A 56,738-nucleotide genomic window follows, 5' to 3' on the forward strand; every position below is an offset into this window, starting at 1 on the left:
GGGCGGTCCCCGCCGATCTGTCCCGGCACGAAGAGTGCGAACGCCTGGCTCAGGTCGTCATGGCCGACGGGGGGAGTCTGGACATCCTCGTCAACAATGCGGGCGCCATGTGGGACGAGCCGTTGGAGACGTTCCCGGACGAAGCCTGGGAGACGGTGCTCGATCTCAACCTGAAGTCGCCGTTCTGGCTGATCCAGGCGTTGTTGCCGGCACTTCGTACCGCTGGGACCGCCGACGATCCCGCGCGGATCGTCAACATCGGCAGCATCGCCGCGATACACATCCCGGCCCGGCCCAACTACTCGTACTCCAGTAGCAAGGCTGCGCTGCATCAACTCACCAGAGTGCTCGCCAAGGAGCTGGGCCCACAGCACATCACGGTCAACGCGGTGGCGCCGGGAGCGTTCCCGTCGGCGATGATGGCTGCAACCCTAGACCAGATCGGCGAGGCGATCGCGGCGTCGGCGCCGCTGGGCCGGATCGGCCGCGACGACGACATGGCGGGTGTCGCCGTGTTCCTCGCCAGCCGGGCCGGCGCTTACCTGACGGGCACCATCATCCCCGTCGACGGAGGGATCGCCACGACCGCGTGATACCCCTCGGTGTGCGGTGCAGGCCTACCGTGGGTGAATGGCCGCCACGCTTGATCTGCGCACCGAGATCCGCGAGTTCCTGAGGTCGCGTCGCGCGCGCATCTCCCCTGAGATGGTCGGACTGCCCGCCTACGGCGGTCATCGCCGGGTCGAGGGTCTGCGTCGTGAGGAGGTTGCGCTACTGGCTGGCGTATCGGTCGAGTACTACGTGCGCATCGAACGCGGCAGCTTGGCCGGCACCTCGGATGGCGTGCTCGAGGCTCTGGCCGCAGCTCTTCGACTCGACGACGCGGAGCGCGACCACCTGTTCCATCTCGCACGCCAGTCCGGGGCACCCGACGGTCGACGGCACCGCACACCTCCTGCGACGGTGCGCCCCGCGCTACGGGAGGTGCTCGACGCCATGTCGGTTGCACCGGCGTGGATCCGCAATGGACGCCTCGACGTGCTCGCCATGAATCATCTTGGGCGCGCACTGTATTCACCGGCGCTGGCCGACACGCGCCGGCCCGCCAACATGGCGCGGTTCGTGTACCTGAATCCCAGCGAGGCCGAGGCGTTCTTCGTCGACTACCACCAGGTGGCCGCAAACGCAGCCGCGATGTTGCGCATGGAAGTCGGCCGTAGTCTCCACGACGAGGAACTCACCGCGTTGGTGGGCGAATTGTCAACGTGCAGTGAGCTATTCCGGCAGCATTGGGCATCTCGGGACGTACGGCTGAAGGGTTACGGGAGCAAGCGCGTGAACCATCCGGTGGTGGGCCTGCTCGAGTTGAACTTCGAGTCCATGGATCTGCCCACCGAACCTGGCCTTCAGATGAACGTCTACACCGCAGCTGCGGGAGGGCCGGCCGCTGACAAGCTGGCCACGTTGGCGTCGTGGGCTGGCAAGGAGATGTCGGTGACCGAGCTTCACGCCACCGGTGGATCACCCACCCTTGATCCGACCACTTCTGGGATAGATACGGGATGGCCGGGCTAGACGGAGGTGCCCGCCTTGACGGTCGACGGGGCCACCCGTGTGGCCAGTTTTCCGCCTCGGGTTCCCCACGAAGGGGGGAGAGCCAACGCACTGCACGCGGCCAGCTCGGTCATCGCTGCAACCGCTGGAGTATCACTCCTGCCGCGGCAGGCCGACCGAAGTAGTAGCCCTGACCGATGTCGCAACCGTGCTCACGTAACCAACTGGCGGTGTCGGCATCCTGGATGCCCTCGGCGACTACGGTGAGATCCAGTTCGTGGGCGAGGCCGATCACCGACCGCACCACTGACGCGGCCCGCGCATCAGTCGTGACGGATTCTATGAAGGAACGATCCAACTTGACCTCGTCGATCGGCAAATCGCGCAGATAGGACAGTGCGGAATAGCCGCTGCCGAAGTCGTCGATGGACACGCGGATGCCGTGTTCGCGCAGACGGTGCAACACGTCGGCCGCGCGACCGCCCTCGCTGAAGACCAAATCCTCGGTAATCTCGATGGTCAAGACGTTGGGCGTGAGACCGCGTTTGCGAAGTGCACCGATCAACGCATCTGGCAGGTGTTCGTCGCGCAGCACCGGTGCAAAGACGTTCACCGCGACCGGTGCATGCACCCCCTGTGACACCCAATACGCGGCATCATCGAGTACCAGGTTCAGCACCAATTCCGTGACGGGCCGCATCAGGCCGTGCTGGCGTACGAGCGACATGAACGCAGCAGGCCGCAGCGTGCCCAACTGCGGATGCGGCCAGCGCAGCAGCGACTCCACCCCCACGACCTGATTGGTCTGCAAGTCCACTTTGGGCTGATACACCACCTCGAGACCATGATTGCGCGTGGCGTCACGCAATTCGCCCAACAGGCGAACCTGCGCAGCCCCATCACCGGCAGAGCGACCACCACCCACCCTTCTGGTCGTCTCCACCAGTTCGGGCGCAACCAAGGCCATGTCGAGGCTAAAGGTGTGCACCCCCTTGGTCTGTGCGCGCTTCGCGGCGTACATCGCGATGTCGGCTCGCTTCACCAGCGCATCGGCCGTCAGGTCCGGCTCGACCGGTGAAGCGAACGCGATTCCGACGCTGGGATGAAGCAACATGCTCTCGCCATCGACCAGGAAGGGCTCGCGGAACGCCTCGACGACACGTTCGGCAATCAGCTGGGAATCGTCTACCCGGCCCTCGAGCAACAAGATGAATTCGTCACCGCCGTAACGTGCGGCGGTGTCATTCGGTCGGATGCACGCACTGATGCGCTGCCCGACGTGGACCAAGATGGTGTCAGCGGCCTGATGACCCATACCGTCATTGACCAACTTGAAGTCGTCTAGGTCGACAGACACGACTGCTACCGAATGGTCGTCGCTTCGGGGGAGCGTGATGGCGTGCGCCAGACGGTCGCTGAACAAGGTTCGGTTCGCCAGGCCCGTCAACGGATCTCGCAACGACCGATCGGCGACGGCGATCAGCAGCCGCCGGTTCTCCCATGCCGCCAACATCTGCCGTAGGCACACAGTGACCATCACGAGCGGCACGAGTACCCGCTCCAGGCCCGACAGGATCAGGGCTGGACCGACGATGCCCGACAGGAGCAATGGCATGTACGGCAGCCAGAGCGACGAGTTCGAGGGGATCTTCATCGCTGGCCGCGAGGGTGGTGATGTCCGCCGGCTTGCGAGCGCAGCCGCGGCGAGAGCGATCAGTGCCCCAGCCCAGAGAAGGTGCGTGTAGCCAGCGGTTGGCTCGTGCACGCCAGTGAAGACAGAAGACGCGGATGCGTTGTGCGCGAACGCCGTCAAACCGATCGCACCGGACATCCACCAGAGCGCACCCCGGTCGCGCGCATCGGCGTTGACCAGGGCCGGCACGGCGATCGTCAGGGCCATCAGATGAAGTACGGGAAAGAGCACCATCACGACGATTCCGATGCTCGGCCGTGGGCTGCTGTCGTAGACCTCGTGCAGCGCGGTGGTCCAGAGAATCAACGTCAGACTTAGCGCCACGGTGGCCCCGTCGAGCAGCAGCCGCAGCCTCGACTGCAGCCGCTTCGCGTTCAGGAAGAAGACAATGCCCACAACGGTCAAGAAGCTGGAGGCTAGGTAACAGAACGCCGACGGGTTCGGGAACGGCGCGTGCGGCAGGCTGAGGTCGTAGAACGTGCGGACAGCGTCGCCGATAGCCCAGAATGCACATGCGAGCACCATCGTTCCCCAGGCCCTGCGGGCGCGTCCCTGCGCGAACCGAGCAGCCAACGCCATGCACATCGTGGCGTACACCGACAAGGACAACAGGGTGACGTTGCCGATCGTCGGATCGAATCCTTCGCCGCCCCAATCGAAAACGAGCAGAAAGAGCAGAACCAAGGCGACACCCGCAGCGGCAGGCAACGTATCCGCCGGCCGCGCACTCAGGAGACTGCAGCGGGTCGTGCCGGCGACGCCTTGCTTGCCCGACATCTTCCCCACTCTGCAATCGGCTGTTCGCGGCGTGCTCTAAACACGGGGGTGTTCACCGCAGCAAGTGGGACAGGAACATCTGGCGCAACCTGACCTAAGTGCCACTCGCCGATGTGGCAAGGGACCAGGCCGGGCTCGGACTCAAGACGATACGCGCTTCCCACGCGGAGGGGCTCCATACTGCTAGGTCGGAACCCATGTCCTTCGAAGTCAGCGGACCCGCTTCCCGTGACGATCCACCGGTCTGGTCCCAAGCTTGCGGCGTTCGGACTCTGTGCGAGCTATGAAAGATGTTGGCACTTCAACAGGTTCGGCGCGCTGACTACGCCCATCGGGTCACGCCATAGAAGATCGGCTGACCGCGTAGCAAGTCCCTGTCGGCGTCGTGGACCGCCGAGAGACGTCGGCAACCAAGGTTCACGATCCCACCGGCCGATCGATGACGCGTCGATCGCCAGAAGGGGGTTCGGTGATCAAGATCCGTCGAAGAAGCCGCCCGAACGGTCCGCAGAACCACCGATGCCGTGATTTGACCCACACCGACGGAAGGCGCGAGAGTGAGTCGATGAGGACGATCGCACACCGCCACAGCGCAGTCGTCGGCCTGGCCGCCGTCGCCTTGATCACCGTCGGCTGCAGCAACGACACGAGCGTCGATGCGTCGGAGTCGCCGCAGGTCGGGCTCATCGCCACCTCCGAGACTCAAGCCCCGCCCGCCGAGGTGACGCTCACTGGGGAGCGTGACGTCGAGGTGACGCTGACCGGTCCCATTGCGGCCAAGTACGCGTCGGCAACCGAATATCAGCGGCAGGCTCTTGGCAAGCCGCTGACGGGTGACCGCAATGCGGGAGCACGGGAGAGCGGCGTCGTGTTCCAGCAGTTCCAGGGCGGCGTGATCACCGCCAAGAACGACGATCCGGGCACGCCTGGATACATCACCTGGGGCAAGATCCGCGAAGCCTGGAATGTCCAGCGCGACCCAGCGGGCGTGCCAGCGGTCACCGGCGAGAACGGCTCAGTGGGTCCACTGGGTGCGCCCACCAGCGACGAGAACACCGTCGGCGATCTCCTCGTGACGACCTTCGAACACGGCAAGATCACCTACGACGCGAAGACGGATCAGGTCGAGGTGACGGTCAACGGCAAGGTCGTACCCTCCGGGCTCTGACTCACGCCAGGATCGCTCGCGCGTCGGCCACTCGTAGGCCGGCGACGCGGTACACGCGACAATCCGTGTCGAGGACTGTGGCAGCAGACCGCGGAACACCTTCCTGCTGGAGCTCTTCGTCGCCCACCAACTGTGCCCGCGGGCTGGGGCGCAGATTGCAAACCGAGGGCGTGATCGCTCCGAGGCGGTGGCCAGTCTGGAGACGATGGTGCTCGGCGACTGATGTGGATCAGGTCGCGCTGACTCCGGGAATGCGGCCCTCGCGGAACGCCTCGACGAAGTGGCGGTGATCGTCGCGCACGACCGAGGCGTACTCCAGCCCGAACTCCACCATGTCGGCGACGAATTCAGCGTCGCGGTCGCCGATCACTCGGACGATTGCCTCCTCGGTCTGAAAGGGAACCAGCGACTGATCGCTGTCGGTGTCGCTCACGCAGTGCACCTTGGCGACCGCTCGGCCCAGCTGCTCGATGACTTCGACGAGTTCGTCCGGCTCGGTCAACTCGCTCCAGTCGAGATCGGCCTCGTACGGTGAGATCTCGCTGACCACGAAGCCGACGCCGTTGATGACGGTGTGGCCGAGCAGGGGATCGGCGTGGGCCTGCAGAGCTCGCTGAGACACCGCGGTGCGGTGCCCGTGGTGCTGGAAGTACCTGTGAACTTCGGCGTCGTCGACCACGCGGCTGGGTGCGGCCACGTTGCCCTGCTTCATCGACAGCACCACGTCGTTGTCGAGCGCCTGGTTGAAGCCCTCGATCAGCACCGTGTAGGCGGGTAGTCCCGCGCTGCCGATGCCGAAGCCGGTCTTGGCTACGACGTCCTTGACGTCGTAGGCGATTCCGCGGAAGCGCTGCGTGTCAGGGATCGTCTCGAGGTAACGACCGAACGCGGCCTCCACGGTCAGCCGCTCCGCGTCGTCGACGCGTCTGACACCGGACAGTTCGCGGAACCGACGGTCGTTCTGGCCGACGACGGTGATGCGGTCCAGCATTCCGGCACGGGTCGACAGCCGGGCCGACTCCAACGCCGAGAGCACTGCGCCGCGCGCGGTCAACAGGTTCAGCGAGAATGAGGAATCGTCCTCGACATCGACGAACCACCGCACCTGCTCGACGTAGGTACGGACGAAGGCGTCGATCAGCGTGGTGATGGCGCCGTCGGAAAGCGCCTTCTGCCAACACATCAGGGCGATGCTCGCCGCGAAGCGCTTCAGGTCCCAGGTGAAGTGCCCAACGAAGGCCTCGTCGAAGTCGTTGACGTCGAAGATCAACACGCCCTCGCCGTCCATGTACGTGCCGAAGTTCTCCGCGTGAAGGTCGCCCTGGATCCAGACCCGGCTGGTGCGCTCGTCTGCCCACCGGTCCTCGCCGGCAGCGACGTCGGCGTAGAAGATGCACGCGCTGCCCCGGTAGAACGCGAACGGGTCGGCTGCCATCTTGCGGAACTTGGTCCGAAACGAATCGGGATCGGCCGCCATCAGGTCCGAGAAGGCGTCGACGAGATTGGCCACGATGAATGACTCGCGGTCATCGCCGGTCGAGTCGGTCAACGTGAGCACCCGCTACTAATCGGCATGCCCCACCATACGGCGGCTCGGGCAATCCGCCTTCAGCGCTCGTCGGACGGGACGCCAGGGCTGCCCTGCGAACCGAGCGCACAATGGAGGCCTCGAGGCTGCATCGAGCAGTCGTCGTTTGGAGGGGAACCGCAGTGACGACCATCGCACGCAACATGTCCGAGCTCGGCTTCGCGCCCGTCATCGCCGTGTTGGCCCAGGGCAGCAACGACGTCACGACGGTCAGCAAGCACTTCTCCGCCCAGCGCTCCTCGCAGTTCGGCAGCGCCTCGCTGAGCGAAGGACGTATCTCAGGGGCGTCCCGTCCCCGTGCTGAAAGTGCCCGCGGCTACCGCAATTTGGGCGTCGTCTACGGGACCGTCGACCGGCAGGGTCTGGCAGCGCTGCGAGCCGACCCGCACGTCAGGAAGGTCACGGCCGCCCCCGAGTTCAGCCTGATCCGACCCGTTGCAAGGGCCGCGGCGGTCCAGCCGAAGACGAACACGTGGGGCCTGGAGGCGATGGAGGTGCCGGTCCTTTGGGCAGAAGGGTTGACCGGCAAGGACGTTCGTGTCGCCCATCTCGACACCGGGGTCGACGCCACCCACCCCGCGCTGCGTGCTGCGGTGGTCGAGTTCGCCGAGTTCGACCGCGCCGGCCGGGAGCGCCCCGGCGTCGAGCCCTACGATTCCGATGCCGAGGACTCCCACGGCACCCATACCGCTGCGACGATTGCCGGCCGGCCGGTCCGCGGCAGCCACATCGGGGTAGCTCCGGGGGCGTCACTGTATTCGGCAATGGTGATCGAGGGCGGGGACATCGTGGCTCGCATTCTCGGCGGCATGGACTGGGCAGTTGGTGAACGGGCACGGGTGCTGTCGATGTCTCTCGGGATCCGGGGCATCGACGCCAGTTTCCTCGACATCGTCGACGTCCTCCGGTCCAACGGCGTGCTGCCGGTGGTGGCCGTCGGCAACGAGGGGCCTGGCACCAGCCGGTCACCGGGCAACTACCCCAGTGCGTTGTCGGTCGGCGCGCACGACGAGCAGTTCGCCGTGGCCGAGTTCTCGTCGAGTCAACGTTTCGTGCGACGGTCCCAGCCGTTGGTTCCCGACGTCGTCGGACCCGGGGTCGACGTCGTGTCGGCGGCTTCCCAAGGGAAGTACCGGTCGCTGTCGGGAACGTCGATGGCCACCCCCCATGTTGCCGGTCTGGCCGCCTTGCTCATCGAAGCACGGCCTGACGTTACGGTCGACCGGCTCGAGCAGGCCATCTTCGCCTCGGCCCTGGCCGGCCAGATGGACGTCGAGCGGGTCAACCGCGGCGCGGTCAACGCCGTTCGCGCGTTGGCGGCCTTGCGGGACGAGTGAGGCGCTTCGCGGTGCGACGCGCCCAGTCCACCGGGAGTAAATTTGTGACCATCGAGCGAGGAGTGGCCGTGGTCGAGCAGCCAACTGATCCCGAGTTGCTACGTCAACTGGATGACGCGCGGACCTCTGGCGGCACCGTCGAGGCGGTGCTGCGACTGGAACGCCAACCCGGTGAGCGTCCGGTTCCGAGTGTGGTCCGCGACCAGGCCGACAGAGCCATCCGCCGCGCCACCGAAGCGTGCGGGGAGGCGCCCGCCGACGTACACGTCATGGCGAACATGGCCACCGCCTACGTTGCGGGCACCGAGAGGTTCCTGCGCGAATTGATGGCTCAGCCAGAGGTGGCTTCTGCCGTAGCCAACGAGCGCCCCACCGAGGCCTGACAAGCCACGGTCGTCATAGAAGCCGGTGAGACACTCGACGGTTTCACGTTTGGCCTAGAAGCCCTTGTGTATGCCCGTCGTCCGAAATCGACTGCGGTACATGCTCGGTGATACCCCGAGCGCACGGCGAAAGGTGCGCCGCATGGTGTCCGCCGAGCCGAAGCCGGCGCGGCGTGCCACGGCCTCCTGGCCCAGGTCGCCGGTCGCGAGCAGCACCTTCGCAGCTTCCAGTCGTGCCTGCTCGACGAAGCGCGCCGGGGTCACTCCGACCTGAACCCGGAACATACGGACGAGATGGCGCTCGCTGACCGTGGCCCGATCGGCCATCGTTGCGATCGAGTGGTCGCCGCTCGGATCGGCGACCACCGCGTGGAGGATCTCGCGCAGCCCACCCGACACGGCGAGCTCCGACTCCGTCCACACGCTGAATTGCGCTTGACCGCCCGGACGCTGCAGGAATACCACCATCCAGCGGGCCACCCGCCGGGCCACGTCGGGACCGTAGTCGCTCTCCACCATGGCGAGCCCCAGGTCGATGCCCGCGGTGATGCCCGCACCGGTGATGAACGGGCCGTCCTGCACGAACAGCGAATCCGGCACGACCTCGACCTCGGGGTAGATCCGCGACAGCTCCTGGCAGTGCGCCCAGTGCGTGGTCGCACGGCGGCCGTCGAGCAGTCCGAGCGCAGCCAGCACGAACGCACCGGTGCACACCGAGGCGACCCGGCGCGCCCGCGGCGCTAGTTCGCCGACCATTTGAAGTGCCGCCGCGACGGCGTCCGGCGTCTGCTCTTCCGGGATGTCGTGCTCGCCGGGGGTGAAGTAGAAGTCGGGTGGTACCCCGCCCGGCACGATCAACGTGTCGAACCGATCGGGCACCTCCGCCAGTGCCATGTCGACGTTTAGTGAGACGAACGACGTCGTGTCGACGGCCCTGCCGGTCGGGGACACCAGGATGACCTTGTACTTCGCGCCGAAATCGATTGCGCGCGCGAAGATCTCGAGCGGTGCCGCGACGTCCTGCAAGGTGACCTTGTCGTACAACGCGAATACGACGGTCTTGGGCGCCTTCGGCTTGATGTCGGACACGTGCGGCTGTCCTTCCGTGACCCCTGGGGTGAGGCCAACGTAGCCTCGGGGTTCGACGACGGCAACGCGAGCGGGCCGACGTCCGGAATCGCCCGATTCGTGTCCGGACCTGGCGGGCAGAGCAATCCAGACGTAACGCTGGCGAAACCTACTGACTCCAAGCTCATTTCATGGATTCACGGACAGCCTTGACGCTGAGCATCGGTGTACTCGGCGGCCTCGCCGTCGCTCTCACCGCCGACGTCGTCACGGTACCGATCTGGGTGGTATTCCTGGCGTGGGCGTCGTTCTTCTTCGTCGGTGGCGGTGTCGCCGGCTGGGTCAGGTCGGTGTCGTCGAACATCGTCGGCGTGGTGATCGCGGCGGCCAGCCTGTTCGCCGCCCACCTCATGGGTGGCAGCCTGTTGGTCACCGCCGTCGCCGTGGGGATCGGCAGCGCCGTCATGGTGCAGGCGTCGTGGGTGCCGCTGCTGGCGACCACGCCGGCCGTCGTCGTCGGATTCGCCTCCACGGTGTCGACGGTCGCCGGACGCGGCCACGACGTCACCGTCACCACCATCTCCCATCCCGGCCTGGTGGCGGCCGTGGCCTGCGTGCTCGGAGCGTCCTTTGGGTTGCTCTCCGAGTACCTCGCGACCGTCATGACCAGATCAACCGGTGCCCCCGCCACGAGCTCCGCCTCCCCGCCGATCGAAGGAAGCCCCGCATGAAACTGCAGCACTATCTCGGTGGCCTCGAGGGCCTGCCGGAACCGCTCGAAATGGAAAAGCGTGTCTTCGTGGAGGATTGGGAGAAGCGCATCTTCGGCATCCACGTCGCGATGATGGGGCTGTCGAAGCACCTCGGAACGGCGCTGCCGGAGTACCCCATCGACGGCGTGCCGACGGCCTTCGAGGACGAATGGACGTGGGCCGACCTGCGCACCGGCGCCGAGGCGATGAACCCGTTCGACTACTTCAAGTTTCGCTACTACGAGAAGTGGTTGGGTGGCATCACCCAGTTCTTCATCGACAAGGGGTACGTGACCGAAGAGGAACTCACCGCCAAAGTCGGGGGACTCACCCCCGCGACGGGTACTCCCGAAGCGGCCATCGACGACCAGGTGATCGCCTACCTCCGGCTCGGCGACAGCCCTCGCCGTGACGTCGCGCATCCGAACTTCCCGGTCGGCTCGGTCGTTCGGATCGCCAACCCGGCCGCCGACGCGCACAGTCGGCTGCCTGGATACCTCCGCGGGCGAACCGGAACCGTGGAGCGCGTCTTCGAGGGCGACTACGCCTACTTCACCCACACCGGTGACGGCATCGGCGAACCAATGCCGATCTACATCGTCGAATTCCAACCGACGGACATCTGGGGACCACGCGCCGAAGCGGGCCCGGAAGAGCTCTACGCCGAGCTGTTCGAAGCCTATTTGACACCCATCGAGGAGGAATCATGACCGACCAGTTCGCGTACCCGCCCGACCGTGAAGAGGCCAGCGCCAAGAAGGTCGCGGCCTTGGAGGCCCTACTCATCGAGAAGGGCGTCATCACCCCGCAGACCGTGGACAAGGTGCTGGCCTACTTCGAGACCGAGATGACACCGCTCAACGGCAAGAAGATCGTCGTAAAGGCCTGGACTGATCCGGCATTCGCCGAGAAGGTGGTCGTCGACACCCCTGGAGCGATCGCGGAAATGAACCTGCCCGACGGCATGGCAGGCGCCGAGGGCGAGCACCTGCAGGCGGTGGCCAACACCTCCGACGTGCACAACCTGGTGATCTGCACCCTGTGCTCCTGCTTCCCGTGGCCGGTACTCGGGCTGCCGCCCTACTGGTACAAGGATCCGACCTTCCGGTCACGGGCCGCCCGTGAACCCCGCAAGGTGCTCGCCGAAGTGGGCGTCGAGCTACCCGCCGACACCGAGATCAAGGTGTGGGACTCCAGCGGGCACTCGCGGTGGTTCGTCATCCCCGAGCGTCCTTCTGGCACAGAGGGTTTCACTGATGAGATGCTGATGGACTTGGTGACCACGGAGGCCATGATCGGCGTCGCATTGGCAGGGCCGGCGTCATGATGTTGCACGAGACCTGCACCACCGACCAGGCGGCACCGCAGTTCGACCACGAATGGCAGCGCCGCGCGTTCGGGCTGGCGCTCGCGCTCTCGGAGTTCCGCCACTACGACTGGAGCGAGTTTCAGGAGGGCCTGATCGCGAGGATCGGGGAGTGGGAGGGCGCACCCGAATCCGAACGGGGGCAATGGGAGTACTACGACCACTGGGTCGCAACGCTCGGCACGCTGGTCGACCGTCACGAACTGTTGACCGCCCCGGTGCTCACCGACGCCAATGACCACGCCGTTGCCCACGATCACGACCACTAGGACTCACCTATGAACGACACGAGCCCCGCCCTGCCCGCTTCCCGCGTCGATCCGCGTGCGATCGCCGCCGCTGCCGCCACGCCCGCGTGGCTCGCCGCGATGACGATGCTTGCGCTGGTCGCGTACTACTTCGTCGGCATCGACCAGGGCGCGGTGTCGGTGTTCGGATCCGACACCCACATTCACGAATTCCTGCACGACGCCCGTCACCTCCTGGGGTTCCCGTGCCACTGAGCGGCGATGCCCGCCTGGCGATCGGCTATCTCGTTCCCGGTGCCGTCGCCGGCGTCGTGGCCTTCGGCTTCAGCCGGGTGATGATCGAGCCGCTGATTGGTGCCGCGGTGGACTACGAGGGCGCGCGTGAGCACGCCGAGGCTCACCTCGCCAGCGGTGGCGACCACGCCCATGGTCACGAACTGTTCACCCGCACCATCCAGGAGAACGTCGGTGCCGCGGTGGGCGTCGTGGCGTTTGGCATCGCGATGGGCGTTCTGTTCGCGGTCGCCCACACCGTGATTCGCGGCGTCCTGGAGCGCCGGGGCTTCCGGCCCGACTCCACTGCGATGGCGTTGCTGGTCGCGGCGGGAATGTTCGCCGCCATCGCGCTGGCGCCCGGGCTGAAGTATCCGGCGAACCCGCCGACGGTCGGGCTGGAGGACACCATCGGCGCGCGAAGTACGGCGTTCCTGACGATGACGGTCGTCTCGGTCATGGCTGCGGCGGTGGCCCTTGCGGCCGGACTGGTCTGGGCCCGACGGTGGGGGAGCTGGCGGGCGACCGCGGCGGCTGTCACCGGTTACGCCGTGGTGATCTTCTTCGCGATGGCGCTGCTGCCCAGTTTTCACGAGGTGCCTGGCCCGGTTACCGGCCCGAATGGGTTTCTGCTCGACGGCTTTCCGGCCGAAGTGCTCGGCGAGTTCCGCGTGTACTCGCTGGCCAACCAGGCGTTGATGTGGCTGGTGATCGGAGCGACTTCGGCGGCCATCGGTGCCCGCGGCCAGGCCGTCCGGCGCCACCGGAACGGATCGGTTAGCGCCGGCGTCTGACCGCCGCAGGCCGACGCAGCGGTCCCCGACGTGGGTGGAGTCAATCGGGGATGGCTTCGCGCGCAAGGCGCCGTTGCGCCAAGGCGAAGCCCACGAAGCACACCATCCCGACGGCGTGCACGGTCCGCAGGCGTGATCCCAAGTCGAGCGTCTCGGGGGTCGGTTCGGGGAAGCTGCTCGAGCAGGGCGTCGCTCAGCAGCGGAACCCTCGCGACATGGGGTGATCGGCCATCCCGACTCGACTGCGACTGGTGTGACTTCGGTCGCGATCAGCGGGCGCGATTGGCACACGTGTGGATGACGGTGCCAGCATGGAAACATGGTCGTAACAAACGGTCAGCTTCCGCCGGGGGCGTGGACGTGGCGCTGATCGAGTCCGTCCCTGCCCTCCGGGTTCGCTGGCTGGTGCACGCGTTGAGTCGTAACCGCCTCGCTCGCGCCAGCGACCGCCTGGAGGCATGTGCGCTCCTACTGGTCCTCTTAGTAGCGATTTTTGCGATCCCGGTTGCCCAGCGGGTGGGCGACGAGGCCTACGCAGATCGCATGCAGCAGATCAGCAGGCAACAGCAGTCCCGGCACTCCGTCGCAGCGGTTGCCACTGAGGACAGCGGGAATCCCGCGCCTCGTCGTTTTGGTTCACCCGTCACAGTTCGCGTCGAGTGGCGTGAGGGAGTGCACCGTCGCTCGGAAGTCATCACGAGTCCGTCGTTCGTCAAAGCCAAGACGCCGGTGACTGTTTGGCTCGACGACGCGGGTGCGGTGGTGTCTGCCCCAGACCGAGAGGTAGACGCGCAGGCGGTCGCGACGGGCCGCGCGTGGGCTTCATGGGTTGGCATCGTAGGACTCTGCGCGCTGATGGCCTTCGCAATCCGTCGCTGCCTTGACCTCTACCGTGCAGCATCCTGGCAGCGCGAGCTGCGCTTGATGGCCTACAACGACGACGGTCGGGCCAGTTACGACGGTTGATCACGGCCGTGCCGAGGCGCGCCCGGTTGCACGGCAACGCTTCTCAGCCTCTCCCGCTGGGGTTGGTCTTCGTGATTCGTAGTAGATCGTCGGCTGCCGACGGAGTCGTCGATGCGTTTTCCCATTCCAGGTGACGTCTCGCGGAGAGAAAACCGGTTGCCGGCCGGTCGTTCGAGGACCCACCATGGCGTGGCCACCGAAACGGTTCGGCGGTTCGACACAGAGCAGGAGGCGTCGTCGTGAGGTTGGCTGAGGCCCTGTCACTGCGGGCGAATGTGCATCGTCGCATCGAACAACTGCGGACCCGGATCGCGAGCAACGCCCGGTACCAGGAGGGTGAGGAGCCGTCCGAGGACGCCGGCGCGCTACTGGTCGAGGCCGACGAGGCGCTACGCGAGTTCGAGCAGCTGATCCGGCGGATCAACCGCACCAACGCGGCCACCGCCATGGAGGTCGACGGCACGTTGACCGACGCATTGGCGCGCCGCGACGTGCTGCGGCTGCGTCACCACGTTCTGACGACGGCGGCCGACGCGGCGGCGGGCACCAACCAGCACGCCTACGCGCGGCAGCTGCGCTCGGAACTGAAGATGTTCTCGGCCCTGCCCGTTGGCGATCTGCGGACTCAAGCCGACCAGGTGGCGCGCGAACTGCGTGAGCTCGACGTTCGAATTCAGCGCACCAACTGGGAGGTCGACCTTCTGGACTGAGGTGGAGCAGGTAGTCGTAGCGGAGGCGTGTACGAGCCCGCGACCGGCGGGTCAATTCCGGTCACTTGCTGGTGCACGGAGGGCAGTGCAGGGGTTCGATTCCCTCAATCACAATTCAGCCCAGCAAGGTGCACAGGTGACTGGGCATAGCACACGACACACCACCATGTGCAGATCCGCGACGACGAGGGCGGGCACGGGGCATTCACCTCTATTGGTTGCACTGCAACATAATTCACAGATCGCAACTTGACGCAGTCACACCGGCGAGGTCGGTTGGTTCCGATCTTGGCACCATGCCACCGTCGGTCGCCGAGGTGTTTGCGTTCTCGATGCAGTTCATCTAGCTGTCGATGCTGGCGAGCACCTCGTCGCGGACGACGTCGTAGGGTCGGTGGAAGTCGCCCGGCGCAGCGGGTGGCTCGGTGTGCACGACGAAGCCCCGGACGTCCATGCTCATGAAGCCCCCGAGGATCGCGAAGAACGGGCCTAGGACGAAGTCGGTTTGCGGGTCCTCGCCCGTCGGCGTCGAGCGCGCGGATATCACCGTCACCGGCTTGGACCGCAGGGGGTCGATGCCCTCGGCGGACGGCGAATTGGCGCCGATGACGTGGACGTAGTCGAGCCACGCCTTGAGCGTCGACGGCATCGAGAAGTTGTACATCGGCGAGCCGATCAGCACCACCGCGGCGCCCGCCAGCTCGTCGAGCAACTCGTCCTGCAACCGTTGGGCCTCCGGCGCTGGCGCGGCGGAATCTTCCGGTCTACGGGACGCGATGAAGTGCAGTGCGTTGGTCGGCAGGTGTGGCAGCGGGTCGGTGTGCAGATCGCGCCGACGAATCTCGCGGTCAGCGCCCCCCGAAACCCACCGCTCGGCGGCCTCGGCAGTCAGTCGCCGCGATGCCGACGAGTTGAGGTTGGCAGACGAGTCCAGCTGCAGGAGGTAGGCCATGAATCGAGAAGTCTAGTCAAGCCGCGAGCGTCAATCGACGAGTCTCGATCCTGCGGACGGACGACCGCGGATGCGCTTGACCCCAGAGTCGCTCGCTCGGCCACGATCACCTAGACATCACATGACGCGCAATGGATACGAGAGTTGCTGCGTGCCAACATGGGAACCGTTGCATACCGCCTGCACCAGCCCCTCCGCAGGAACCTCATATTTCGGGGTACTTCGCGTGGAGGTCACCGCTGAAGAGCCTCCGGTAGAAGGCGCTCATCTTCGCGGCCGCGGGTGCGTGCCGGCTCAAGATCGCGGCGATCGTCGGTGGCACGTCATCCGGTATGCGTCCAGCGGCGCACTGGACTACGTACTCACGGGCGCCTATGCCTCCGACACTGGGCGAAGCCGGAATCTTGCAGACGTCGGTCACCAGCCAGTCGACCAGTCGCATCGCGGAGTAACCGGCATCATGCGTGAGGTGTCGTCCAACGAAGTCGCGTTCGGCGGCCGACAGCTCGAATTGCGGGGATGTGGCCAGCCCGAAGTCGCTGAGATAGATGCGCTCCATGTCGGTGCGCATGTTGCCGAAATGCCCGTCCATGTGCAGCAACTCGCGATCGCGTAGAAACGTCACGATCTCCGAAAGCTGCCGTTCGACCGTGACGGCCCTATCCGCCGGATTGTCTCGCAACAAGTTCGCCATCGGGTGTGGGATGTACTCGCAGAACAGCACGAGACTGCACGTTGCGGCGGCTAGCGCTTCGAGACGGGTCCGCACGGCCGGACTGCCGCACTGCGCGGCGACGACGGTGTCGACGTCGGCGTGTTCGGCTGCGATCGGCGACCGGCCAGGTAGCACCCGCCAGTGGTGGAGGATTGGGAACGATTGGGTCTCGCCGGCCAGAACGGCGTCGGTGACGATGACGTTCGCGGCCAGCTCGCGCCACGCGTTGAAACCCGGTCCGCCCATACCGTACTGGCAGAACATCGGCAGGTCGAACAGGTTCGCCGTGGACCCTGTGCCGACGATCTCGCGGTCGGATAGCGGGCTCCGCTTGGTGAACACCGGCACGCCGTCGATGTCGAGAATCCCCGATTCACCACCCACCCCCACGCTGATGACTTGACCGGTGCTCACTAGCTCAGCGAGCTCGAAGTCGCTGCGCGCGGCCAGAAGTGCCGAGACTTTCTCGTAGCGGGCAGTTCTGGTGGCCGTCACCCCACGATTGTGTCACCGCCCAGACCCCCCGGGCTGGCGCCCTTGGCGCTGTCAACCGACGCCCAGTCGACGCCGGCCGCGTCTTCGGTCGGGTGTAACGGGCGTCACATTAAGACTGGGGAGCCATCGAAACATTCCGATGGTATGTTTCTTGCAGGCCGCAGCCGAGGCTGGCCTACCAAGTTCGCTCCAGATCGACGAGGAGCGGAGTCGTGCCGGATGTCCATTGGGGGCATGGCGGTATCCCCGTCGCGACGACAGCCTCGACTGCGCCCATTGGTGTGGCCCGCAGCCGCGCGTAACTCTGGTTGCGCATGCCGATCAGCTTCTCGGCGAACTGGACGACGTACTGGCGCTCGTGCCGCGCTAACGCGGCTCAGCCGGATTGCCGCACAACGAGTTCCGGAGTGAGCCGCTCGGAATCCGGCGTACCGCCACCGAGCAGTTCGATCAGCAACTCGATGCCGCGGCGGCCCATCTCGTGCATCGGGGAGCGGACCGTCGTCAGCGGCGTCGGCATCTCGGCGACCAGCGGGGTGTCGTTGTAGCCGATAAGCGCTATGTCGTCGGGCACCCGGAGCCCATGGTCGCGCAGCACGCCGAGCGCGCCGATCGCCGCGAAGTCGTTGGTGGCGAAGATGGCGTCCGGGTAGGGCCGACGCGACAGTATCTTCTCGGCTGCCTGCCGTCCGCCCGCCGCGTCGAAGGGGCCCCACTCGATGCGCTCCGGCGCGACGCGCAACCCCGCCTCGGTGAAGGCGTCGACCGCCCCGGTGGTTCTTTCGATGGCGGTCGAGGCGAACGGCAACCCGGCGAGCACCGCCAGGTCCCGACGGCCGGCCTCGACCAGATGCCGGCCGACGAGAGCGCCGCCGAGCAGGTCGTCGCACGTGGCGGACACGTAGTCCCCGCTGCGGCGTGAGACGAGGACGAAGGGCGTTCCACGCTCGGCGAGTGCGCTGAGCAAGGGGTCGTGATGGTGCGCGTCGCCGAAGATGATCCCCTCGACGCGCCGCTGCAGCATCATCTCCGTGCGCTGGGCCTTGTTCGCCGGATCGTCGAGCGAGTTGGTGACGAACGTCGAGTAGCCGTGCTCCGTGGCGGCCTCCTCCACGCCTTCGTAGACGGTGGCGAGGACGAAGTCCTGCAGCCGGGGGACCAGTACCCCCACCAGTCCGGAGCGGGCGGTGCGCAGGCTGGCCGCATGCGGATGTGGCCGGTATTCGCGGGACTTGGCGTAGGCCCTGATCCGTGCGACGGTCTCGGCGGAGGCCCAGCGGGTGGCGTCGTCGCCCTCGGCCTTTAGCACGCGCGACACCGTCGACACGCTCACGCCGATCTCCTCGGCGATGACCCTCAGCGTCACCGGGGCGGGGAACTGCGCCGACGTTCGGCTCGTCTCGCCCATCACCCTCCTCGACCCGCGGCATGCGCCGCCTGGCGCCTGCGTAGCACCTTAGCTGGGCGGGAGGGGACGCGACGCCGTAGCGCGGAATTTACACAATCGTTTGGCCCAATCGATTGTGTCAAGCGTTTGGGTGCGCTTGACTGGGGAAAGGCCTTAGTGATCCAGATCTCTCGAACGCGATCGGAGCCCACCTGTCATGCCCCACGTCGTCGTCCTCACCAGCGGTGGGACCATCTCCTCACGCCGTAGTGGTGACTCGGTGGTGGCCGTGGACGACGCGTCGACTCTGCTATCCGGCATCGAGACCGGTGAGGGCGTCACCGTCGAGGCGCACGACGTGGTCCGCACCGGGTCGTACCGCATGACGCCGACCGACATGAGAGCCATCGCAGAGGCCGTCGCCTACCATCTCGGCCGCGATGACGTGGACGGCATCGTGGTGACTCACGGCACCGACACGCTCGAGGAGACCGCGATACTGCTGGACCTCACCCATGGCGACGACCGCCCCGTGGTCCTCACTGGAGCGCAGCGTGCGGCTGACGTCGCCGACACCGATGGACCGCGCAACTTGCGGGACGCCGTCGACGTGGCCGCCAGTCCCAAAGCACGCAGTACGGGTGTGGTCGTCGCGTTCAACGGATCGGTCTTCGCCGCCCGCGGGGTGCGCAAGTCGCACACCGTGGACCTGGCAGCGTTCTCGAATCCGGCGGGCGCCGTCGCGACGGTGCGCGACGGCGCCGTGCACGTGCACAACGTGCCCGTGCGGCCCGCACCGCAAGCCCCCGTGACGTCGGCCTTCGACACCGTGCGAGTAGACGTCGTCGCCGTCTATCCCGGCGCTGACGATGCGCTGCTACGGGCCTCGGTGACGGCTGGGGCGCGCGGCATCGTGTTGGTCGGAACCGGTCTTGGCAATGCTCCTGCGGGCATCGCCGAAGCGGTGGCCGACATAGTCGCCGGCGAGGTGATGATCGCGCTGTCCACCCGCGTGGCCGACGGCCCGGTGCTTCCGGTCTACGGCCACGGCGGGGGCTTCGACCTGGCGGCCGCCGGTGCCGTCGCAGCGTCGCTGCCGCCTTCGCAGACCCGCATCACCCTGGCGTTGATGCTCTCGGCAGGCGCCGCGCCTGCCGATATCGCCACCGCGCTGGGTTGATGTGCCAGATGACCCATGTAACCGCAACCACCGGAAGGGAATTGGCATCATGGCCAAGGAAATATTCGTCGCATTCGGCGTCGACGTCGACGCAGTCGGGGGCTGGCTGGGCTCCTACGGGGGAGAGGACTCACCAGGAGACATCTCGCGAGGCATCTTCGCCGGCGAGGTGGGCGTGCCACGCATCAACCAGCTCTTCGACCGCTATCAGCTTCCCTCCACCTGGTTCTGGCCCGGGCACTCCATCGAGACCTTCCCCGAGCAGTTCGATCAGATCGTCGGCGCCGGACACGAGATCGGGGTGCATGGCTACAGCCACGAAAACCCGATCGCCATGAGTCGCCAGCAGGAATCCGACATCCTGGACCACTGCATCTCGCTGATCGAAGACCGCTCGGGCACGCGGCCCACCGGATACGTCGCGCCATGGTGGGAGTTCAGTCGGGTGACCAACGAACTACTCATCGAACGCGGCATCGCCTACGACCACTCGTTGATGCACAGGGACTTCGAGCCCTATTACGTGCGCGTCGGCGACTCCTGGACTCCGATCGACTACGAACAACCGGCGTCCACGTGGATGAAGCCGCTGGTTCGTGGGCAGGAGACCGACCTGGTCGAGATCCCGGCCAGCTGGTACCTCGACGACCTGCCGCCGATGATGTTCATCAAGACCAGCCCGAACAGTCACGGCTTCGTCAACCCGCGACACATCGAAGAGATGTGGCGCGACCAGTTCGACTGGGTCTACCGCGAAAGTGATTACGCCGTCTTCACTTTCACCATCCACCCCGACGTCTCCGGGCGACCTCAGGTGCTGCTGATGCTCGAGCGTCTGATCGAGCACATCAACTCGCACGCCGGAGTCACCTGGAGCACGTTCGACGGCATCGCCAAGGACTTCGTGACACGGCGGCCGCGCGTCAGCACCAGCTAGCCGCAACCGGACCGGGGTAGCGATTGCGACCCGACACCCCGGCCCAGCCCACCTCCGAGCATTCAGGCCAACTACAGCACCAAAGCACCGGAAGGACTTCCAGCATATGAGCACCCCACCCGAAGACAACGACACACCACCCCTGCGGCGCATACCGGTCCGGGAAACGCGCAGGGCAACCGGCATCGCGTTCTTCGCCTGGACGATCGCCGTGTACGACTTCATCCTCTTCGGCACGCTGCTGCCACGCATCTCGGAGTCCTTCGGCTGGACTACGAGTCACGCGCTCTTCGTCTCCACGCTCGTCAGCGTGGGAACCGCGATCGTCGTGCTGGGCGTCGGCCCGATGGTGGACCGGTTGGGCAGGCGCAAGGGCATGATCATCTCCGTTGCGGGCACCGCAGCCTCGTCGGCCGCGACGGCGGCATCCGTCGGCGCCGCGTCCCTGATCGGTGTCCGCTCGATCAGTGGTCTGGGACTGGCCGAACAGTCGGTCAACGCCACCTATCTCAACGAACTGTACGAACTCACCGAAGACGAGAAGATCCGGCGCAACCGCGGCTTCATCTACTCGATGGTGCAGACCGGCTGGCCCATCGGGGCGCTGCTGGCGGCGGGCTTCGTCGCGGTCGTCACCGCCGTCTTCGGGGAAGGCTCCTGGCGTCTGGCCTTCCTGCTGGCCACCGTGCCCGCGATCATCGTGGCGCTGCTGTGCCTGAAACTCAAGGAGAGCCCACAGTTCCTGCTACAGCAGCGGATTCGCCGGCTGCGCAAGGACGGCGACGATACCGGTGCCGCACGAGTGGCCGGTGCCTACGACCTCGACCACGACGTCGCCGCGCCCCTCAAACGCATCTTCCACGGCGTCCACCTGCGCAACACCATCGTGCTGTCGGTGGCCTGGCTGTTCAACTGGTTCGCCATCCAGACCTTCTCCGTCCTCGGTACGACGGTGCTCGAGTCGGGCAAGGGGATCGACGCCTCCAACACCCTGCTGATGGTCGTGGTGTCCAACGTGGTCGGCGCGCTCGGTTACCTCGCACACGGCTGGGCCGGCGACCGCTTCGGTCGTCGCAACACCATCGCGGTCGGCTGGTCGCTTTCCGCCGTCTTCTTTGCCGCGATGCTGCTGGGTCCCAACACCACGCTCTACGTCATCGTCACCTACATGATGGGGCTGTTCTTCCTGTTGGGCCCGTACGCCGCCATCATGTTCCTGCAGGCCGAGTGCTTCACCACCGACTGCCGTGCCACCGGTAGCTCGTTCATCGGAGCCATGAGCCAGCCCGGCGCCATCATCGGCGGGTTCATTCTCGCGAGCCTCGCCGCTGCGGCGGTGCCGTACTCGACGGCTGCCTTGTACGTCGGTGCCGTCGGCGCGCTGATCTCAGCGGTCGTCGTGCTGTTCGTGCGGAAGGTCTCGTCGGCAGAGGAACTCGAGGAAGCCGCCGCAACCCCCGGCGCTGTCGGATGACCGCCGCGAAGCGACCCGACGCACCGGTTGCGATCATCACCGGTGCGGCCTCGGGCATCGGAGCCGCGACCGCGGTGTCCATGGCCAGCGTCGGTTATCGCGTAGGCATCGGCACTTACTCGGGCGATCCGCACGATCCCCACACCACCTTGCAGGCAGTCCACGACGCCGGAGGTGAGGCCGCCATCGTCGAAGTCGACGTCCGCAGCACCGAGTCCGTCGACGGCTTCGTCGCCGAGATACTCGGGATGTGGGGACGGCTGGACACCGCCGTCGCCAACGCCGGCATCCTGCGGGCAGCGCCGTTCGCCACGATGACCGACCAGCAGTGGGACGACGTGTTGCAGGTGGACCTGCACGGCGTCATGCGTACCGCGCGCGCCGCGGCACCACACTTGGGCGCTGGCGGTTCCATCATCGCCATCTCGTCCATCGCAGGCGGCGTCTACGGGTGGGGCGAACACGCGCACTACGCCACTGCGAAGGCCGGCGTGATCGGCCTGGTCCGGAGCCTGGGTGTCGAACTTGGGCCGCGGGGCGTGCGCGCCAACGCCATCATCCCCGGACTGATCGAGACGCCTCAGTCGCTGGACGCGGTCAACTCGCTCGGCCCCGAGGGGTTGCGCGCGGCCGGTGCCAACATTCCCACCGGACGGGTCGGCAGACCCGAGGAGATCGCCTCGGTGGCAACGTTTCTGGCCAGCGATGCAGCCTCCTACGTCAACGGACAGGCCATCGTCGTCGACGGCGGACTGACCGTCCTCATGCGCGACTGACAGGAAGGACGCCAATGACGATCCCCCAAAGCTCCCTGCTGCAGGGCCGCACCGCGCTGATCACCGGAGCGGCCAGTGGCATTGGACGTGCGGTCGCCGCGCATTACCTCGCGGCGGGTGCACGCGTCGTCGTCGCCGACCGCAGTCCACGCGCCGCCGATGTCGCCAGTGAACTAGGGGCCGACGGCGGACTCGTTCTCGACGCCACCGACGAGGACGCCGTCGACGCCACGGTCGCGGCGGCCACCGAGATGCTGGGCCGCATAGACATTCTGGTCACCTCGCACGGCATCCTCACCCAGTCGCCGGTGGTGGACATGTCGTCGGCCCTGTGGCAGGAGACGCTGAGTGTCGACCTCACCAGTGTGTTTCTGCTCAATCGCGCTGTCCTGCAGGGGATGCTCGACCAAGGGGGCGGACGCATCGTGAACGTGGCCTCACAGCTGGGCATCAAGGGCGGCGAGTCGTTGGCGCACTACGCCGCCGCCAAGGCGGGTGTCATCGCGATGACGAAGTCCCTCGCCCTGGAAGTCTCGTCGCGGGGTGTGCTCGTCAACGCCATCGCCCCCGGACCCATCGAGACACCGATGCTCGACGGGATCGACGACGAGTGGAAGCGGGCCAAACGCGCCGAGCTGCCACTCGGCCGGTTCGGCACCGCGGACGAAGTGGCCCCCACCGCCGTGCTGCTGGCCTCCGACCCGGGCGGAAACCTTTTCGTCGGCCAGGTACTAGGCCCCAACTCCGGTGACGTGATGCCCTGATGTGTGGCGCGTGCGGTGCAGGCCCGCCAGACGACATGGCGGCGTTCGTGTCCGGACCTCGCCGTCGGGCCGCCATCGCCGCGGCCGCCACCAGACATGCTCGGGGGGTTCGCGTCCGGGTCGTCGACCGTGCGTGGACCGTCGCCCGGCCCACCGGCAAGGTCACCGTGTGCCGCACGTTCGATCAGCTGCTCGACGAGCTGACCGGCCGCTGTGTCGACCGCCGGGTGCTGCGTTCGGTGCTGCTCGACGCGGCGGGGTCCGTCCCGACTCCCAGCTGACGGCCGGCCACGACGACCCACGCCCGGTGGCATGGGCGGCTCGTCACTCGGTAGTCCGAGCGCGGTCCGGAATGATTTCCTCCTGCATCTCCCATACGGCAAGGGCGACCGCGCACGTCGTCTTTCCGTCGACCGTGCTCAAGGAGACCCCCAAGAGCTCGCCGATTCGATTCAACCGGTAGGCAAGGGAATTGCGATGAATGAACAAAGCGGCGGCGGTCTTGGTGGGGCTGCCGTCCGCATCGAGGAACGCTCGCAGAGTAACGATCAGATCGGAGTTCGTCTCGTCGTCATAGTCGCGAAGGGGCCGTAGAAACTCGAGAGCCTGCTCCACACCGCCCTTCGTGAGCGCCGTCGCGAGAACGGACGGTAGATCGAATCGCCGCGCAATGGTGGGCTCGTTCACGCGAACGAGTTGGCGCGGTGAGGCCAGGATGGCGGTGCGCAGACTTCCGATGCCGACCATGGGGGCCGTGACGATCGCCGGTCTGCGCGGGGCTATGTCGTGCAAGCGATGGATGACCGTGGTCTGGGCATCGTCGACGTCGAAGTTCTGGCCGATGAGCAGGGAGAAGTGCTCGGCTTCCAGTAGCCCGAGAGTTGGAAGGATGTCTGCGAATTGAAGTCGCATCCGCCACGCATCGTTCGGATCGGCCCCGGCGCGGAACGTGGTGAGCAGCGTCGGCTTCTGGGGATCGAAGCCCGCGGCGCGCATCAATTTCTTCGTGTACCGGGGCGACTCGGTGTCGGGCATGCGCAGGTGCTCGATCAACGAACGCATCCGGTCGTTCTCGACGTTGTACTGCTCGGCGGCAGAGTGCAGATGGAGGCTGACGATGGATCCCACCGGGCCGAGCAGTGGATCTATGACGGATTCGCTTCGTGGCGAACGGACGGCGATCGAAAAGCGCTCGCTGCCACGCACCGGGTTGAGGCGGCGTAGGTGTTCGGACATGCCGTCGGACGTCTTCCGGGTGCGCGCCGCAGGCAACTTCCAATTCATGCCCGGCGGCTGGCTGGCGACCATCCGCCCTTGCGAATCGACGAGTCCAACCTCGCCGCCCACGGCCGTTCGGATCTGCTCGAGGAGTTCCAGCAGAGTGGTCCCGCGTGCTTCGAGTTCGGCGCAGGTGTCGGCCAATTCGAGCGAACTGCGAAGGACGGCATACTGCTCGGCCTGAATGCTGTCGTTCACGAGGCGGTGCACCTGGAGAAGGTTGACCGGCGGCGCCACCTCCAGTACGGGGACGTCGAAACGGTTTCCAGCGTCAATCAGGCCGCCGGGGACCTCGGGGTGGGCGATGCCGGAATTGAACAGGATGCCCGCAACGGGCACCTCGGCAAGGCGCTCCACGTAGGCGTCCCACGTCCGGGCATCCTGGAAGTTCATGGCGATACCGGTCAGTGTCACCAGTTCGTTTCCCTCGAGAAATGCGGTCGGCTCGATCAGCTCCGTTGGCGCGACCGTCGAGATGGGCCGACGCATCCGCGTGGGTTGCGTCGCAGTCTTCAGTCGGAGGGCGAGGTATTGATTCGACATCAGTTCGGCCAGTTGCACGGCTTACCGCCTTCTTGGTGCACTTACGGGTCCTCGGCGACAGGTTTCGTCGACGTTACGGTCGAGATGCCGTTGCGCGCTGCAATGCACAATCTCGTGCAGATGCCCAAATAGATTCCCATGTTTTCGTGCTGATGCACGCTATCTGGGGTGGTGATGTCTGCATAGCGTTTCCTCCATGCCATCCGCCATCACCGTCAACTCCGACCTCGGAGAGTCATTCGGGCTGCACAGCTTTGGCCACGACGACGAGCTCCTCACCCTCATCGACGCCGCGAACATCGCCTGCGGTTTTCATGCCGGCGACCCCCACGTCATGTCGACCACCGTCGTCAACGCTGCCCGCGCCGGCGTGGCGCTGGGAGCACACCCCGGCTTGCCCGACCTCACCGGCTTTGGACGGCGCCAGATGACCCTCTCGGCCGACGAAGTGCGTGACCTGGTGATCTATCAGGTGGGGGCACTGAGTGCCTTCATCGCGGACTCGGGAGGCCGCCTCAACCACATCAAACCGCACGGGGCGTTCTTCGGAATGCTCTCGCGCGACGAGGATCTGATGAGACCACTAGCGGAACATGCGGCCCGGCTGGGGGTTCAAGTCTTCGGGCTCGCCGACACCGCGCACCAGCGCGCCGCGGACGAGGCAGGCGCACAATTCGTTCCGGAACTCTACGTGGATCTGAACTACGACCATGACGGGAATCTGGTCATCGTCCGACGACCTGAGACCACCGACCCCGGTGCCGCAGCGGCTCGGGTGAAGTCGGCAGTCACCACCGGCACCATCAGCGCCGACGACGGCACCACGTTGCCAGTTCAGTTCTCCAGTATCTGCGTGCACTCCGATACCCCGAACTGCGTGGAGGTGGCGAAAGCCGTCGTATCTGCGCTCCAAGAATGCCAGCAGGCATCTCGTCCCGAGAGGCAAACCATTGGCCACCCATGAGATCTCAACTCCGCTACCGGGAATCTTCTACCGAAGCCCCGGACCAGGAAAACCGCCCTACGTCTCCGAGGGTGACCACGTCGAAGCCGGGCAGGCGATCGGTCTCGTGGAGATCATGAAGCAGTTCAGTGAAGTGAAGAGTGACGTGGCCGGGGTGATCGCCGAGTTCGTCGTCGACGATCTTGGTGAAGTCGATCCGGGGACCGTCATCGCAACACTCACGGAGGACCAGTGAAGCGACTACTTGTAGCCAACCGCGGCGAGATCGCCGTTCGCATCATCCGGACGGCGCACGAGGTCGGACTCGAAACCGTTCTCGCCGCCAGTGAGGCCGACCGCGCCAGCCTGGCAGCAGAACTGTCCGATTACGTGAGTGTCATCGGTCCCGCGCAGGCGGCCAAGAGCTATCTCAACTCGGCAGCCGTCATCGAAGCGCTGAAGGCTTCCGGGGCGGACGCGGTGCACCCCGGATACGGATTCCTCTCCGAAGACGCAGAGTTCGCGCGAATGGTCGAGGCCACCGGCGCAACGTGGGTCGGGCCGAGTCCCGATTCCATTGCCCTGATGGGCAACAAGGCCGCTGCCCGCCAAGCGGCCAAGGATGCCGGCGTCCCGGTTTTGGTCGGCAGCGACGGTGCCGTCGGACCCGAGGACGACGTCGAGGCGATCGCCGAGTCGATCGGCTACCCACTGTTGATCAAGGCCTCGGCAGGAGGCGGGGGCCGCGGTATCCGAATCGTCGAATCGGCCGAGAAACTGGCGGGGGAGATTCAGCTTGCGGTCGCGGAGGCCGGTGCCGCATTCGGAGACCCTGCCGTGTACCTCGAACGCTTCATCGACAAGGCGCGCCACGTCGAGGTGCAGATCCTGGGTGACGGAGTGGACGTCGTCCACCTCTTCGATCGCGACTGCTCGCTACAGCGGCGTCAGCAGAAGATCGTCGAAGAGACGCCCGCGCCCAATCTGCCCAGCCACTTGCGAGACCAAATGCTGACCGCAGCAACCGATCTCGGACGCCGCTGTAGGTACCGCGGAGCGGGCACGGTCGAATTCCTCTACGACGGGGCGCGCGGTGAAATCTGCTTCATCGAGATGAACACCCGACTTCAGGTCGAGCACCCGGTGACCGAGATGATCACCGGCATCGATCTGGTACGTGAACAGCTGCGCATCGCCGGCGGCGAAAGGCTCGGCTACGACCAGAGCGCCATCACCCGCAACGGCCACGCCATCGAGATGCGCATCAATGCCGAGAACCCGGCTCAGGGGTTCATGCCGAGCCCGGGAACCATCACCGAGATACGTTATCCCGGCGGGCCGGGAGTGCGGGTCGACAGCGGCGTCGTCGGCGGCTCCGCCGTGTCGCCCTACTACGACTCGCTGGTGGCCAAGGTCATCGTCTGGCACTCCGATCGACCGTCCGCGATCGCGCGAGCGCGGAGGGCGCTGTCCGAACTCCGAATCATCGGGGTGGACACCACCGCAGTGTATTTGGAGGCGGTACTCGCCCATCGAGCCGTAGCCGACGCGACGCACCACACGAAGTTCTTGGAACAATCCGCCGAGCAACTGTTGCAGGGGACAGCATGACCGCCACCGAACTGCCGGAGCACGCCCGATACTCCTGGGGCGGCGATGAATTCCTGTTCGTCGAGATCGACGAAGCCATGAGCTTGGAAGGCTTCTTCGTCGTCGGCGCACTCGCCGAGGAAATACGCGCCGCGAAGATCGGCGGAGTCACCGACATCTGCCCGACGAACAACTCGCTCCTGCTCCGCTACGACCCCGACGTGACGGCACCTCGAACACTGCGGTCGCAGGTCCAGGAACTCGAGACGCGGGTGCGCGCCGGCACATCCCAGACCTCGACGGCGCGGGTCATCGAAGTCCCGGTTTGGTACGAGGATCCGTTCACATCTGAAGTGGGCGAACGCTTTCGGTCCAACCACCAAACACCGGACAAGAGTGACCTCGACTTCGCCGCCGAGGTGAACGGCTTGGCCGACGCGCAGGAGTTCATCGAACGTCACCACGCCACACCGTGGATGGTGACCGCCGTCGGCTTCGTTGCCGGACTCCCGTTCATGTACCAGATGGCCCCCCGTGAGAGGCAGTTGGAGGTGCCCAAGTACCTCAGTCCCCGCACCGACACCCCTGCTCTGACGGTCGGGCACGGCGGCTGCTTCTCCGTCGTCTATTCGGTCCGCGGGGCTGGTGGGTACCAGATGTTCGGCATCGCTGCAGCGCCGGTGTTCGCCTTGGACTCAGCTCTGTCGGACTTCCAGGAATCACCGGTGCTGTTCCGTGCCGGCGACATCGTGAAGTTCACACCGATCGACGAGAAGCAATACGGCGCAATCCAAACCGAGCTCGAGCAGAACACGTTCCGCTACAGGCGTGCCGAGGTCGAATTCGATCTCGCCCGGTGGACAGCCGATCCCGACGCATTCAACGCACACGTACTGGAGGCCCTCGATGGCGCTACTGATTGACGAGCCGGGCCTGCAGTCCACGATCCAGGATCTGGGACGACCAGGGCACTACGATGTGGGCATCCCCCTTGGGGGTGCGATGGACACGGTCTCCCACGAGATCGCAAATCTGTTGGTGGGGAATCCTCGGGAAGCTGCGACGATCGAAGCGACCTACACGGCACCAAAGTTCACCGTCACCGCGCCGACCGTCATGGCGGTGACGGGCGCCACGATGGACGTCAGCGTCAACGGTGACTCCGTTCCGCAGTGGACCGCCGTCGCGCTCCAGGAAGGTGACGTGGTGGCCTGTGGCTTCGCATCGGCAGGCACCCGGACGTACCTCGCCTTCGCAGGCGGGATCGACGTCCCCATCGTTCTGGGGAGTCGAGGCACGTACTCGCTGGGAAAGCTCGGGGGCCTGCACGGTCGTCCGCTCGCAAGCGGGGACTCCGTGCCGATCGGAGCCTCGGATCGTCAAAGCCCAGCTCTCCGAACACTGCCCGAGGATCTACGGCCGTCGTTCTCCCGCGCTGTCACCACCCGCGTGGTCGTAGGCCTGTACGCCCACCTGCTCACCACGCACTCGTTGGACATGCTGACGTCGGCGGAGTGGAAGCTGACACCGGTAGCCGATCGGACCGGTCTTCGCTTCAAGGGCGAAGAGAAGTTCCAGTTCGAAGAACGCGAACAACCCTTCGGTGCGGGATCGGACCCGTCGAACATCGTCGATGCCGGATACGCGATGGGCTCGATCCAGATACCCGGCGGGAGTCAACCGATAGTCCTGCACCGAGACGCCGTCTCGGCAGGCGGTTACGCCATGGTCGCAACCGTCATCAGTGCCGACATGAACGTCCTCGCCCAGCTGGCTCCGGGCTCGACGGCTTCATTCGAAGCCGTCACCATCGACGAAGCACTGACCGCACGCGAGGAGGCCTCGTCGAGGCGCGCACGGATACGAGGGGCCCTGTCGAGTTAGGGCGGCGCTGAGCGCCCGATACGGCACCGGTTTGCACGTCGGCGCTTCACCCCGGAGCCACCACCATGCGTGCCGGGGGCTGCCGCGGAGGTTTCGGTGTCGCCGTCGTGAGTCTTCGGCTCAGGGCGAAACCCATGTGTGACCACGAATGAACTCGATAGCGTTTCTGCCATGGTCGTTGCGCGCCAAGCAATCTACGAGGTCGACGGCCGGAGGATGGTCGGCCACTTGACGCGTCCCGACGGTGAGGGTCCATGGCCGGCGGTGCTTATCGGCCACGACGGAATCGGTCTGGAGGACTACCAACGCGGCCGCGCAGACATCCTCGCCGACCGCGGATACATCGTCCTCGCCATGGACTATCACGCTGGCCGCACGTATTTCGGGGAACCAGAGGCGATGCTGGCCCGGGTCATGCCGCTGCTGGCCGACCCCGGTCGCATGCGAGCCATCGGTCGGGCGGCGCTCGAGGTTCTACTAGCTGAACCTGGAACCGACCGTGAACGGCTGGCGATGGTGGGGTTTGGCGCTGGCGGCCGAATCATGCTCGAACTCGCCGGTACGGGCACGCACGTCAAGGCACTCGCAGCGATCCACCCGGCCTTGCCAGCGCCTACCCACGCACTGGAGTGGGGGAGTGTCAGCGGAGCATTCCTGTTTGGCACCGGCTCCGAGGATCCCCTCTGCACCCCCGAGCAACTGTTGGCCTTCACCGCCGTCCTTCAAGACGCTGGGGTCGATTGGCGCGTCAACGTCTATGGCGGAGCTCAGCACGCCTTCTGGGCCGCACCCATGCAGCCTGGCGACGCGGCGGACCGTCCCGAACCTGCACAGCTGGCTACGGTTCCCGGTGTCGGGCATCATCCCCTGCACGCGACACGGGCATGGCGTGCGGTGCTGGACCTGCTCGAGGAAACGATGGCACCCGATCCGCGTGGTCGTGCATGAGCAGCCACCGCCCCACCAAACGGCGTGCAGCGATCCGCCTTCAGTGCTCGCTGCACGGGACGTCCGGCCTGCCCTCCGAAGGCGCGGGGCCGTCAGAGGGTCATGGCCTTGAACTTCTCCGCCTGTCCGCGGATGGCGATTTCGGTGGGGAGCCGTTCCAGCGACGATGCGCCGAAGAAGCCGACGATTCCGCTCGTGTGGTCGAGGACGTACTGCGCATCCTCCGGCTGTGCGATCGGCCCGCCATGGCACAGCACGATGACGTCCGGGTTGATCGCCTTGGCAGCGTCGTGCATGGCCTGGACCGAGTTGACCGCGTCCTCGAGCGTGAGCGCCGTCGATGCACCGATGGTGCCGCTCGTCGTGAGTCCCACGTGTGGGACCAGGATGTCGGCCCCGGCCTTGGCCATGGCGGCCGCCTGGTGGGAATCGAAGACGTAGGGTGCCGTCAGTAGTCCCTTTCGTGCCGCGGTGGCGATCATCTCGACTTCGAGGTCGAAGCCCATTCCGGTCTCTTCGAGGTTCTGCCGAAATACGCCGTCGTAGAGGCCGACTGTCGGAAAGTTCTGTACGCCAGTGAATCCGATGCGGATCAGCTCGTCGAGGAACCTGTCCATGAGACGGAATGGGTCGGTTCCGCACACGCCAGCCAGCACAGGCGTGTGCTTGACGACTGGAAGCACCTCGTTGGCCATTTCGACGACGATCGCATTGGCGTCACCGTAGGGGAGCAGTCCGGCGAGCGACCCGCGCCCGGCCATGCGGTAGCGCCCCGAGTTGTAGATGATGAGGAGATCGATCCCCCCTGCCTCGGCGGCCTTTGCAGATAGGCCGGTGCCGGCCCCTCCTCCGACGATGGGGCGGCCGGACGCCAAGGTCTCGGCGAGTCGGGACAACGCTTCGCTTCGCAACACGTGGATCACGAATCCTTTTGAGAAAGAGGGTGGTTCATGGTCGTTCTGATGAGCTGATCGAGCGCTTCGGCCATCCGCCGACCAAATCCCTCGTCGTTGATCGCGGTGGGGACGTCGTGGACGGTGACCGCGGTGCCTTCCAGTCCCGTCCGGATGGCGGCGAAGAGTGCCCGATCGGCGTCCGGGTCGGCGAACGGTCCGCCCTCGACGTCGATGCCGCTAACCCCTGCGAGGGGAAGGAATACCTCTGCGGGACCAGTACTTTCAGACAGCTTGGAGGCGATGATGCTGCCCAGTTCCGTCATCTCTGCCCGCGTGGTGCGCATGAGGGTGATGGTGGGGTTGTGGACGAGGAACAGCCGTTCGGAGAAGGTCGCTGGGACTGACGCCCTGGGTCCGAAGTTCACCATGTCGAGAGCACCGACGCTGACCACCTGCGGCGTGCCGAACTTCGCGGCAGCCTCCAAGCGGTGCGGGCCTGCCGTCAGCACCCCGCCGACGAGTTCATCGGCCAGCTCCGTTGTCGTCAGGTCGAGGACACCGGCCAGGAATCCGCTGGCGATGAGGCCCTCCATCGCCTTGCCTCCGGAGCCGGTGGCGTGAAAGACGAGCACCTCGTAGCCCAATTCGTCCAATCGGGCCCGCGCTTCGTTGGCGGCCGGCGTGGTGAGGCCGAACATGGTCATGCCAATCAGCGGCTTGCCGTCGGCCGCGTCGGGGGCATCACGGAGGCCTTCATATCGCCTGGCCATCCCTGCCACGGCGGATGCGGCGTTGCCCAGCACCTGGCGCGAGATCCGGTTGATGCCCGAGATGTCGACCACCGAGTACATCAGCGTCACATCGGATTCGCCGACATAGGGGCCCACGTCGCCGGAGGCCATCGTCGACACCAACAGCTTAGGAACGCCGACAGGTAACGCTTGCATCGCCTCGGCGGCGATGGACGAACCACCGGAGCCGCCGATCGCCAGAAGCGCGTCGATGCGTCCCTCGGCGTGCAAGGCGCGCACGATGGCGGCACTGCCCGTGGCCATCACGGCCATGGCTCGCCCGCGATCGTCGGCAGCGCGGAGCGCCTCCAGACTGGAACCGCCCGCCGCCGCGACCTCGGCGGACGTGACGTCAGCGCGCGACGACTCCTGCGAGAAGGTTCCCACGTCGATCAGCAGAGTGGCGCAATTCTCTGCGGCCAGCTGGTCGACCAGCCACGCGTACTCCGTCCCCTTGGTGTCCAACGTCCCGATCAGACCCACTGTCGCCATTGACACGTCGCCTTCCACACTCGCCGGATTACGCTCCCGCCCCGCGCAATTCAAGCTTAAGCCCCACAATCCCCGACCATTGCCTGCCCATGTTCGATTCCGCCGTATTCCCCGCGATACGCAGCAGTGCATTGGGGGGAACGACAGGAGATAGGCGCGGACAGCGGTTGCCGGACCCCGCCAACCGCCCAGTGTTCGCCCCGGCCTCGTTGTGGCGGTTCACGCGACACTGCTGGCGATCGCGACGACCAGCCCGGCCAAGGTCAGCACTCCGACGATCACCGCGGCGGCGGTCGCCCGCCCGCGTCGGTGCCGGCGTGCGTCGTAGAGCGCGACCGCGATGCCAGCGAAGATCAACGCGGCATAGACCGACAGACCCACCGTCAGCGCCGCCGTTGACGCTGCGGTGGCCGTGGTCACGTGGTGCACGCCGTGAGCCTACGGCGCGAACGTGCGCATCGCTGCGGGTAATGAAGCGCCTTTCTCGGCCTCGCTCGAGGAATGAATGTGAGGCGGCCCTTCAAGGCCTACGACAACCGACTACGGCAGGGTCGCGTAGATTCCTTGAGAACAATCCGAGCATTCAACGAAGGCCATGATGTCCGAGGACCAGAACACAGACGTTCCACCGAATCACCTCTCCATCGACCCGCGTAGCGCCTTCTACAGCGAAGAGGTGCTTCGCCGCGACGTGGGTATTCGCTTCAATGGCGTGGAGAAGACCAACGTTCACGAATACAACGTGGCCGAGGGCTGGGTGCGCGCTGAAGTCCCCACCGCGAAGGATCGCCGCGGAAATCCCATGGTCGTCAAGCTCAGCGGCACGGTCGAACCTTATTTCCGCTGAGCGGACCAGCGGTCGCCTAGCAGCTACGACGAGTGCTGCTTCGCGAAGTCCCAGCGGTCTTAGCGCTCAACGCGCGGCGCAACGCCAGGCTGGCGACTGGCGCGGGCGCGACGTAGAGCTTTGGATGAACCACGCACTGTGAACAGGGTTGGCGCTCAACACGATTCGTGCCACACCTATGGCCTAGCGGCGTGCCCATCTGAGACGGGTCACTAGGCACTCGCGTCGGCGGTGCCTTCGCCCTGAGGACCGTCGATCCGCGACCTCCCTGCCGTCGGGAGCGATCGCCGTAATTGTGCCGGACTTGCCTGCGAGACCGTCACCCGGTACGGGCCGGCCTGGACGTGCTCGGTGTGCACGACGTAGTCCAGCGGGTCGGCGACCGCTGCCCGCGCCCCCGTGGATAGGCGCTCACACATCCCTCCCTAGGGGTGTAGTGCGGTACCCCCGACGGTGGTCGACTGAGTGCACGCCGAGCACCTGGTCAACCGGGAAGGGGCACCAAGGGCCCGATTTCAGCGATGCAGAACCTTAGAAAGGGCAAAGCCATGATCGTTCTCGGAATCATTCTTCTCATCGCAGGATTTCTCCTGCACATCTCCATCCTCTGGACGATCGGGATCATCCTGGTCGTCGTCGGGCTGATCCTGACGCTGCTGGGCTCGACGGGGCGCGCAGTGGGCGGTCGACGCACCTACTACTGATCGACGCGCTTCGGCCCGTCGGGCAGTCGGCCGCGCGGAAGCACTGCGCGACAACGTCTTCGGGCCATTCTGGACTCGATCCAGAACTATTGACGTTTGCGTCGAAAACCCGCGGGGTACGCCCTGCTCAGCATAGGAGGTAAGTCGAAATGCCCAATTGGATATGGATAGTGGTCGCGATCGCCGTCGTGATCGTCATCGTGGCGGTGGTGGTCATCGCCACCCGGGGCCGACGTGATTCGGACCGGCTCAAGCAGCGCTTCGGTCCCGAGTACGACCGCACGGTGTCCGAGGCCGGCGACGAGCGGGCCGCCGAGAAGGAACTGATCGCCCGGGAGAGGAAGCGGGACAAGCTCGACATCCGGCCCCTGAGCCCCGCGGCGCTGGACGGCTTCACCAACAGGTGGAGGGCCGTACAGACCGCGTTCGTCGATCATCCGTCGAGCGCGGTGGGAGAAGCCGATCTGCTCGTCACGGAGGTGATGCGTGAGCGTGGCTACCCGGTGGACGACTTCGACCGCCAGGCCGCCGACATCTCGGTCGACCACCCCACGGTGGTCGCGGATTACCGCGCAGCACACGACATTCACCTCGCGCAGCAGAAGGGGGACGTCGGCACCGAGCAGCAGCGCCAGGCGTTCGTGCACTACCGCGCACTGTTCACGAAGTTGCTCGAATCGGAGAAGGACAAGTCACAGGAGGCACGCGCATGACCACCCACGATCAGCACACCGATTACGACCCGTCTCTCGACCCGTCGACCGCGCAGCGTCCCGCCGACCGGCAGGACCATCCCACCGGTCAGGGCGCCGCACCGGAGTACGACCAAAACTCTGGCTACGCCGATCAGTCAGCGGGCCTTGGCGCTCGACCGACGTCAGAGCCGCCATTGTTGGAGACTGTGACGCAACCGAGCGACGAGCGTCTCGCCGAGCCGTCGGACGAGCGACTCGGCCATTCGTCGGACGACCGGATGAACCAGCCTGCTGGCGACCACCTCTCGCACGAGGGGTCGGTGCCCGATCCGTCTGGCGTCCAGGGCGTGTCATCGCGCACGGCCGACACCGGCGCTGCTGGCGGACGGTCATCGGCGATCGGGGACGACCTCTTCGCCGACGATGAGATGGTCGGGCTCCGCGCCCGGTGGGACAGCGTCCAGGCCAGCTTCGTCGACGACCCGAAGGAGTGCGTGCAGAAGGCCGACGGCCTGGTCTCCGACGTCGTCGACCAGCTGACATCGAGCTTCTCCCATGCCCGTTCGCGTCTGGAGGAGCAGTGGGCCCGCGGCGAGGAGGTCTCGACCGAGGATCTGCGGATCGCCCTGAAGCGCTATCGGGAGTTCTTCGACCGCCTGCTGGCCGTCTGACTCTCTGCCGCTACGACATCGGCCCTCTTGCCCGCCGGCAGGGGGCCGGTGTTCGTTCGTCGGCGGTGCGGTCGGGCAGAAGCTCCAACAAGGCCGCGGTGGCGACAGACACCGAGCCAATGCCCGGCAACTTTAGGTGATCGCCAGTGGGCCAAGGGTTTTTGCGGTTGGTCACTCCACGGTGAAGGTGAGTTCACCGATGCCGTCGATGCCTCCGGCGACCGTCTGTCCACGTTCGATGGGACCGACACCAGACGGTGTTCCCGTCATGATGAGGTCGCCTGGCTGCAGGACGACCGAGGCGGACAGTTGTGCCACGACGTCGGCGACGGGCCAGATTTGGTCTGCGAGGTCACCCTCTTGGCGTAGTTCGTCGTCCACGGTGAGCCAGATCCTGCCCGACTTTCCCCTGTCGCCGCTGGCGGGCACCAACGGTGATAGTGGGCCGGAGGCATCGAACCCCTTGGAGAGATCCCAGGGTCGCCTAGTGGCCTTCGCGTCGTCTTGCATGTCGCGGCGGGTGAGATCCACGCCGACCGCATAACCCCAAACATGTTGCAAGATTGAGGTAGCCGGCTCGTTGGTTACGGTTGAGCCGATCGCGACGACGAGCTCGATCTCATGGTGCAGATTGTGGGTCGCGGGCGGATAGGGGAGGACACCCGGCCTGCCGCCGCGATAGCCCTCGCCGACGGTGAACACCGCGTCGGCCGGCTTCGTGAAATAGAACGGTGGCTCGCGGTCGGGGTCTGATCCCATTTCGCGGGCATGGTCGGCGTAATTGCGTCCGACGCAGTACACCCGACGTACCGGAAAGCGGGCGTCGGAATCGTCGATCGCCAGAGTTGGCGGCGATATGGTGAACATGACTCCACCTCTACATTTCGTACTCGGCGGCGAGAACGGCGCTTGATTGTCCACGGCAACCATTATGGTGTCCGTCTCCTCCCGGAGACCCTGGTCCAAGGGGGATTGACGCGGAACGACACCTCGTCGGCGCTTGCGTCAGGAGAGGGGACCTGGCAGTGGAGTGCAAACGACGAGCTGGCTGCAGGATTGCCCTTCAACCTTGTCAGCCGACGCGGGTCCCTTTCGCCGGTGTCACCGGTGGTCGCACCCTTTGTCTTTAGTCGGCATGGCGATCGGACGTCGTGGTGGCGCCGTCGGGGCGACACTGGCCGCGGACAGGCATGAACACAGAAGGGCAATGAACATGACCAGAACGCGGAACATGACCAGAACGCGCGACGTCGATGTCCACCACGTTCGGGCCTGGGTCGACGCGGGGGAGACGGTTCGCATCGGCCACGGGTGACCAGGCCCGACTATCGCGGCGCCGGCGCGTCTGACAAACCCCGAGACGGGTACGACTAGTGGACCGTGGCCGGTGACATTCACGGTCTCGTGCGCTGCGGTACCGCGATTTCGCGAGCGTGCGATGACTGCTTCGACGCCATGCACCGCCGACCCCGCGGGAACGGAACCCAGTCATCCCAGTCGAGCTAGGCAAATCGTCGCCAAACGGCACCTGACAGAGGTTTCCGCGATGCGGTTGAATTTCAGTTTCCGCGTTGGCAATTCGGCGTGATCATCGGCAGATCCCTCGCCCCGGCTCCACTGCGACATGTCCTAGGCCGTGCCCCCCAGTGACGGCGCCGTGTTGAACAAGGCGTGCGCTTCCTGTCCGATGGCGAGGCCAAGGGGGACACCGCCGACATTCTTGCTGGCGTTGCGCGGGATGCCGTCGAACCGCCAGTGCACGCCCAGATAGACGCGGCTCACCGAGTTCTCCCACACCGGCTCGACGAAGTTGTTGAACGGGATCGGCACGCGCGTGCGGATCGACCCGTCTGGGTCACTGCACACGCCGTCGAGTTCGTCGGAGACGAAGGTGAAACTCTCCGCCGCAACCGGCGGGGACGCCCCGGTTTCGACGTTGAGCACGTCCTGGAGGGTGATTGCAGGCGCGGTCTTCAGTCCCAACCTCAACGCCTGCATCAGCGCCGCGCCGAAGGTCGCGTGGCCAGACGGATAGGCGGGGAAGGGCGGGGTGAGCGTGCCGCGAGCGGCATTGGTCTGCGGCATACCGAGCGGTGCCCAGAATGGGTCACCATCCGGGTCGGCCCCATTGCGGATGCCAACCACGGGGCGCCACAGGTCTACAAGCGACGGCGCCACGCGGTTGATGTATTTGTGATGCCAGCAGTCGATGCCCGCGTCCGCCATGGCGACGTTCACGACCGCGAACAGCTCGGCCAGTCGGGGCAACGAGAGCCCGCGGTTGCGTACGACTTCGCGTGCAATCTGGTTGTAAAGCCGCGGCGGCACGCCCAGATTGTTGGCACCGTCATAACCCCAGTAGACGCCGCGGCGCTCCTGCTTGGCCGTGCGCTGCCGCCGGGCTACCGAGCCGTGTTCGCGTACCTCTTCGAAGTCCGCGCGAAAGTCGGGATCGGCGAGGTAGTCGGGTAGACCGTGTCCCGGGAAGCGATCGAGCGGCTGATGCGCCGTGCCAGTGAAACGCTTCACATCGCCCCAGACCGGCCCGAGCTGGGCCTGACCCGGCGCATAGGGATCGGCGCGGTGCTGGCCATAGACCGGCGCCGTGGGCTGCGGGCCGGTCACCATCGTTGCCGAGCCGTCACTCTCACGATGCTTGAGCATCGCTTCGCCGACCAGTACGCCGCCGTCGAAGGCAGCCGTGTTCACGCTGCCCAGCGCGTCGTCGAAAATTGCCCTGTAGGTGGGGTGAGGGTAGAGGGCCTTGAGCGTCGTCACAGCGGCGCCGGCGATGATGTCGTCGACCGGGCCAGTCAGATTCGGAATCGGTGGCATCACGTTCTTCTTGGTGAGATAGGCAGCCGCAGGGTTGTTGCGGAAGGCGACCGCGTCATGGATCGCCAGATGCACTATCGCCATGGCCCGCGAGGTCCGGATCGGCCCAGGTTGCTGGTTGTTGACATAGCCGCGGCTGAAGTCCCTCCGCGAGGCTTCGAGAAGTACGGAATTCCAGAAAAGCACGCTGTTCATGACATTCACTCCTGCACAGATCGTCGGATCGTCAATATCGGATGCAGACAGTTAAATTGGCGCGCGCACGCCCGGCACCAGTAGTCGACTACTCGTTTTTTCGCTGTTGATTCGAGTAGAGCGGGAGTACCGTGGTTGCTTGAACTGCGTTGGCGCGTCGGGCAGAAACGTCAGTGACTATGCCGCGTTCCGCGTCGAGAGCTTCAATTTATTCGTCGAACCGGCCCCGGACGGAGATGGCGGGCCCTCGTCAATTGATGAAGGCTCTGGCGACGAAGGACGATATCTGCTTGCTGGCTTCTTTCGATTCCGGAGCAGGCAAAAGGATGAAGCCGTGGAATCCGCCGGCTACCTCGACAAGCGTCGCATCTACACCGTCGGCACGCATGCGGGTCGAGATGGTGCGGGAGTCATCGAGTAAACAGTCGTGGGTACCGACGACGATCAGCGTGGGGGGAAAGTCGGCGAATGAGCCGTAGAGGGGTGACACCAGAGGCATCCTCAGATCACAGTCACCGGCGTAGGCCACTGCACTACGCGAAAGACCGTTGCGGGAGAGCAGATCTCGAGGTTCGTTCCGCACGAAGCTCTCGGAACTGTTGGTGAGGTCTGCCCAGGGGAACATTGTCACGAGACCTTTCGGCGCGTGACCACCCTGGTCCAACACTCGCCGCACCAGCGACATGGCCAGACCACCTCCCGCGGACTCTCCGACGATGACGGTGGGCCGTTGGCGCGCCACCTCCGAGTAGACCGTCCACACGTCATCGAGCGCCGCGGGGAACGGATGCTCCGGCGCAAGCCGGTAGTCGACACTCACCAGTTCCGCGCCCAGGCAATGGGCCAGCCCGCTGTGGGCACGGGCCGCCAGGGAGCTACCGGCGACGAAGGCCCCGCCGTGTACGTGGAAGATCAATCCTGCTTCCGCCCGGTCCGGCCGGAACCACCGAACGGGCACCCCTGCCACCGAGTCGGTGGACTCCTGGACTCCGCGCGCCCTTCGCTGGAGCGACTCCATCGATCGGGTGATTCTGCGCGTCTTCCCCACATCTTGAACACCGTCCGATCGCGAGGTCGCCAACAGCACGAGCTTTTGGAGAGCGAGGAGCCGTCGGCTCGGACGGTGAGAATTGGCTACAGACAAAGGCTTTCCTTCATGTCAGCGGCAGGGTCATCACGCTGCTTGCAGCAACAACATCAGCCCTACGGCAACGAGAACCACCGCCAGGATGGCGGCATTATGGCATTCGAGCGCGACCCTGAGCCGTCGCAGAGGTTCGCTCATGCGCTCACGCCAGATCGCATAGCTGAGAACCGGCACTATCACTGTCGCGCTGGCAAGCAGGGCGAAACCGGTGACGTCACCCCACTGGGCCAGGCTGGACTGCGTGGTGGCCCCGGTGCTGAAACCTGCTGCAGCGCAGGCAGAGAGCACTTTTGGATTCACGGCCGCCAGGACCGGCGCGGCTGCCAGTGCCCGCGGCGCAGTGACCGAGTCCAGTGTCCGTAGCCATACCGGCGCACGTTCACTACGTCCCCGGCGCATCCAGGTGACGAGGCCGGCGAGGATCAGGAGCACCGCCAACATCATCGTTGCGGGTCGGATCCATGGTGGCGGCGGACCGCCGGCGTCAGGCAATTGACCGGAAATTTCGACGAAAATCCAGGTCGTGGCCGCCACGGAGAGCATCCAGCCCACGGCGAACGCCCATCCCGCAGCCAGCGGGCGCGGCGTGTGCAGCATCAGGATCGCCGGCACCACCGAGGCCGGCGACACGGCGATGACCAGTGCCAATGACGCCAGCTCCACCTGCATTGCGCACCCGTGCTTTCTCCACGTCGATTAAACTAATGAGCATTCATTATATACTGACCGGAGGGGATGCGTACCATCGGGCAATGCCCTCGAAGTCGGACCGCATTCGGGAACAGGCGCGCACACGCGGCCGCAACAGCAGCGGAGAAGCGACGCGCCTCAAGCTCATCACCGTCGCGGAGACGATGTTCGCCGACCGGGGGATCGCAGCTGTGAGCCTCAACGAGATCAGACTCGCCGCCGGGCAAAGCAACGCCGCGGTGGTGAACTACCACTTCGGCTCAAAAGACGACCTGATCAAGGCCATACTCGAAGATCGCCTCGAACGAATCGACGAAGATCGCGGACGAATACTCGACCAGGCGGCCTCGGGTGATCACCCGGCCGAGCTCAGACGCCTCCTTGCGGCCTTGATTTTCCCTCAGGTAAGCAGCATCGAGCGGGGGGAGCGACATGTCGAGCTGGTAGCCCAACTGCTGTTTCACGGATACGGCGAACCCGGCGGGCATGCCTGGATTCTGGCCGATCCTTCGTTGACCGGGCACGGCCAACGACTCAATCAGCTTATCTGGGAGCATCTTTCGCATCTCCCTGAAGCCGTCGCCGCGGCCAGGCTCCGTTTCGTCTACACGAGCTCCCTGAATGCGGTGGCCGACCACCAGCGACAACGGGCTACCGCCACCGAGGCGCCGCACACGGCGATATTCGTGTCCGACCTCATCGATTCGCTGACCGCGATCATTCGTGCGCCGGCCTCAGCAGAAACCCTGGCGGCGTCGCGGCATGAAGGAGCCGATTCAGTCAGACTTGAGCGCGGCCTTGAGTAGTTCCTGACCTGGTAACGAGTCCAGATCGGATTCCACTGTCACCGAACGCAATCCGCCGTTCCACGCAAACGGTGGTCGATAGTCTTCGCACACCGGCAGGCCGCGGTCGCGGCCCAAGGACAAAGATGTCCCGCCATGCTGCCAGACATGGGGCAGCGTCACCGGGGCCACCGCCGAGCCGACAACGGCGTCGTCGATCACTGCTTCCACTCGGGTCCCGCCGTCGAGGCGGTGTAACCGACAGCCCACGCTGTGGCGTCCTTCCGCCAGCAGCCGATCGGCCCGCACCCGGATGTTGCCGCCCGGGGCTGCGACAGCAATGTGCAGTCTGGACTCGATCACGAACGCCGCCAGCCCTCCGGTCCAGTTGCCGATCGCAAACAACACACCGTTGGCAGCCTCGGATGGGACGTCGACGTCAGCGGACAACCGGCTGTACAGCAAGGGCAATGCCTCATCGGCGACCGGCCCGCCCGAAGGCCGCAACACCACGCGCTGCCCGGGCGGGAATTCGGGCCACACCATCTCCGCCGCTCGTGCCACCAACGAATCAGTCAGGGGGAGCACGTCATAGCGGGCGGCCTCGGCTGCCCACAGGGCGGTCAATCGCGCCACCACGTCGGGGTGATCCGCCGACACGTCGTGAGCTTCGGAGAAGTCGTCGGCCCGAAACAGCGACCATCGATCAGCGGCGAAGTCCCGGCTACCCTCCAGCATCGCCTCCTCGTCCATCACGCCTTGGGCCACGTGATCCGTCGTGGCCTTCCAGCCATCCGCGATCATCGACCGGGAACCCACGACTTCGAAGTACTGAGTGGATCGGGGTGCAGGTGCCGCCGCGTCGTTGAAGGTCGGCAACAAGCTCGCGCCGTGGACGACGCTGTCGGAAGTTCCGACTCCCGACGACTGCTGCCGAACCCCGCAGGCTTCCAATACTGTTGGCATGACGTCGACGGCGTGCGCGAACTGTGAACGCACAGCGCCTCTGTCGCCGATACCGCGCGGCCAGTGCACGATCAGTGGAACGCGGGTACCGCCCAGCCACGCATACCGCTTCCACAGTCGGAAAGGAGTATTGCCGGCCCACGCCCAGCCCCATGCATAGTGCGGATACCCCGCCGTGCCACCCCAGTCCGGTAGGAGATCGAGATTGTCGGCCGTCGACTCTGGCACCCGATGCGTGAACCGGTGTTCATTGCTGGTGCCCGCAACGCCCCCTTCTGCACTGGCCCCGTTGTCGGACATGACGAGAACGAGCGTGTTGTCCATGACGTCGATGTCCTCCAGCGTGCGGATCAGTCGATCGATCTGGCTGTCGGTATGACTGAGAAAGCCTGCATATACCTCGTGCATCCGCGCGTATACGGCGCGTTCGTCTGCGGTGAGGGAGGTCCAAGCCGGAACCCAATCGGGTCGCTCGGTGAGAGTGGTTCCTGCGGGCACCACGCCCTCGGCGAGCTGGCGTGCGAACACTTCGTCTCGCCAAGCGTCCCATCCGATGTCGAACTGCCCCGCGTAGGCGTCGGCCCAGCTCTTGTGTACATGATGCGGAGAGTGCATCGCCCCGGTGGCAAAGTAGAGGAAGAACGGCTTGCCGGGTGCTGACTGCTGTTGGCTGACCACCATCCTGATCGCCTCATCGGTGAGATCCTCGGTCAAGTGGTAGCCGGCTGGGCGCACATCGGGTCCGTCGAGGTACGTGTTGTCTCGTACCAGTTGCGGATCCCAATGATTGGCGTCGCCGAGCAGAAAGCCGTAATAGCGCTCGAACCCGAGCCCCAACGGCCAGCGGGTGAACGGACCGGCACTCGTCCGTTCACCACGCGGTGCCAAATGCCACTTTCCGACGGCCATCGTGCTCCAGCCCGAATCGCGCAGCAAGCGCGGCAGCGTCGGCACCGAGGCCGGAATCTTGCCGGTGTAGCCCGGGTGGGCAGTCGGGATGTCGGCAAGGAAGCCCATCCCGACCGAGTGGTGGTTTCGGCCGGTAAGCAGGCATGCACGTGTCGGTGAGCACAGACCGGTGACGTGAAAGCGGTTGTACCGGAGTCCATTTCGAGCAAGACGATCAATGGCAGGTGTCTGTATATCTGACCCGTAGCAGCCGAACTGGGCGTAGCCGAGGTCGTCCAGCACGATCATGACCACATTGGGAGCTGCCGGACGCGCAGCCTCATCGTAGGTGCCCATTAGCACTCCTCAGGTCGAGAGTTATATTAATGCACCTTCATTATTAACACATGACTGGCTCCGGCGGTTGTCGCGTGTCCACGGCTGCTTTCGCGACGGGGAGTATCAGGATTGGTGTGGATAGCGGTCATGTCGACGTCGGTCGTATTCGCCCCGCGATGAGAACTGCTGACCTGGGGGCCGTGAAATTGCCCGAGTGGGGGAGTCCGGTGAGAAGTTGGGCGGGAAGTGCGAGACAGATCTGCCATCTCGTCCATCTCGGCAGGCTTGTCAACTCCAGAGTGTCACATGGACTTTCGGCTTGAACCGGGTGACGCCCACGCCGGTGCCACGGATCATCGCCTGGGTGCAACGCGGCGTGGTGATGAACCGCACCAGTTCGGAGACGGCCGGCTGCCGTGACGCCGGCGGCAGGGTGAACGCCACCCATTCGCCTTCAGTCTGCAGGCCCGTACCCTTGACATGGGTCAGTCGTTTCGCCGAAAGGTCCTTGCCGACAGCGAAACCCATCGTCAGCGTCAGACCGCCCACCCGCTGCACTTCCTCCAGCGCCGCGGCGTCGCTCTGGAAGATCCGTTGTCGCTCCTCGGGAATGGCCAGTTTCTGCAGCATCAGCCCGATTTCGCCGTCGACGCTGCCCGCGGACGGGCCCAGCATCCACATCTGCTCGCGGAGCAGCGCTGCAGGCGGTGCGACGGCGGGATTGACGGCCAGCGGACTGCCGGGCGCCGCCACCGTGATGATCTGGTACTTCAGGAACGGGCGTGAGGCGATGGTGTCGGTGCCGTCGGCAGCCACGGCGCTGGCGGGTCCGAGCGCCACGTCGACCGCCCTGGATTCGATCAGGTAGCGGAACTGACTTGCCGGGTGCACGCTCAGCTCCACCGACAGATCGTCGGCGCGCGACGAGAACAGCTCGATCAGACCGGGCGCCGCGTGCTCGGCGAATGCGCTCGACGCCGCAATCCGCAGCAGCCGCCTGCCATGCGCGGCCTCGGTCACCTCGATCGCCGTCTGGCGCTGCAGACCCAGAATTTCGATGGCCCGGCTGGCCAGCCGTAGGCCGCCAGGAGTGAACGCCAGCCCCGCCGCGGTCCTGGTGAACAGTTGGTCGTCGAGTTCCTTGCGCAACTGGGTGACATGCAGAGAGACGCCCGCGTCGGACATCCCGAGTTCGGCTGCCGCGGAGTGCACCGAGCCCAGCCTCACCACTGCCGAGTACGCGCGAAGTTGTGCCGGTGTCACGGAATGAGCCTACGTTTGATTTCGTGAGAGACGTGCTGGGCGACGTGTTGGCGGTCTGGCGTGCCGGTGGCACCGTCGGTGTCGGGACGGTCGTCCGCACCTATTCGTCGGCACCGCGGCTGCCTGGCGCGTCGATGGTCGTCGGCCCGGATGGCACCGCAAGCGGGTCGGTGTCCGGAGGTTGCGTCGAAGGCGCCGTCTACGAGCTGGCCACCGATGTGGCGGCGACAGGTGTGCCGGTACTGCAGCGCTACGGCGTCAGCGACGACGATGCCTTCGCCGTCGGCCTCACCTGCGGGGGAATCATCGACATCTTCGTCGAGCCGATGTCGCAGAACACCTTTCCCGAATTGGAAGCTCTCGCCGAGGACATCGTGCACCACCGGCCCGCTGCCGTCGCGACGGTGATCGCCCATCAGGATCCGGCCTGGGTGGGCCGGCGCCTGGTGGTCCGCGGCGACGACGTGACCGGGGAGCTGGGCTCGCCGCGCGCCGATTCCGCCGTCACCGACGACGCCCGCGGTCTGCTGGCGGCAGGCCGCAGCGAGGTGCTCACCTACGGGCCCGACGGCCAGCGGCGCGGCCTCGGCATGGAGGTGTTCGTCGCCAGCTACGCGCCGCGCCCCCGCATGCTGGTGTTTGGTGCCATCGACTTCGCCGCGGCCGTCGCGCAACAGGGCTCGTTCCTGGGCTACCGGGTCACGGTGTGCGACGCGCGTCCGGTCTTCGCGACGTCGGCACGGTTCCCGACGGCCGACGAGGTCGTCGTCGACTGGCCGCATCGGTACCTGGCCGCTCAGGCCGACGCCGGTGCCATTGACGCCCGGACCGTGATCTGCGTGCTCACCCACGATCCGAAGTTCGACGTCCCGCTCCTGGAAGTGGCGCTGCGACTGCCCGAGGTCGCCTACATCGGCGCGATGGGCTCCCGCCGAACCCACGATGACCGGCTGGCCCGGCTGCGTGAGGCGGGCCTGACCGACGCCGAATTGGAGGGCTTGTCGAGCCCCATCGGATTGGACCTCGGCGGCCGAACTCCGGAGGAGACGGCGGTTTCGATCGCAGCGGAGATCATCGCCCGCAGGTGGGGCGGCGGTGGTCGCCCCCTGGTCGAAGTGCCGGGCCGCATCCATCATCACCAGCATCAACATAGTCAATTAAGCGATTCCTTAACCCGCTATTGACGGCTCAGTAAGACCGGCCAACACTGGGCTCCCCAACCCAGCAGATGTGAGGCCAGTCACATGCAAGTTCCCGGCCCCTTCGAGTACGAACGAGCGACCAGCGTGGAACACGCAGTGGGTCTTCTCGACCGCCTCGGCGACGGCGCCCTGATCGTCGCGGGTGGCCACAGCCTGCTGCCGATGATGAAACTGCGGATCGCCAATCCGGAGTACCTGGTCGACATCAACGACCTCGCGGGCGAACTCGGCTACATCGTTACCGACCCGACCATCGTTAGGCTCGGCGCCATGACCCGGCACCGCGAGGTGCTTGACTCCGCCCCACTGGCGGCGGTGCTACCGATCTTCCGCGATGCCGAGAAGGTGATCGCCGACCCGATCGTGCGCAACCGCGGCACCGTCGGCGGGTCCCTGTGCCAGGCCGACCCGGCCGAGGACCTCACGACGGTGTGCATGGTGCTCGACGCCGTCTGCGTCGCCCGTGGTCCCGCAGGCCAGCGGGAGATCGCGATCGACGATTTCCACGAAGGTCCCTACGAGACGTCGCTGGCGCACAACGAGATGCTGATCGAGGTACGGGTACCGCTGCGGCACAACATGTCCAGTGCGTATGCCAAGGTCGAACGCCGGGTGGGGGATTGGGCCGTGGCCGCAGCAGGTGCCGCCGTCACACTGGACAAGGACCTGGCCACGATTGTCGCCGGCCGGGTGGGGCTGACGGCGGTCAACCCGGACGACGAGGGACTGCGTGCACTGGCCGACGCCTTGGCAGGCAAACCCGCCACCGAGGCCACCTTTGCCGAAGCGGGCCTGGCCGCGGCGGAAGCCTGCGAGCCGGTATCGGACATGCGGGGCAGCGCCGACTACAAGCGCCACCTGGCATCAGAACTGACCATCCGCACACTGCGCACATCGGTGGATCGGGTTCGCAATGCGCCCGCACCACAAGGGAATTGAGGAGCTTAGATGCAGGTCAACATGACGGTGAACGGCGATTCGGTGAGCGCCGACGTCGAACCGCGACTGCTGCTGGTGCACTTCCTGCGCGACCAGCTGCGGCTGACCGGAACGCACTGGGGCTGCGACACTTCCAACTGCGGCACCTGTGTGGTGAGCGTGGACGGCGAACCGGTGAAGTCGTGCACCATGTTGGCCGCCATGGCATCCGGGCACGACGTCCGGACCGTGGAGGGCATGGAGGTTGACGGCAAGCTGGATCCGGTGCAAGAAGGATTCATGCAGTGCCACGGCCTGCAGTGTGGCTTCTGCACCCCCGGCATGATGATCACCGCCCGCGCCCTGCTGGACCGTGTGCCCGACCCGGACGAGGAGACCATCCGCGAGGCCATCTCCGGCCAAATCTGCCGCTGCACCGGCTACACCACGATCGTGCGGTCCATTCAGTGGGCTGCCAGAGCGGGCCGCGACGACTTCGCCCCCGAGACGCAGACCGAGGACACCCTCGGTGGCGACGCCGGCGATCACCTCATCGAAGCCGGGAGTAAGTGATGACCACCACCGAGGTCCGGCCGCCGTCTGGAAACGAACTGCCCGACAACGACAAGAAACCCTGTGGCTACGGGCGGATGCTGCGCAAAGAGGATCCGCGCTTCATCCGCGGCAAGGGCAACTACGTCGACGACGTGAACCTGCACGGCATGCTGCACCTGGCGATCCTGCGCTCGCCCTACGCGCACGCCAGGATCACCGCCATCGATGTCTCTGCCGCGCTGGCACATCCGAAGGTCAAGGCCGTGGTGACCGGGGCCGACCTGGCCGAAAAGGGTCTGGCATGGATGCCGACGCTGTCAAACGACGTGCAGGCCGTGCTGGCCACCGACAAGGTGCGGTTCCAGGGTCAGGAGGTGGCGTTCGTGGTCGCCGAGGACCGCTACTCGGCACGTGACGCACTCGAACTCATCGACGTCGACTACGAACCGCTCGAACCCGTCGTCGACGTCCGGCGCGCTCTGGCGCCCGATGCCGAAGTCATCCGGACCGACCTCGAAGGCAAGACCGACAACCACTGTTTCGACTGGGAAACCGGGGACGCGGCTGCCACCGACGCAGTCTTCGCGCGGGCCGACGTCGTTGTCTCCCAAGAGATCATCTACCCGCGGGTACATCCCGCCCCGATGGAAACCTGTGGCGCGGTCGCCGATCTCGACCCGATCAGCGGCAAGCTCACCCTGTGGTCCACCACCCAGGCCCCGCACGCCCACCGGACGCTGTACGCCCTGGTCGCCGGCATCCCCGAACACAAGATCCGGGTCATCGCCCCCGATATAGGCGGCGGGTTCGGCAACAAGGTGCCCATCTATCCCGGGTACGTCTGCGCCATCGTCGGTTCGCTGATCCTCGGTAAACCGGTCAAGTGGATGGAGGACCGCAGTGAGAACCTGACGTCCACCGGCTTCGCCCGCGACTACGTCATGGTCGGCGACATCGCCGCGACCAAGGACGGCAAGATCCTCGCGATCCGCTCCACGGTGCTGGCTGACCACGGCGCCTTCAACGGGGTGGCGTCGCCGCTGAAGTACCCGGCCGGATTCTTCGGCGTGTTCACCGGTAGCTACGACATCGAGGCCGCGTACTGCCAGATGACGGCGGTGTTCACCAACAAGGCCCCGGGTGGGGTGGCGTATGCCTGTTCCTTCCGGATCACCGAGGCGGTGTACTTCGTGGAGCGGCTGGTGGACTGCCTGGCTCACGAGATGAAGGTCGATCCCGCGGAACTGCGGCTGCGAAACCTGTTGAAGCCGGAGCAGTTTCCCTACCAGTCGAAAACCGGGTGGGAATACGACTCGGGCGACTACGAGACCACCATGCGGCTGGCCATGGACATGATCGGTTACGACGAGCTGCGCCGTGAGCAGGTCGAGAAGCGCGAACGCGGCGAGCTGATGGGCATCGGCATGTCGTTCTTCACAGAGGCCGTGGGGGCGGGCCCCCGTAAGGACATGGACATCCTGGGACTCGGCATGGCCGACGGCTGCGAGCTGCGGGTGCACCCCACCGGAAAAGCGGTGGTGCGGCTGTCGGTGCAGACCCAGGGCCAGGGCCACGAGACGACGTTCGCGCAGATCATCGCCGAAGAACTTGGCATCCCGCCCGACGACATCGACGTGGTGCACGGAGACACGGATCAGACTCCGTTCGGCCTGGGCACCTACGGCTCCCGGTCCACCCCCGTCTCGGGTGCAGCCGCCGCGTTGGTGGCACGCAAGATCCGCGACAAGGCCAAGATCATCGCCTCGGGAATGCTGGAGGCCAGCGTCGCCGACCTGGAATGGGACAAGGGGTCCTTCCATGTGAAAGGCGATCCGACGGCATCGGTCACCATCCAGGACATCGCCATGAAGGCGCACGGCGCCGGCGATCTGCCCGAAGGCCTGGAAGGGGGCCTTGACGCCCAAATCTGTTACAACCCGGAGAATCTCACCTATCCCTATGGCGCCTACTTCTGCGTGGTCGACGTCGATCCGGGTACCGCAGTGGTCAAGGTGCGCCGGTTTCTGGCCGTCGACGACTGCGGCACGCGGATCAACCCGATGATCATCGAAGGTCAGGTCCACGGCGGCATCGTCGACGGGATCGGGATGGCCCTGATGGAGATGATCGCCTTCGACGACGACGGCAACTGTCTGGGCGGGTCGTTGATGGACTACCTGATCCCCACCGCGATGGAGGTGCCCAATCTGGAGACCGGGCACACGGTGACACCGTCACCGCATCATCCGATCGGAGCCAAGGGGGTCGGCGAGTCCGCCACCGTCGGTTCGCCGCCGGCCGTGGTGAATGCCGTGGTGGATGCGTTGGCGCCGTTCGGGGTTCGGCACGCCGATATGCCGCTGACACCTTCGAGGGTGTGGGAGGCGATGCAAGGCCGCGCCACCCCGCCGATCTAGACATGTCCACCATGACGATGAACGAGCGCGTTCAGCAGTTACGGCGGGCGCGGACCCCGTTCGTGCACGCCACCGTCGTACGAGCGCAACCACCCAGCTCTGCTCATGCCGGGGACGAAGCGATCATGTTGTCCGACGGCACGATCGAAGGGTTCGTCGGCGGTGAGTGCGCGCAGAGTTCCGTCCGGAAGGCGGCGCTCGGCGCGCTGCAGACCAATGAGAGCGTGTTGTTGCGGGTTCTGCCGGACGGCGATGTGGCGTTCCCCGAGGCGCCGGGGGCCTGTGTGGTGGTGAACCCGTGCCTGTCCGGTGGTGCGCTGGAGATCTTCCTGGTGCCGCAGGTACCCGCGCCACTGATCCGCGTGCACGGTGCGACGCCGATCGCCGACGCCTTGGTCCAACTGTGCGGCGTTCTGGGTTACGACGCCCTTGGTGGCGAGTCGTTGGACGACCTGGCCGGGACGACGGCCGTGGTGATCGCCAGCCACGGCGGGCCGGAGGCCGAGGTGATTCGGGCGGCGTTGGACGCCCGCGTCGGCTATATCGGGTTGGTGGCCAGCCGGATTCGTGGTGCCTCGATTCTTGCAAGCCTGGGGCTGACGGCCGAGGAGCGGGCGTTGATCCACAGTCCGGTCGGCCTGCCGATCGGAGCCAAGACACCCGCGGAGATCGCGGTCTCGGTGGTGGCCGAAGTGGTTGCGGCCATCCGCATCGACGGCCTGAAAGTGCAGGCCCGTGGCCAGGATGCTCCAGAGCAGGCGACCGATCCGGTGTGCGGGATGTCGGTGATGCTCACCCCAGGGGCGGAGCATCTGCACGCCGGAGGGCAGGACTACTGGTTCTGCGGTGCGGGGTGCCGGGTCGCCTTCGTCGCGACGCTGGTTGGCGGATGACGGCATCCGCGTTCACCGATGTGGACGATGTCGTGGCTCGCTTCGACGCCCACGATCATCTGCTGGACGAGGGCACGGCGGCCGCCTTCTATCTGGCGGCTGCCCTGGGCCGCCCGCTGCTACTGGAGGGCGAGCCGGGGGTCGGGAAGACCTCAGCGGCCAAGACGCTTGCCAAAGTGCTTGATTCTCAAGTGGTTCGGCTGCAATGTTACGAGGGTCTGACCACGGCCGAAGCGCTCTACGACTGGAACTATCAACGTCAGCTGCTGGCGATTAGGCTGGCCGAGGCGCGTGGGGTGGGCATCGAGGAAGCGGATCTGTACACCGAGGATTACCTGATCAACCGGCCCATCCTGCAGTGCGTGCGATACCGAGGTGACACCCCGCCCGTGCTGCTGATCGACGAGATCGACCGTGCCGACGACGAATTCGAGGCGCTGCTGCTGGAGTTCCTCGGTGAGTCCAGCGTCACCGTGCCCGAACTGGGCACCTTCACCGCGCCGCGCCCACCGATCGCGGTGCTGACCTCCAACCGCAGTCGCGACCTGCACGACGCACTACGCCGGCGCTGCCTGTACCACTGGATCGACTACCCCGACCCGGCGCGCGCAGCCGAGATCGTCCGCCGCACCGTACCCGGGGCCACCACCGCGCTCATCGACCAGACGACGCACTTCGTTCGTGCGGCAAGGACTCTCGATCTCGACAAGCAACCAGGAGTGGCAGAGACCATCGATTGGGTCGCCGCACTGGTTGCCCTGCGAGTGACCGATCTGGTGGGCGCCCACAGCCAGCACGCTCTGGCCAGCCTCGGTGCGCTGGCCAAAACCCCCGATGACCGCGACGTGCTCGCCGAGGCGTTCGTGGAATACAGCTCGCCGTAAAGGCGTGGAAGGAAAGACCGCAGATGAAAATCGCCAACGAATTCACCGTCACCGCGCCGATCGTTCGGGCCTGGGAGTTGTTCAACGATCTCGAGCAGGTAATCCCGCTGATGCCGGGTGCCACGATGACCGGCCAGGAGGGTGACGACACCCTGGGCAAGGTGAAGATCAAGGTGGGACCGGTGACCAGTGAGTTCAACGGCAAGGTCCGCTTCATCGAACGCGATGACGAGCAGTACCGTGCCGTCATCGACGCCAAGGGCAAGGAATCCCGCGGCACCGGCAACGCGGCGGCCACGGTCACCGCCACCCTGCACTCCGAGGGCGACCGGACCCGCGTCACCGTCGACACCGACCTGAAGGTCGTCGGCAAATTGGCCCAGTTTGGCAGCGGTATGCTGCAACAGGTTTCGGAGAAGCTGCTCGGCCAGTTCGTGGAGTCCCTCGAGGCGAAACTGGCCGCTGAGAACGCACCCGCCGCTCCCGTGGCCGTAGCCACCGAGGACGCCGCCGACCCGGCACCGGTGCTTCCCCTGCCGGTCTCGCCGCAACCCGAAGCGGCGCCGATCGATCTGCTGGAGCTCGCAGGCGGCACGGTACTGAAGAAGTACGTGCCGGTCGCGCTGGCGGCAGTGGCGGCAGTCGTCGTCCTCACGTGGATCGCCCGCAGGGGAGCCTGCAGGGGCAGATGACTGGTCCGGTCTTGCTGCGCGGAGTCGACCGCGCTGCTCTCGCCGTCGCTCTCGTCACGCGGCTGAGGTCAGGAGGCGTCACCGTATCGGCCAGTGGGGCAGCCGGATTCGTCGCAGCGCTGGACCACCTGGTTCCGGTGACGCGGCCCGATCTGTACTGGGCTGCGCGGCTGACGCTGGTGAACCGGGCCGAGGACCTGGTCCTGTTCGACCTCGTCTTCGACGAAGTGTTCGGCGCCGCGGCGTTCGGGCTGGATCCGGTGGCCCTGCAGTCTCCGCTGGGAGCGGCTGTCGCGTCGGTGCCGGGCGCGCGCGCAGCACAGGGCCCCACCCTGGACGGCAGCGGCCTGCCGTGGGTCACCCGACCCGCCACGGTCACCGCCGCCCGATCCGCCGAGCTCACCGATACCGACATCACGATCCCCGACGCGTTGCCCAGCAGGTGGGTCGCCCGCGCCGACGACGCCTTCGAGACCTTCGACGCCGAGGACCTGCGACTCATCGGCGGGTGGTTGGAGCAGGCGACCGCACGCTGGCCCCGTCGGCGCACCCTCCGGCGGCAGGACGGTACGCATGGCACCCGGATCGATCTGCGGCAGACCATCCGGGCGTCGCGCACCACCGGGTGGGAGGCGGTTCGACTTGTCCGGTCGCGGCCTGGCAAACGGCCGCGTCGGGTCGTATTCCTCTGTGACGTCAGCAGATCCATGCAGCCGTACGCAACCATCTACCTGCACCTGATGCGGGCGGCTGCACTGCAACGACGGTCGGGAGCCACGATTAGACCCGAGGTCTTCGCCTTCTCGACCGAGCTGACCCGATTGACGTCCGTGCTGTCACATCGATCCGCCGAAGTTGCGTTGGAGCGGGCCAGCGCCAAGGTCAGCGACCGCTACGGCGGAACGCATCTGGGCCGTAGCGTGGCCGGTCTGCTGGCTGCGCCGCACGGCAACGCGTTACGCGGCGCCATCGTCATCATTGCCTCCGATGGCTGGGATTCCGACCCGCCCGAGGTGCTCGGCCATGCGATGGACAGGCTGTCTCGTCGCGCCCACCGGGTCGTCTGGCTCAATCCGCGGGCAGCCTCACCCGACTACCGGCCGTTGGCCGGGTCCATGGCGGCGGCGCTGCCGTACTGCGACCTGTTCTTGCCGGCGAATACCCTCACCGGACTACGTGATCTCCTGGCCGCCATCGGCGCCGACGTCTGGTTGGGCACGTCACCGGGCCTTGGCCATGCGTGACGGTCACCAGCGCCCGCACGGTGCGGCTCGCCAGCGGCGGCACCGTGAACGGCAGCGGTTATCGTCAGGGCGGGGTGGCGTTGACGGCGGGGCTGAGGCCGTCGACCGGCCGTACGTGCAGTGGTTTAACACAATGAGTGCGTTGCGCGACAAAGGACTCCTCGAATAATTCTCGGCCCCTGTGCATGTCAGCACGGTCACCGCCCCGCGAGCAGCCCGCCGTCGATGACGATCTCGGCACCGGACATGTACGACGAGCGATCCGAGGCGAGGAACACCACGACCTCGGAGACTTCTTCCGCCTTGGCGAACCGGCGTAGTGGAATCTGTTCGTGAATGGCCGCGGTGGCTCCGGCGGGTAGGCCGGCCATCTCCTCGTCGAGCATCGGCGTCTCGATGTAGCCGGGATGAATGCTGTTGCAGCGGATACCTTCAGGCCCATACGTGAACGCGATGGTCTTCGTCATCGTGGACACCGCACCCTTGGACGCGGTATATGCGAGGTAGCCGGTGCCGCCGACCAGTCCGAAGATCGACGACACGTTCACGATCGACGGCGCCGCGCTCTTGCGCAACAGCGCCAGAGCGGCCTTCGTGCCCAGGAACACTCCGGTCTGATTGACGGCGATGGTCCGGTTCCACGTCTCCTCGGTGGCGTCGTCGAGTCCGGCCATGTCGAGGATGCCCGCGTTGTTGACCAGTGCATCGATCCGGCCGTCGGAATCCGCAACGCCGGCGGTCAGGATCTGCCAGTCATCACCCTTCGTGACGTCCAGGTGATGGAAAACGACGTCGAGGCCGCGGTCCTGCAGTTCGGTGCAGTACTGGCTGCCCAATTCGTCGGCGATGTCGCCGAAGTGTACGCGGGCTCCTTCTTCTGCCAGGCGTCGGACGTGCGCGGCACCCATGCCCCGCGCACCTCCGGACACGACGATCACCTTGCCGTCGAGGAGCCGTCCAGTGGCGTTGGTCGATGTCAATCTGATCTCCGATCGTGAACTTCTCAGAAGTAACTTGGCTGGTTCGGCGCGAACTGGTTACGCCGAAAGGTGCGAAACCAGTTGTGCCACCTTGGTTCCGATGAGCTCGAAGCTGCGACGGTAGACCTCGGGATCGTTGGCATAGTCGTGTCCGAAGGACACCAGCGTGCCGAAGCCACCGACCTCGTCGTAGAGCGCCTCGATCTTTTCGGCGACGGTCTGCGGAGAGCCGACGATGTGGAAGTTGTCGACCATCCACGCGGCGCCGATCTCTTCCTTGGGAATGGTTCCACCAGAGATGAGGTCACCAATGCCGAGCTTGATGAAGGTGGGCACGTTGTAGTTGGCCCACAGATCACCCATGGCGCCGTTGAGGTAGGCGTCGCGCGCCTCCTCGTCGGTATCCGCCACCAGAACGTCGCGGCAAATGCGCCAGTTCGCCCGGTCTGGCTCGAAGCCTGCCGCCGACGCCGCCTCGGCGTAGGTGGCCCAGTGCGCGGTCAACACGCTCTGGTGCACCTGTTGGCTCATGGGGAAGTAACCGCGCTGGCCCGCGGTGGTCAGGGTGGGCGACGTCGCCTGCATCCCGGTCATGATGACCGGGATGCGATCTTGCCTGGGTTTGAGATGCGGCCCGTGGATGTCATCGCTGTAGGCGGGCATGTCGACGGTCCAGAACTCACCCTCGATGCGGAAGGGACCTTCCTTGGTCCAGATGGCGTCGATGATGTCCATGGCCTCGATCATCATCTGGGGATTCTTCTTACCAGTGTTGAACAGTTGGGCGTCGCTTGGGAACGCGCCGGGCGCGAAGCCGGCGATGTAGCGGCCGCCGGTCATGTGGTCGAGCCACATGGTTCGGTGGGCCAGCGAGATCGGGTTGTGGTACGCGAGCAGGTGCGCCGCGGCGCCGAGCTTGATGCGCGAGGTGATCTGCGACGCGGCGGCGATCATGGCGTCAGGTGCCGGGCTTGGCTCGCCGCCGAGGGTGTAGTGCTCGGCGAAATACGCTTCTTCCCAGCCGAATTCATCCGCCCACTTGGTCAACGTGAGATCCCAGTCGATGACCTGTTTGGCCGTGCGGTGGCCGTGCGAATAGTCGCGCGAGTAGGGGATGTTGAAGAGGCCGAACTTCATGGTGGTTCTCTTTCGGTTGTTGTCGCGCCGGTTTTCGATGGCGACAGAGCGCGTGAAGAGCGCTGCTGTGCAACCGATTTCGGCACGAAGAATGAGCCAGTGTCGACAGACGATGACTTTGAACATTTGTTCAGATTGCGATGTCAGGTCAAGCTATCGGCGAGCCGCGTTCGTGTCAAGGGTGGGCCGAGTGTCCAGATGGAGTAGCGCATTTGGAGCGAATGAGCTGCGGCGAGGCGTGTCGCACCGCTTGCCATCCATCTGTTGACAGGCCCCGCAGTCGGGGTTACGGTGACGCAACTTCCATCTTTCAACAAATGTTCAATATCCGACAATCCGTCGCAGACTACGGTCGGGCGCACGGATGGGAGTGTCCGCCAACGGCATAGACGCCGCGTGGCCGATCATGCTTCTCCGTAGTTCTGTGGAAGGAATCGCCCGATGTCAGAGTCAGTCGTTCCGCCGCCGTCGGCGACGCAAGGTGACACCCAACAGCCCGAGACGTTCAAGCGGTCGATCGGCCTCGTCTCCAACTTCTCACTGGGGTTCACGTATCTCTCGCCCGGCGCCGGGGTGTTGTCGATATTCGCGCTCGGACTCGCTACCGCGGGACCCCCTTCCATCTGGTGGTTCCCAATCGTGGCGGCCGGCCAACTTCTGGTCGCGCTGGTCTTCGGAGAAGTGGTGTCTCAGTATCCAATCACCGGCGGAATCTACCCGTGGGCCAGGCGGCTGTGGGGCCGACGATATGCCTGGATGGCGGCGTGGATCTACATGGCCGCACTGGCGGTGACGATCACCGCCCTCGTGCAGTTCGCCATTCCGTTCCTGGCCAACCTGTTCCGGATAGAACTGACACCGGGCAGTGGGCTCGCAATAGGACTCGGTCTCCTGGCGGTGGCCTTCCTGCTCAACAGCACCGGAACGAAGACACTGGCCATGGTCGCTCGCATCGGGTTCTACTGCGAACTGATCGGAGTCGTGGCGCTCGGCCTCTACCTGCTGCTGTTCCAACGGAAGAACTCCTTCGGAGTGCTCTTCGACTCCATGGGCATCGCCGCGGACAGTT

Annotated in this window: 58 protein-coding genes and 1 pseudogene (2 of these 59 only partly in view); 39 read left to right on the forward strand and 20 right to left on the reverse strand. The window is 65.7% G+C overall.

The annotated features are described in order from the left end of the window. Window positions 1–593, forward strand: partial view of an SDR family oxidoreductase gene (locus tag B1790_RS18500; protein ID WP_079924722.1) — the 3' portion only. 202 nt of this gene lie to the left of the window's left edge; only the last 593 of its 795 coding nucleotides appear in the window; its start codon lies off the left edge, out of view; it ends in the stop codon at window positions 591–593. A 37-nt stretch (window positions 594–630) separates the two neighbouring features. Beyond that, entirely contained in the window at window positions 631–1,575 is a 945-nt protein-coding gene (locus B1790_RS18505; RefSeq protein WP_079924723.1) for a helix-turn-helix domain-containing protein, read from the forward strand. A gap of 109 nt (window positions 1,576–1,684) precedes the next feature. Here B1790_RS18505 and B1790_RS18510 read toward each other — a convergent pair whose 3' ends face one another. Then, window positions 1,685–4,024 carry a bifunctional diguanylate cyclase/phosphodiesterase gene (locus B1790_RS18510; protein WP_079924724.1) on the reverse strand — a complete coding sequence of 780 codons (2,340 nt, stop codon included), beginning with the start codon at window positions 4,022–4,024 and terminating at the stop codon, window positions 1,685–1,687. A gap of 565 nt (window positions 4,025–4,589) precedes the next feature. On the opposite strand from B1790_RS18510, the gene B1790_RS18515 reads away from it, so the two are divergent. Further along, on the forward strand, window positions 4,590–5,192 hold the full coding sequence (locus tag B1790_RS18515) for an LGFP repeat-containing protein (protein ID WP_079924799.1): 603 nt from the start codon (window positions 4,590–4,592) through the stop codon (window positions 5,190–5,192). Between the two features lie 10 nt (window positions 5,193–5,202). On the opposite strand, the pseudogene B1790_RS35880 reads toward B1790_RS18515, so the two are convergent. Both B1790_RS35880 and B1790_RS18525 read right to left on the reverse strand, forming a co-directional pair. After that, window positions 5,203–5,382: pseudogene (locus B1790_RS35880) on the reverse strand (hypothetical protein); the annotation flags it as partial. A 39-nt stretch (window positions 5,383–5,421) separates the two neighbouring features. Then, entirely contained in the window at window positions 5,422–6,669 is a 1,248-nt protein-coding gene (locus B1790_RS18525) for a DUF2252 domain-containing protein (protein WP_079924800.1), read from the reverse strand. 233 nt (window positions 6,670–6,902) lie between these two features. On the opposite strand from B1790_RS18525, the gene B1790_RS18530 reads away from it, so the two are divergent. Both B1790_RS18530 and B1790_RS18535 read left to right on the forward strand, forming a co-directional pair. Continuing rightward, entirely contained in the window at window positions 6,903–8,117 is a 1,215-nt protein-coding gene (locus B1790_RS18530) for a S8 family serine peptidase (RefSeq protein ID WP_158083838.1), read from the forward strand. A gap of 44 nt (window positions 8,118–8,161) precedes the next feature. Continuing rightward, window positions 8,162–8,500 carry a hypothetical protein gene (locus B1790_RS18535; protein ID WP_142271383.1) on the forward strand — a complete coding sequence of 113 codons (339 nt, stop codon included), beginning with the start codon at window positions 8,162–8,164 and terminating at the stop codon, window positions 8,498–8,500. Window positions 8,501–8,554: 54 nt separating this feature from the next. On the opposite strand, the gene B1790_RS18540 is transcribed toward B1790_RS18535, so the two are convergent. Further along, window positions 8,555–9,589 carry a GlxA family transcriptional regulator gene (locus B1790_RS18540; protein ID WP_079924727.1) on the reverse strand — a complete coding sequence of 345 codons (1,035 nt, stop codon included), beginning with the start codon at window positions 9,587–9,589 and terminating at the stop codon, window positions 8,555–8,557. A gap of 170 nt (window positions 9,590–9,759) precedes the next feature. Here B1790_RS18540 and B1790_RS18545 point away from each other — a divergent pair, with 170 nt between their 5' ends. From B1790_RS18545 to B1790_RS18580, 8 genes are all read left to right on the forward strand, one after another. Next, window positions 9,760–10,299 (forward strand): DUF1097 domain-containing protein, encoded by a 540-nt coding sequence (locus tag B1790_RS18545; RefSeq protein WP_079924728.1) that lies wholly within the window; start codon window positions 9,760–9,762, stop codon window positions 10,297–10,299. Next, window positions 10,296–11,030 (forward strand): nitrile hydratase subunit beta, encoded by a 735-nt coding sequence (nthB, locus tag B1790_RS18550; RefSeq protein ID WP_079924729.1) that lies wholly within the window; start codon window positions 10,296–10,298, stop codon window positions 11,028–11,030. Before B1790_RS18545 ends, nthB begins: the two co-directional genes overlap by 4 nt. After that, window positions 11,027–11,647 (forward strand): nitrile hydratase subunit alpha, encoded by a 621-nt coding sequence (nthA, locus tag B1790_RS18555; protein ID WP_079924730.1) that lies wholly within the window; start codon window positions 11,027–11,029, stop codon window positions 11,645–11,647. The genes nthB and nthA overlap by 4 nt, the downstream gene beginning before the upstream one ends. Next, window positions 11,644–11,955 carry a nitrile hydratase accessory protein gene (locus B1790_RS18560; protein WP_079924731.1) on the forward strand — a complete coding sequence of 104 codons (312 nt, stop codon included), beginning with the start codon at window positions 11,644–11,646 and terminating at the stop codon, window positions 11,953–11,955. Before nthA ends, B1790_RS18560 begins: the two co-directional genes overlap by 4 nt. Window positions 11,956–11,964: 9 nt before the next feature. Further along, complete coding sequence (locus B1790_RS18565) at window positions 11,965–12,189, forward strand: CbtB-domain containing protein (RefSeq protein WP_079924732.1); 225 nt, start codon at window positions 11,965–11,967, stop codon at window positions 12,187–12,189. Next, the gene (locus tag B1790_RS18570) at window positions 12,180–13,001 is read left to right on the forward strand and encodes a CbtA family protein (protein ID WP_079924733.1); all 822 of its coding nucleotides are present in this window, start codon (window positions 12,180–12,182) and stop codon (window positions 12,999–13,001) included. Before B1790_RS18565 ends, B1790_RS18570 begins: the two co-directional genes overlap by 10 nt. Window positions 13,002–13,361: 360 nt before the next feature. Beyond that, the gene (locus B1790_RS18575; protein WP_142271384.1) at window positions 13,362–13,967 is read left to right on the forward strand and encodes a hypothetical protein; all 606 of its coding nucleotides are present in this window, start codon (window positions 13,362–13,364) and stop codon (window positions 13,965–13,967) included. Window positions 13,968–14,206: 239 nt separating this feature from the next. Then, window positions 14,207–14,677: a DIP1984 family protein gene (locus B1790_RS18580; protein WP_079924735.1), complete on the forward strand. Its 471-nt coding sequence runs from the start codon at window positions 14,207–14,209 to the stop codon at window positions 14,675–14,677. A gap of 343 nt (window positions 14,678–15,020) precedes the next feature. Here B1790_RS18580 and B1790_RS18585 read toward each other — a convergent pair whose 3' ends face one another. From B1790_RS18585 to B1790_RS18595, 3 genes are all read right to left on the reverse strand, one after another. Beyond that, complete coding sequence (locus B1790_RS18585; protein ID WP_079924736.1) at window positions 15,021–15,629, reverse strand: NAD(P)H-dependent oxidoreductase; 609 nt, start codon at window positions 15,627–15,629, stop codon at window positions 15,021–15,023. 205 nt (window positions 15,630–15,834) lie between these two features. Further along, entirely contained in the window at window positions 15,835–16,839 is a 1,005-nt protein-coding gene (locus B1790_RS18590) for a serine/threonine protein phosphatase (protein ID WP_079924737.1), read from the reverse strand. Between the two features lie 376 nt (window positions 16,840–17,215). Then, entirely contained in the window at window positions 17,216–18,247 is a 1,032-nt protein-coding gene (locus B1790_RS18595; RefSeq protein ID WP_079924738.1) for a LacI family DNA-binding transcriptional regulator, read from the reverse strand. Window positions 18,248–18,443: 196 nt separating this feature from the next. On the opposite strand from B1790_RS18595, the gene B1790_RS18600 reads away from it, so the two are divergent. The 6 genes from B1790_RS18600 to B1790_RS18625 all read left to right on the forward strand — a co-directional run bounded on the left by B1790_RS18600 (window position 18,444) and on the right by B1790_RS18625 (window position 23,638). Continuing rightward, on the forward strand, window positions 18,444–19,406 hold the full coding sequence (locus B1790_RS18600) for an asparaginase (RefSeq protein WP_079924739.1): 963 nt from the start codon (window positions 18,444–18,446) through the stop codon (window positions 19,404–19,406). Window positions 19,407–19,455: 49 nt separating this feature from the next. Next, the gene (locus tag B1790_RS18605) at window positions 19,456–20,343 is read left to right on the forward strand and encodes a polysaccharide deacetylase (RefSeq protein ID WP_079924740.1); all 888 of its coding nucleotides are present in this window, start codon (window positions 19,456–19,458) and stop codon (window positions 20,341–20,343) included. A 106-nt stretch (window positions 20,344–20,449) separates the two neighbouring features. Then, a complete protein-coding gene (locus B1790_RS18610; protein ID WP_079924741.1) occupies window positions 20,450–21,817 on the forward strand; it encodes an MFS transporter in 1,368 nt (455 codons plus the stop codon). Beyond that, complete coding sequence (locus tag B1790_RS18615; RefSeq protein WP_079924742.1) at window positions 21,814–22,593, forward strand: SDR family NAD(P)-dependent oxidoreductase; 780 nt, start codon at window positions 21,814–21,816, stop codon at window positions 22,591–22,593. Before B1790_RS18610 ends, B1790_RS18615 begins: the two co-directional genes overlap by 4 nt. A 14-nt stretch (window positions 22,594–22,607) precedes the next feature. Further along, window positions 22,608–23,357 carry an SDR family NAD(P)-dependent oxidoreductase gene (locus B1790_RS18620; RefSeq protein WP_079924743.1) on the forward strand — a complete coding sequence of 250 codons (750 nt, stop codon included), beginning with the start codon at window positions 22,608–22,610 and terminating at the stop codon, window positions 23,355–23,357. 47 nt (window positions 23,358–23,404) lie between these two features. Continuing rightward, on the forward strand, window positions 23,405–23,638 hold the full coding sequence (locus B1790_RS18625) for a hypothetical protein (protein WP_142271385.1): 234 nt from the start codon (window positions 23,405–23,407) through the stop codon (window positions 23,636–23,638). Between the two features lie 43 nt (window positions 23,639–23,681). On the opposite strand, the gene B1790_RS18630 is transcribed toward B1790_RS18625, so the two are convergent. Beyond that, window positions 23,682–25,196, reverse strand: a complete 1,515-nt coding sequence (locus B1790_RS18630; protein ID WP_079924745.1) for a PucR family transcriptional regulator — start codon at window positions 25,194–25,196, stop codon at window positions 23,682–23,684. Between the two features lie 178 nt (window positions 25,197–25,374). On the opposite strand from B1790_RS18630, the gene B1790_RS18635 reads away from it, so the two are divergent. From B1790_RS18635 to B1790_RS18660, 6 genes are all read left to right on the forward strand, one after another. After that, window positions 25,375–26,142 carry a 5-oxoprolinase subunit PxpA gene (locus B1790_RS18635; RefSeq protein WP_079924746.1) on the forward strand — a complete coding sequence of 256 codons (768 nt, stop codon included), beginning with the start codon at window positions 25,375–25,377 and terminating at the stop codon, window positions 26,140–26,142. Continuing rightward, window positions 26,129–26,377, forward strand: a complete 249-nt coding sequence (locus B1790_RS18640; protein ID WP_079924747.1) for an acetyl-CoA carboxylase — start codon at window positions 26,129–26,131, stop codon at window positions 26,375–26,377. Before B1790_RS18635 ends, B1790_RS18640 begins: the two co-directional genes overlap by 14 nt. Further along, a complete protein-coding gene (locus tag B1790_RS18645) occupies window positions 26,374–27,732 on the forward strand; it encodes an acetyl/propionyl/methylcrotonyl-CoA carboxylase subunit alpha (RefSeq protein ID WP_079924748.1) in 1,359 nt (452 codons plus the stop codon). The genes B1790_RS18640 and B1790_RS18645 overlap by 4 nt, the downstream gene beginning before the upstream one ends. Next, on the forward strand, window positions 27,729–28,634 hold the full coding sequence (locus B1790_RS18650; protein ID WP_079924749.1) for an allophanate hydrolase subunit 1: 906 nt from the start codon (window positions 27,729–27,731) through the stop codon (window positions 28,632–28,634). Before B1790_RS18645 ends, B1790_RS18650 begins: the two co-directional genes overlap by 4 nt. Beyond that, on the forward strand, window positions 28,618–29,595 hold the full coding sequence (locus tag B1790_RS18655; RefSeq protein WP_079924750.1) for a biotin-dependent carboxyltransferase family protein: 978 nt from the start codon (window positions 28,618–28,620) through the stop codon (window positions 29,593–29,595). The genes B1790_RS18650 and B1790_RS18655 overlap by 17 nt, the downstream gene beginning before the upstream one ends. Before the next feature lie 171 nt (window positions 29,596–29,766). Beyond that, window positions 29,767–30,543 carry a dienelactone hydrolase family protein gene (locus B1790_RS18660; protein WP_079924751.1) on the forward strand — a complete coding sequence of 259 codons (777 nt, stop codon included), beginning with the start codon at window positions 29,767–29,769 and terminating at the stop codon, window positions 30,541–30,543. Window positions 30,544–30,635: 92 nt separating this feature from the next. Here the strand turns inward: B1790_RS18660 and B1790_RS18665 are convergent, their stop codons facing one another. From B1790_RS18665 to B1790_RS18675, 3 genes are all read right to left on the reverse strand, one after another. Beyond that, window positions 30,636–31,457 (reverse strand): phosphoenolpyruvate hydrolase family protein, encoded by an 822-nt coding sequence (locus B1790_RS18665; protein ID WP_079924801.1) that lies wholly within the window; start codon window positions 31,455–31,457, stop codon window positions 30,636–30,638. A 5-nt stretch (window positions 31,458–31,462) separates the two neighbouring features. After that, entirely contained in the window at window positions 31,463–32,722 is a 1,260-nt protein-coding gene (locus B1790_RS18670; RefSeq protein ID WP_079924802.1) for a Tm-1-like ATP-binding domain-containing protein, read from the reverse strand. Between the two features lie 219 nt (window positions 32,723–32,941). Beyond that, complete coding sequence (locus tag B1790_RS18675; RefSeq protein WP_079924752.1) at window positions 32,942–33,151, reverse strand: hypothetical protein; 210 nt, start codon at window positions 33,149–33,151, stop codon at window positions 32,942–32,944. A 169-nt stretch (window positions 33,152–33,320) separates the two neighbouring features. On the opposite strand from B1790_RS18675, the gene B1790_RS18680 reads away from it, so the two are divergent. Then, the gene (locus B1790_RS18680; RefSeq protein ID WP_079924803.1) at window positions 33,321–33,569 is read left to right on the forward strand and encodes a DUF3297 family protein; all 249 of its coding nucleotides are present in this window, start codon (window positions 33,321–33,323) and stop codon (window positions 33,567–33,569) included. Between the two features lie 212 nt (window positions 33,570–33,781). Here the strand turns inward: B1790_RS18680 and B1790_RS34335 are convergent, their stop codons facing one another. Further along, complete coding sequence (locus tag B1790_RS34335; RefSeq protein WP_142271386.1) at window positions 33,782–33,988, reverse strand: hypothetical protein; 207 nt, start codon at window positions 33,986–33,988, stop codon at window positions 33,782–33,784. Between the two features lie 129 nt (window positions 33,989–34,117). Between B1790_RS34335 and B1790_RS35040 the strand changes: the two genes are divergently transcribed. From B1790_RS35040 to B1790_RS35885, 3 genes are all read left to right on the forward strand, one after another. Next, complete coding sequence (locus B1790_RS35040) at window positions 34,118–34,273, forward strand: DUF6131 family protein (RefSeq protein WP_198952043.1); 156 nt, start codon at window positions 34,118–34,120, stop codon at window positions 34,271–34,273. A gap of 149 nt (window positions 34,274–34,422) precedes the next feature. Then, window positions 34,423–34,986, forward strand: a complete 564-nt coding sequence (locus B1790_RS18685) for a hypothetical protein (protein ID WP_079924753.1) — start codon at window positions 34,423–34,425, stop codon at window positions 34,984–34,986. Next, a complete protein-coding gene (locus B1790_RS35885) occupies window positions 34,983–35,639 on the forward strand; it encodes a hypothetical protein (RefSeq protein WP_369832373.1) in 657 nt (218 codons plus the stop codon). Before B1790_RS18685 ends, B1790_RS35885 begins: the two co-directional genes overlap by 4 nt. 171 nt (window positions 35,640–35,810) lie before the next feature. Here B1790_RS35885 and B1790_RS18695 read toward each other — a convergent pair whose 3' ends face one another. The 4 genes from B1790_RS18695 to B1790_RS18710 form a co-directional block, all read right to left on the reverse strand. After that, the gene (locus tag B1790_RS18695; RefSeq protein WP_079924754.1) at window positions 35,811–36,506 is read right to left on the reverse strand and encodes a fumarylacetoacetate hydrolase family protein; all 696 of its coding nucleotides are present in this window, start codon (window positions 36,504–36,506) and stop codon (window positions 35,811–35,813) included. Between the two features lie 762 nt (window positions 36,507–37,268). Beyond that, window positions 37,269–38,669, reverse strand: coding sequence for a vanadium-dependent haloperoxidase (locus tag B1790_RS18700; protein WP_079924755.1), 1,401 nt, complete (start codon window positions 38,667–38,669; stop codon window positions 37,269–37,271). A gap of 250 nt (window positions 38,670–38,919) precedes the next feature. Next, entirely contained in the window at window positions 38,920–39,636 is a 717-nt protein-coding gene (locus B1790_RS18705) for an alpha/beta hydrolase (RefSeq protein ID WP_158083839.1), read from the reverse strand. Window positions 39,637–39,843: 207 nt separating this feature from the next. After that, a complete protein-coding gene (locus B1790_RS18710; RefSeq protein WP_079924757.1) occupies window positions 39,844–40,485 on the reverse strand; it encodes a GAP family protein in 642 nt (213 codons plus the stop codon). An 83-nt stretch (window positions 40,486–40,568) separates the two neighbouring features. On the opposite strand from B1790_RS18710, the gene B1790_RS18715 reads away from it, so the two are divergent. Then, the gene (locus B1790_RS18715) at window positions 40,569–41,312 is read left to right on the forward strand and encodes a TetR/AcrR family transcriptional regulator (protein WP_158083840.1); all 744 of its coding nucleotides are present in this window, start codon (window positions 40,569–40,571) and stop codon (window positions 41,310–41,312) included. On the opposite strand, the gene B1790_RS18720 is transcribed toward B1790_RS18715, so the two are convergent. Beyond that, entirely contained in the window at window positions 41,283–43,502 is a 2,220-nt protein-coding gene (locus tag B1790_RS18720) for an arylsulfatase (RefSeq protein WP_079924758.1), read from the reverse strand. The genes B1790_RS18715 and B1790_RS18720 overlap by 30 nt on opposite strands. Window positions 43,503–43,772: 270 nt before the next feature. Next, entirely contained in the window at window positions 43,773–44,747 is a 975-nt protein-coding gene (locus B1790_RS18725) for a LysR family transcriptional regulator (protein ID WP_079924759.1), read from the reverse strand. A 23-nt stretch (window positions 44,748–44,770) separates the two neighbouring features. Between B1790_RS18725 and B1790_RS18730 the strand changes: the two genes are divergently transcribed. The 8 genes from B1790_RS18730 to B1790_RS18765 are packed head-to-tail and all read left to right on the forward strand — an operon-like array spanning window position 44,771 to window position 53,552. Further along, window positions 44,771–45,931, forward strand: coding sequence for an XdhC/CoxI family protein (locus tag B1790_RS18730; RefSeq protein WP_079924760.1), 1,161 nt, complete (start codon window positions 44,771–44,773; stop codon window positions 45,929–45,931). A gap of 60 nt (window positions 45,932–45,991) precedes the next feature. Beyond that, entirely contained in the window at window positions 45,992–46,888 is an 897-nt protein-coding gene (locus tag B1790_RS18735) for a xanthine dehydrogenase family protein subunit M (RefSeq protein WP_079924761.1), read from the forward strand. Window positions 46,889–46,897: 9 nt separating this feature from the next. After that, a complete protein-coding gene (locus B1790_RS18740) occupies window positions 46,898–47,440 on the forward strand; it encodes a (2Fe-2S)-binding protein (RefSeq protein WP_079924762.1) in 543 nt (180 codons plus the stop codon). Then, window positions 47,440–49,839 (forward strand): aerobic carbon-monoxide dehydrogenase large subunit, encoded by a 2,400-nt coding sequence (locus tag B1790_RS18745; protein WP_079924763.1) that lies wholly within the window; start codon window positions 47,440–47,442, stop codon window positions 49,837–49,839. Before B1790_RS18740 ends, B1790_RS18745 begins: the two co-directional genes overlap by 1 nt. 11 nt (window positions 49,840–49,850) lie before the next feature. Next, on the forward strand, window positions 49,851–50,732 hold the full coding sequence (locus tag B1790_RS18750; RefSeq protein ID WP_079924806.1) for an XdhC family protein: 882 nt from the start codon (window positions 49,851–49,853) through the stop codon (window positions 50,730–50,732). Then, window positions 50,729–51,616 carry a MoxR family ATPase gene (locus tag B1790_RS18755; protein ID WP_079924764.1) on the forward strand — a complete coding sequence of 296 codons (888 nt, stop codon included), beginning with the start codon at window positions 50,729–50,731 and terminating at the stop codon, window positions 51,614–51,616. The genes B1790_RS18750 and B1790_RS18755 overlap by 4 nt, the downstream gene beginning before the upstream one ends. Before the next feature lie 23 nt (window positions 51,617–51,639). Further along, window positions 51,640–52,308 (forward strand): SRPBCC family protein, encoded by a 669-nt coding sequence (locus B1790_RS18760; RefSeq protein WP_079924765.1) that lies wholly within the window; start codon window positions 51,640–51,642, stop codon window positions 52,306–52,308. Continuing rightward, window positions 52,305–53,552 (forward strand): VWA domain-containing protein, encoded by a 1,248-nt coding sequence (locus B1790_RS18765; RefSeq protein ID WP_079924807.1) that lies wholly within the window; start codon window positions 52,305–52,307, stop codon window positions 53,550–53,552. Before B1790_RS18760 ends, B1790_RS18765 begins: the two co-directional genes overlap by 4 nt. 197 nt (window positions 53,553–53,749) lie before the next feature. Here B1790_RS18765 and B1790_RS18770 read toward each other — a convergent pair whose 3' ends face one another. After that, a complete protein-coding gene (locus B1790_RS18770) occupies window positions 53,750–54,532 on the reverse strand; it encodes an SDR family NAD(P)-dependent oxidoreductase (protein ID WP_233165193.1) in 783 nt (260 codons plus the stop codon). A gap of 57 nt (window positions 54,533–54,589) precedes the next feature. Beyond that, window positions 54,590–55,669: an LLM class flavin-dependent oxidoreductase gene (locus tag B1790_RS18775; RefSeq protein WP_079924809.1), complete on the reverse strand. Its 1,080-nt coding sequence runs from the start codon at window positions 55,667–55,669 to the stop codon at window positions 54,590–54,592. A 441-nt stretch (window positions 55,670–56,110) separates the two neighbouring features. On the opposite strand from B1790_RS18775, the gene B1790_RS18780 reads away from it, so the two are divergent. Beyond that, window positions 56,111–56,738, forward strand: the 5' end (the start) of a protein-coding gene (locus B1790_RS18780) for an APC family permease (RefSeq protein WP_079924766.1). The gene runs 887 nt beyond the window's last position; 628 of the gene's 1,515 nt are visible here — the first part of the coding sequence; its start codon is at window positions 56,111–56,113; its stop codon lies beyond the right edge, outside the window.

The organism is Mycobacterium sp. AT1, from assembly GCF_002043095.1.
Classification (GTDB): domain Bacteria; phylum Actinomycetota; class Actinomycetes; order Mycobacteriales; family Mycobacteriaceae; genus Mycobacterium.

Bases quoted from the DNA above. Each gene is read 5' to 3' on its own strand.
- B1790_RS18505 (WP_079924723.1), top strand. From the start codon at position 631: ATGGCCGCCACGCTTGATCTGCGCACCGAGATCCGCGAGTTCCTGAGG.
- B1790_RS18510 (WP_079924724.1), bottom strand. From the start codon at position 4,024: ATGTCGGGCAAGCAAGGCGTCGCCGGCACGACCCGCTGCAGTCTCCTG.
- B1790_RS18515 (WP_079924799.1), top strand. From the start codon at position 4,590: ATGAGGACGATCGCACACCGCCACAGCGCAGTCGTCGGCCTGGCCGCC.
- B1790_RS18525 (WP_079924800.1), bottom strand. From the start codon at position 6,669: ATGGCGGCCGATCCCGATTCGTTTCGGACCAAGTTCCGCAAGATGGCA.
- B1790_RS18545 (WP_079924728.1), top strand. From the start codon at position 9,760: ATGGATTCACGGACAGCCTTGACGCTGAGCATCGGTGTACTCGGCGGC.
- nthB (WP_079924729.1), top strand. From the start codon at position 10,296: ATGAAACTGCAGCACTATCTCGGTGGCCTCGAGGGCCTGCCGGAACCG.
- nthA (WP_079924730.1), top strand. From the start codon at position 11,027: ATGACCGACCAGTTCGCGTACCCGCCCGACCGTGAAGAGGCCAGCGCC.
- B1790_RS18560 (WP_079924731.1), top strand. From the start codon at position 11,644: ATGATGTTGCACGAGACCTGCACCACCGACCAGGCGGCACCGCAGTTC.
- B1790_RS18565 (WP_079924732.1), top strand. From the start codon at position 11,965: ATGAACGACACGAGCCCCGCCCTGCCCGCTTCCCGCGTCGATCCGCGT.
- B1790_RS18585 (WP_079924736.1), bottom strand. From the start codon at position 15,629: ATGGCCTACCTCCTGCAGCTGGACTCGTCTGCCAACCTCAACTCGTCG.
- B1790_RS18595 (WP_079924738.1), bottom strand. From the start codon at position 18,247: ATGGGCGAGACGAGCCGAACGTCGGCGCAGTTCCCCGCCCCGGTGACG.
- B1790_RS18600 (WP_079924739.1), top strand. From the start codon at position 18,444: ATGCCCCACGTCGTCGTCCTCACCAGCGGTGGGACCATCTCCTCACGC.
- B1790_RS18605 (WP_079924740.1), top strand. From the start codon at position 19,456: ATGGCCAAGGAAATATTCGTCGCATTCGGCGTCGACGTCGACGCAGTC.
- B1790_RS18610 (WP_079924741.1), top strand. From the start codon at position 20,450: ATGAGCACCCCACCCGAAGACAACGACACACCACCCCTGCGGCGCATA.
- B1790_RS18615 (WP_079924742.1), top strand. From the start codon at position 21,814: ATGACCGCCGCGAAGCGACCCGACGCACCGGTTGCGATCATCACCGGT.
- B1790_RS18620 (WP_079924743.1), top strand. From the start codon at position 22,608: ATGACGATCCCCCAAAGCTCCCTGCTGCAGGGCCGCACCGCGCTGATC.
- B1790_RS18635 (WP_079924746.1), top strand. From the start codon at position 25,375: ATGCCATCCGCCATCACCGTCAACTCCGACCTCGGAGAGTCATTCGGG.
- B1790_RS18650 (WP_079924749.1), top strand. From the start codon at position 27,729: ATGACCGCCACCGAACTGCCGGAGCACGCCCGATACTCCTGGGGCGGC.
- B1790_RS18655 (WP_079924750.1), top strand. From the start codon at position 28,618: ATGGCGCTACTGATTGACGAGCCGGGCCTGCAGTCCACGATCCAGGAT.
- B1790_RS18660 (WP_079924751.1), top strand. From the start codon at position 29,767: ATGGTCGTTGCGCGCCAAGCAATCTACGAGGTCGACGGCCGGAGGATG.
- B1790_RS18670 (WP_079924802.1), bottom strand. From the start codon at position 32,722: ATGGCGACAGTGGGTCTGATCGGGACGTTGGACACCAAGGGGACGGAG.
- B1790_RS18680 (WP_079924803.1), top strand. From the start codon at position 33,321: ATGTCCGAGGACCAGAACACAGACGTTCCACCGAATCACCTCTCCATC.
- B1790_RS34335 (WP_142271386.1), bottom strand. From the start codon at position 33,988: ATGTGTGAGCGCCTATCCACGGGGGCGCGGGCAGCGGTCGCCGACCCG.
- B1790_RS35040 (WP_198952043.1), top strand. From the start codon at position 34,118: ATGATCGTTCTCGGAATCATTCTTCTCATCGCAGGATTTCTCCTGCAC.
- B1790_RS18685 (WP_079924753.1), top strand. From the start codon at position 34,423: ATGCCCAATTGGATATGGATAGTGGTCGCGATCGCCGTCGTGATCGTC.
- B1790_RS35885 (WP_369832373.1), top strand. From the start codon at position 34,983: ATGACCACCCACGATCAGCACACCGATTACGACCCGTCTCTCGACCCG.
- B1790_RS18695 (WP_079924754.1), bottom strand. From the start codon at position 36,506: ATGTTCACCATATCGCCGCCAACTCTGGCGATCGACGATTCCGACGCC.
- B1790_RS18700 (WP_079924755.1), bottom strand. From the start codon at position 38,669: ATGAACAGCGTGCTTTTCTGGAATTCCGTACTTCTCGAAGCCTCGCGG.
- B1790_RS18710 (WP_079924757.1), bottom strand. From the start codon at position 40,485: ATGCAGGTGGAGCTGGCGTCATTGGCACTGGTCATCGCCGTGTCGCCG.
- B1790_RS18715 (WP_158083840.1), top strand. From the start codon at position 40,569: ATGCCCTCGAAGTCGGACCGCATTCGGGAACAGGCGCGCACACGCGGC.
- B1790_RS18720 (WP_079924758.1), bottom strand. From the start codon at position 43,502: ATGGGCACCTACGATGAGGCTGCGCGTCCGGCAGCTCCCAATGTGGTC.
- B1790_RS18735 (WP_079924761.1), top strand. From the start codon at position 45,992: ATGCAAGTTCCCGGCCCCTTCGAGTACGAACGAGCGACCAGCGTGGAA.
- B1790_RS18740 (WP_079924762.1), top strand. From the start codon at position 46,898: ATGCAGGTCAACATGACGGTGAACGGCGATTCGGTGAGCGCCGACGTC.
- B1790_RS18745 (WP_079924763.1), top strand. From the start codon at position 47,440: ATGACCACCACCGAGGTCCGGCCGCCGTCTGGAAACGAACTGCCCGAC.
- B1790_RS18750 (WP_079924806.1), top strand. From the start codon at position 49,851: ATGACGATGAACGAGCGCGTTCAGCAGTTACGGCGGGCGCGGACCCCG.
- B1790_RS18755 (WP_079924764.1), top strand. From the start codon at position 50,729: ATGACGGCATCCGCGTTCACCGATGTGGACGATGTCGTGGCTCGCTTC.
- B1790_RS18760 (WP_079924765.1), top strand. From the start codon at position 51,640: ATGAAAATCGCCAACGAATTCACCGTCACCGCGCCGATCGTTCGGGCC.
- B1790_RS18765 (WP_079924807.1), top strand. From the start codon at position 52,305: ATGACTGGTCCGGTCTTGCTGCGCGGAGTCGACCGCGCTGCTCTCGCC.
- B1790_RS18775 (WP_079924809.1), bottom strand. From the start codon at position 55,669: ATGAAGTTCGGCCTCTTCAACATCCCCTACTCGCGCGACTATTCGCAC.